The sequence below is a fragment of the Streptomyces sp. NPDC126499 genome (genome assembly GCF_040302485.1).
Lineage (GTDB): Bacteria > Actinomycetota > Actinomycetes > Streptomycetales > Streptomycetaceae > Streptomyces.
Genome location: NZ_JBEOUO010000004.1, coordinates 1 through 56,325, shown reverse-complemented (window position 1 = coordinate 56,325; position 56,325 = coordinate 1). Strand labels below are relative to the sequence as shown.

At 72.5% G+C, this 56,325-nt stretch carries 49 protein-coding genes, 2 tRNA genes, 1 pseudogene and 1 riboswitch (1 of these 53 only partly in view); of the genes and pseudogenes, 18 read left to right on the top strand and 34 right to left on the bottom strand.

Features of this window, described 5'->3' with window-relative positions; all coding sequences use genetic code 11:
• Together ABTZ91_RS06995 and ABTZ91_RS06990 are read right to left on the bottom strand one after the other, a co-directional pair.
• Window positions 1-827: the 5' portion of an AEC family transporter gene (locus ABTZ91_RS06995; RefSeq protein WP_352076101.1), read on the bottom strand. It extends 166 nt beyond the left edge of the window; the window shows 827 of its 993 coding nt (coding positions 1-827); its start codon is at window positions 825-827; its stop codon lies off the left edge, out of view.
• A 7-nt stretch (window positions 828-834) separates the two neighbouring features.
• Window positions 835-2,127: a hypothetical protein gene (locus tag ABTZ91_RS06990; protein WP_352076100.1), complete on the bottom strand. Its 1,293-nt coding sequence runs from the start codon at window positions 2,125-2,127 to the stop codon at window positions 835-837.
• A 406-nt stretch (window positions 2,128-2,533) separates the two neighbouring features.
• On the opposite strand from ABTZ91_RS06990, the gene ABTZ91_RS06985 reads away from it, so the two are divergent.
• From ABTZ91_RS06985 to ABTZ91_RS06965, 5 genes are all read left to right on the top strand, one after another.
• Window positions 2,534-2,749 carry a DUF3311 domain-containing protein gene (locus tag ABTZ91_RS06985; protein WP_352076099.1) on the top strand — a complete coding sequence of 72 codons (216 nt, stop codon included), beginning with the start codon at window positions 2,534-2,536 and terminating at the stop codon, window positions 2,747-2,749.
• A complete protein-coding gene (gene mctP, locus ABTZ91_RS06980) occupies window positions 2,746-4,368 on the top strand; it encodes a monocarboxylate uptake permease MctP (RefSeq protein ID WP_352076098.1) in 1,623 nt (540 codons plus the stop codon). The genes ABTZ91_RS06985 and mctP overlap by 4 nt, the downstream gene beginning before the upstream one ends.
• An 87-nt stretch (window positions 4,369-4,455) precedes the next feature.
• Window positions 4,456-4,592, top strand: a riboswitch (cobalamin riboswitch).
• A gap of 132 nt (window positions 4,593-4,724) precedes the next feature.
• Window positions 4,725-7,088, top strand: a complete 2,364-nt coding sequence (locus ABTZ91_RS06975; RefSeq protein WP_352076097.1) for a ribonucleoside-diphosphate reductase subunit alpha — start codon at window positions 4,725-4,727, stop codon at window positions 7,086-7,088.
• Window positions 7,088-8,098, top strand: a complete 1,011-nt coding sequence (locus ABTZ91_RS06970; RefSeq protein ID WP_352076096.1) for a ribonucleotide-diphosphate reductase subunit beta — start codon at window positions 7,088-7,090, stop codon at window positions 8,096-8,098. The genes ABTZ91_RS06975 and ABTZ91_RS06970 overlap by 1 nt, the downstream gene beginning before the upstream one ends.
• Window positions 8,099-8,207: 109 nt before the next feature.
• Window positions 8,208-8,537 (top strand): DUF2809 domain-containing protein, encoded by a 330-nt coding sequence (locus tag ABTZ91_RS06965; RefSeq protein WP_352076095.1) that lies wholly within the window; start codon window positions 8,208-8,210, stop codon window positions 8,535-8,537.
• On the opposite strand, the gene def is transcribed toward ABTZ91_RS06965, so the two are convergent.
• The 8 genes from def to ABTZ91_RS06925 form a co-directional block, all read right to left on the bottom strand.
• Window positions 8,513-9,142: a peptide deformylase gene (def, locus tag ABTZ91_RS06960; protein ID WP_352076094.1), complete on the bottom strand. Its 630-nt coding sequence runs from the start codon at window positions 9,140-9,142 to the stop codon at window positions 8,513-8,515. The two genes, ABTZ91_RS06965 and def, sit on opposite strands and share 25 nt — an antisense overlap.
• Window positions 9,143-9,210: 68 nt before the next feature.
• The gene (locus tag ABTZ91_RS06955) at window positions 9,211-10,191 is read right to left on the bottom strand and encodes a hypothetical protein (protein ID WP_345485738.1); all 981 of its coding nucleotides are present in this window, start codon (window positions 10,189-10,191) and stop codon (window positions 9,211-9,213) included.
• A 79-nt stretch (window positions 10,192-10,270) separates the two neighbouring features.
• A complete protein-coding gene (locus ABTZ91_RS06950; RefSeq protein ID WP_352076093.1) occupies window positions 10,271-11,554 on the bottom strand; it encodes an HD domain-containing protein in 1,284 nt (427 codons plus the stop codon).
• Complete coding sequence (locus tag ABTZ91_RS06945) at window positions 11,551-13,098, bottom strand: HD-GYP domain-containing protein (protein WP_407077920.1); 1,548 nt, start codon at window positions 13,096-13,098, stop codon at window positions 11,551-11,553. Before ABTZ91_RS06945 ends, ABTZ91_RS06950 begins: the two co-directional genes overlap by 4 nt.
• Window positions 13,099-13,314: 216 nt before the next feature.
• Window positions 13,315-13,626, bottom strand: coding sequence for a mycothiol system anti-sigma-R factor (gene rsrA, locus ABTZ91_RS06940; RefSeq protein ID WP_352076091.1), 312 nt, complete (start codon window positions 13,624-13,626; stop codon window positions 13,315-13,317).
• The gene (locus ABTZ91_RS06935) at window positions 13,623-14,279 is read right to left on the bottom strand and encodes a sigma-70 family RNA polymerase sigma factor (protein WP_345485741.1); all 657 of its coding nucleotides are present in this window, start codon (window positions 14,277-14,279) and stop codon (window positions 13,623-13,625) included. Before ABTZ91_RS06935 ends, rsrA begins: the two co-directional genes overlap by 4 nt.
• A 253-nt stretch (window positions 14,280-14,532) precedes the next feature.
• Window positions 14,533-15,165, bottom strand: a complete 633-nt coding sequence (locus ABTZ91_RS06930) for an alpha/beta family hydrolase (RefSeq protein WP_352076090.1) — start codon at window positions 15,163-15,165, stop codon at window positions 14,533-14,535.
• Window positions 15,166-15,325: 160 nt separating this feature from the next.
• Window positions 15,326-16,141 (bottom strand): SOS response-associated peptidase, encoded by an 816-nt coding sequence (locus ABTZ91_RS06925; protein WP_352076089.1) that lies wholly within the window; start codon window positions 16,139-16,141, stop codon window positions 15,326-15,328.
• Window positions 16,142-16,204: 63 nt separating this feature from the next.
• Between ABTZ91_RS06925 and ABTZ91_RS06920 the strand changes: the two genes are divergently transcribed.
• The 4 genes from ABTZ91_RS06920 to ABTZ91_RS06905 all read left to right on the top strand — a co-directional run bounded on the left by ABTZ91_RS06920 (window position 16,205) and on the right by ABTZ91_RS06905 (window position 19,780).
• Window positions 16,205-16,891 (top strand): M50 family metallopeptidase, encoded by a 687-nt coding sequence (locus ABTZ91_RS06920; RefSeq protein ID WP_352076088.1) that lies wholly within the window; start codon window positions 16,205-16,207, stop codon window positions 16,889-16,891.
• A 20-nt stretch (window positions 16,892-16,911) separates the two neighbouring features.
• A complete protein-coding gene (aroA, locus tag ABTZ91_RS06915) occupies window positions 16,912-18,240 on the top strand; it encodes a 3-phosphoshikimate 1-carboxyvinyltransferase (protein ID WP_352076087.1) in 1,329 nt (442 codons plus the stop codon).
• A 3-nt stretch (window positions 18,241-18,243) separates the two neighbouring features.
• Entirely contained in the window at window positions 18,244-19,254 is a 1,011-nt protein-coding gene (rsgA, locus tag ABTZ91_RS06910) for a ribosome small subunit-dependent GTPase A (protein ID WP_352076086.1), read from the top strand.
• A gap of 202 nt (window positions 19,255-19,456) precedes the next feature.
• Window positions 19,457-19,780, top strand: coding sequence for a multidrug efflux SMR transporter (locus tag ABTZ91_RS06905; RefSeq protein WP_352076085.1), 324 nt, complete (start codon window positions 19,457-19,459; stop codon window positions 19,778-19,780).
• Here the strand turns inward: ABTZ91_RS06905 and ABTZ91_RS06900 are convergent.
• Window positions 19,672-20,481, bottom strand: a complete 810-nt coding sequence (locus ABTZ91_RS06900) for a TetR/AcrR family transcriptional regulator (RefSeq protein ID WP_407077910.1) — start codon at window positions 20,479-20,481, stop codon at window positions 19,672-19,674. The two genes, ABTZ91_RS06905 and ABTZ91_RS06900, sit on opposite strands and share 109 nt — an antisense overlap.
• A gap of 106 nt (window positions 20,482-20,587) precedes the next feature.
• Here ABTZ91_RS06900 and hisN point away from each other — a divergent pair, with 106 nt between their 5' ends.
• Both hisN and ABTZ91_RS06890 read left to right on the top strand, forming a co-directional pair.
• Complete coding sequence (hisN, locus tag ABTZ91_RS06895; RefSeq protein WP_352076084.1) at window positions 20,588-21,400, top strand: histidinol-phosphatase; 813 nt, start codon at window positions 20,588-20,590, stop codon at window positions 21,398-21,400.
• Between the two features lie 134 nt (window positions 21,401-21,534).
• Window positions 21,535-21,927 (top strand): CBS domain-containing protein, encoded by a 393-nt coding sequence (locus ABTZ91_RS06890; protein ID WP_352076083.1) that lies wholly within the window; start codon window positions 21,535-21,537, stop codon window positions 21,925-21,927.
• Window positions 21,928-22,015: 88 nt separating this feature from the next.
• On the opposite strand, the gene ABTZ91_RS06885 is transcribed toward ABTZ91_RS06890, so the two are convergent.
• The gene (locus tag ABTZ91_RS06885; protein ID WP_352076082.1) at window positions 22,016-23,467 is read right to left on the bottom strand and encodes a catalase; all 1,452 of its coding nucleotides are present in this window, start codon (window positions 23,465-23,467) and stop codon (window positions 22,016-22,018) included.
• 153 nt (window positions 23,468-23,620) lie between these two features.
• Between ABTZ91_RS06885 and ABTZ91_RS06880 the strand changes: the two genes are divergently transcribed.
• Window positions 23,621-24,040 carry a Fur family transcriptional regulator gene (locus ABTZ91_RS06880; protein WP_352076081.1) on the top strand — a complete coding sequence of 140 codons (420 nt, stop codon included), beginning with the start codon at window positions 23,621-23,623 and terminating at the stop codon, window positions 24,038-24,040.
• A gap of 148 nt (window positions 24,041-24,188) precedes the next feature.
• Here the strand turns inward: ABTZ91_RS06880 and ABTZ91_RS06875 are convergent.
• From ABTZ91_RS06875 to ABTZ91_RS06860, 4 genes are all read right to left on the bottom strand, one after another.
• Window positions 24,189-24,262, bottom strand: a tRNA-Met gene (locus ABTZ91_RS06875).
• Window positions 24,263-24,353: 91 nt separating this feature from the next.
• Window positions 24,354-26,315: a tetratricopeptide repeat protein gene (locus ABTZ91_RS06870; RefSeq protein ID WP_352076080.1), complete on the bottom strand. Its 1,962-nt coding sequence runs from the start codon at window positions 26,313-26,315 to the stop codon at window positions 24,354-24,356.
• 185 nt (window positions 26,316-26,500) lie between these two features.
• Window positions 26,501-26,574 (bottom strand) — tRNA-Met (locus tag ABTZ91_RS06865).
• Between the two features lie 58 nt (window positions 26,575-26,632).
• Window positions 26,633-29,638, bottom strand: coding sequence for a UPF0182 family protein (locus tag ABTZ91_RS06860; protein ID WP_352076079.1), 3,006 nt, complete (start codon window positions 29,636-29,638; stop codon window positions 26,633-26,635).
• 144 nt (window positions 29,639-29,782) lie between these two features.
• On the opposite strand from ABTZ91_RS06860, the gene ABTZ91_RS06855 reads away from it, so the two are divergent.
• On the top strand, window positions 29,783-30,340 hold the full coding sequence (locus ABTZ91_RS06855; RefSeq protein ID WP_352076078.1) for a PPA1309 family protein: 558 nt from the start codon (window positions 29,783-29,785) through the stop codon (window positions 30,338-30,340).
• A 116-nt stretch (window positions 30,341-30,456) separates the two neighbouring features.
• On the opposite strand, the gene ABTZ91_RS06850 is transcribed toward ABTZ91_RS06855, so the two are convergent.
• From ABTZ91_RS06850 to ABTZ91_RS06835, 4 genes are all read right to left on the bottom strand, one after another.
• A complete protein-coding gene (locus ABTZ91_RS06850) occupies window positions 30,457-31,545 on the bottom strand; it encodes a PDZ domain-containing protein (protein WP_352076077.1) in 1,089 nt (362 codons plus the stop codon).
• Window positions 31,546-31,602: 57 nt separating this feature from the next.
• Window positions 31,603-31,866, bottom strand: a complete 264-nt coding sequence (locus tag ABTZ91_RS06845) for a hypothetical protein (protein WP_352076405.1) — start codon at window positions 31,864-31,866, stop codon at window positions 31,603-31,605.
• Between the two features lie 227 nt (window positions 31,867-32,093).
• Entirely contained in the window at window positions 32,094-32,555 is a 462-nt protein-coding gene (locus ABTZ91_RS06840; RefSeq protein ID WP_352076076.1) for a molybdenum cofactor biosynthesis protein MoaE, read from the bottom strand.
• Between the two features lie 79 nt (window positions 32,556-32,634).
• Window positions 32,635-33,744, bottom strand: coding sequence for an SDR family oxidoreductase (locus ABTZ91_RS06835; protein WP_352076075.1), 1,110 nt, complete (start codon window positions 33,742-33,744; stop codon window positions 32,635-32,637).
• A gap of 257 nt (window positions 33,745-34,001) precedes the next feature.
• On the opposite strand from ABTZ91_RS06835, the gene ABTZ91_RS06830 reads away from it, so the two are divergent.
• Window positions 34,002-35,450 (top strand): zinc-dependent metalloprotease, encoded by a 1,449-nt coding sequence (locus tag ABTZ91_RS06830; protein WP_352076074.1) that lies wholly within the window; start codon window positions 34,002-34,004, stop codon window positions 35,448-35,450.
• On the top strand, window positions 35,447-35,974 hold the full coding sequence (locus ABTZ91_RS06825; RefSeq protein WP_352076073.1) for an NUDIX hydrolase: 528 nt from the start codon (window positions 35,447-35,449) through the stop codon (window positions 35,972-35,974). The genes ABTZ91_RS06830 and ABTZ91_RS06825 overlap by 4 nt, the downstream gene beginning before the upstream one ends.
• Before the next feature lie 94 nt (window positions 35,975-36,068).
• Here ABTZ91_RS06825 and ABTZ91_RS06820 read toward each other — a convergent pair whose 3' ends face one another.
• From ABTZ91_RS06820 to ABTZ91_RS06805, 4 genes are all read right to left on the bottom strand, one after another.
• On the bottom strand, window positions 36,069-36,824 hold the full coding sequence (locus ABTZ91_RS06820) for an AIM24 family protein (RefSeq protein ID WP_352076072.1): 756 nt from the start codon (window positions 36,822-36,824) through the stop codon (window positions 36,069-36,071).
• Between the two features lie 13 nt (window positions 36,825-36,837).
• A complete protein-coding gene (locus ABTZ91_RS06815) occupies window positions 36,838-37,518 on the bottom strand; it encodes an AIM24 family protein (RefSeq protein WP_352076071.1) in 681 nt (226 codons plus the stop codon).
• A gap of 14 nt (window positions 37,519-37,532) precedes the next feature.
• Window positions 37,533-39,125, bottom strand: a complete 1,593-nt coding sequence (locus ABTZ91_RS06810) for a TerD family protein (RefSeq protein WP_352076070.1) — start codon at window positions 39,123-39,125, stop codon at window positions 37,533-37,535.
• Between the two features lie 114 nt (window positions 39,126-39,239).
• Window positions 39,240-39,815 carry a M48 family metallopeptidase gene (locus ABTZ91_RS06805; RefSeq protein ID WP_352076069.1) on the bottom strand — a complete coding sequence of 192 codons (576 nt, stop codon included), beginning with the start codon at window positions 39,813-39,815 and terminating at the stop codon, window positions 39,240-39,242.
• Between the two features lie 154 nt (window positions 39,816-39,969).
• On the opposite strand from ABTZ91_RS06805, the pseudogene ABTZ91_RS06800 reads away from it, so the two are divergent.
• A pseudogene (locus ABTZ91_RS06800) lies at window positions 39,970-41,083 on the top strand (ThiF family adenylyltransferase).
• Between the two features lie 40 nt (window positions 41,084-41,123).
• Window positions 41,124-42,479 (top strand): AarF/ABC1/UbiB kinase family protein, encoded by a 1,356-nt coding sequence (locus ABTZ91_RS06795; protein WP_352076068.1) that lies wholly within the window; start codon window positions 41,124-41,126, stop codon window positions 42,477-42,479.
• Window positions 42,480-42,489: 10 nt separating this feature from the next.
• Here the strand turns inward: ABTZ91_RS06795 and ABTZ91_RS06790 are convergent, their stop codons facing one another.
• The 5 genes from ABTZ91_RS06790 to ABTZ91_RS06770 form a co-directional block, all read right to left on the bottom strand.
• Window positions 42,490-42,672 carry a hypothetical protein gene (locus ABTZ91_RS06790; RefSeq protein WP_352076067.1) on the bottom strand — a complete coding sequence of 61 codons (183 nt, stop codon included), beginning with the start codon at window positions 42,670-42,672 and terminating at the stop codon, window positions 42,490-42,492.
• Window positions 42,673-42,770: 98 nt separating this feature from the next.
• The gene (locus ABTZ91_RS06785) at window positions 42,771-43,127 is read right to left on the bottom strand and encodes a hypothetical protein (protein WP_352076066.1); all 357 of its coding nucleotides are present in this window, start codon (window positions 43,125-43,127) and stop codon (window positions 42,771-42,773) included.
• A complete protein-coding gene (locus tag ABTZ91_RS06780) occupies window positions 43,124-43,492 on the bottom strand; it encodes a WhiB family transcriptional regulator (RefSeq protein ID WP_352076065.1) in 369 nt (122 codons plus the stop codon). The genes ABTZ91_RS06785 and ABTZ91_RS06780 overlap by 4 nt, the downstream gene beginning before the upstream one ends.
• Window positions 43,493-43,665: 173 nt before the next feature.
• Window positions 43,666-44,007, bottom strand: coding sequence for a hypothetical protein (locus ABTZ91_RS06775; RefSeq protein WP_407077909.1), 342 nt, complete (start codon window positions 44,005-44,007; stop codon window positions 43,666-43,668).
• A gap of 171 nt (window positions 44,008-44,178) precedes the next feature.
• A complete protein-coding gene (locus tag ABTZ91_RS06770; protein WP_352076064.1) occupies window positions 44,179-46,356 on the bottom strand; it encodes an ATP-dependent DNA helicase UvrD2 in 2,178 nt (725 codons plus the stop codon).
• A gap of 151 nt (window positions 46,357-46,507) precedes the next feature.
• Between ABTZ91_RS06770 and ABTZ91_RS06765 the strand changes: the two genes are divergently transcribed.
• Window positions 46,508-46,765, top strand: a complete 258-nt coding sequence (locus tag ABTZ91_RS06765) for a mycoredoxin (RefSeq protein ID WP_345485772.1) — start codon at window positions 46,508-46,510, stop codon at window positions 46,763-46,765.
• Window positions 46,766-47,013: 248 nt separating this feature from the next.
• On the opposite strand, the gene nudC is transcribed toward ABTZ91_RS06765, so the two are convergent.
• The 5 genes from nudC to ABTZ91_RS06740 all read right to left on the bottom strand — a co-directional run.
• Window positions 47,014-47,961, bottom strand: a complete 948-nt coding sequence (gene nudC, locus ABTZ91_RS06760; RefSeq protein ID WP_352076063.1) for an NAD(+) diphosphatase — start codon at window positions 47,959-47,961, stop codon at window positions 47,014-47,016.
• 52 nt (window positions 47,962-48,013) lie between these two features.
• Window positions 48,014-49,498 (bottom strand): dipeptidase, encoded by a 1,485-nt coding sequence (locus tag ABTZ91_RS06755; RefSeq protein ID WP_352076062.1) that lies wholly within the window; start codon window positions 49,496-49,498, stop codon window positions 48,014-48,016.
• 10 nt (window positions 49,499-49,508) lie between these two features.
• Window positions 49,509-53,018 carry an ATP-dependent DNA helicase gene (locus ABTZ91_RS06750; RefSeq protein WP_352076061.1) on the bottom strand — a complete coding sequence of 1,170 codons (3,510 nt, stop codon included), beginning with the start codon at window positions 53,016-53,018 and terminating at the stop codon, window positions 49,509-49,511.
• A 66-nt stretch (window positions 53,019-53,084) separates the two neighbouring features.
• Window positions 53,085-53,957, bottom strand: coding sequence for a hypothetical protein (locus ABTZ91_RS06745; protein ID WP_352076060.1), 873 nt, complete (start codon window positions 53,955-53,957; stop codon window positions 53,085-53,087).
• Window positions 53,958-54,054: 97 nt separating this feature from the next.
• Window positions 54,055-56,325: PD-(D/E)XK nuclease family protein (locus ABTZ91_RS06740; RefSeq protein WP_352076059.1), on the bottom strand; the 2,271-nt coding region annotated here is incomplete at its 5' end.

Sequence of the window (56,325 nt, the reverse complement as noted above, 5' to 3'; positions counted from 1 at the left end):
CACAGCGGGGGCATCGGGAACACCACGGTGACGAGGAACAGCGCCAGCAGGGGCATGCCCACCGTCTTGACGACGACCGCGAAGCCCACCTCGGCCACGCCGACCGACCCGTCCCGCATCCCGCTCACCGCCTTGCGCAGGGTCAGGCCCACCGCGAACAGGGCACCCGGCGCGGCCGCGCCGGCCAGCAGATCGATCGTGTCGTGCACCGGCCGGGCCAGGCCCAGGCCCGAGAGCGAGAAGGCGAGGCCCGCGACCACCGACAGGAAGACGGGGTTGAGCAGTACCTTCTTGGCGATCTCGCGCCCGATGCCGGGCTTCCGGTCGGTGCTCAGCATGGCGCCCGGGCCGTCCCTGCGCGGCGCCTTGGCGTCGAGCAGGGTGTGGACGGCCGGATAGCAGACCATGTTGAACATGTTGTGGATCAGCTGGCCGATGGCGGCCGGGAGTGCCGCCTGCGGCCCCAGCGCCGCGAGCAGCAGGGGCACTCCCATGTACGCGACGTTCCCGTAGCCCGCCATCAGCCCGAGGGTGAAGGCGACCTTGGTGTCCCGCCGGAAGATCCCGCGGGCGCCCGCCATGGCGACGAGATAGGACACCACGATCGACACCAGTGCCACCACGACGAACTGCCAGGGCACCCCCTCGGACAGGTCCGCCTTCGCGACCGCGAGGAAGAGCAGGGCCGGCAGGGCGATCCAGTAGACGAAGTCGTTGACCGCCTGTGCCGTGTTTCCTTGGAACACCCTGAACGCGCTCGCGCCGTAACCGATCGCCACGATGGCGAACAGCGGCACGATCGCGTTCAGGATCGCGCTCAGTTCCACTGGGTCATCAGCCCTCGGACCTGACCACGGCCTTGGCGCGGGCTGTCGCCGCGTCGGCGGCGGAGCCCTGCTCCTGGAGGACCTCGAGGGCGGTCTTCTGGACGTCGTCGAGCCGCACGAAGTCCGCGTAGAAATCGTGGACCTGGCGGACGATTTCCTCGAACCGGGCGCGCTTGCGCTCGTAGAGGTCCTTCTCCATATAGTTCTTGATCCGGTCGCAGACCGCCGCGAGGAATTTCTCGTCGGAGACGATCTCCTCGGGCATTCCGGCGTTGCCGAGGATCTGGCCGACGGTCACCGGGAAGAGGCCGATCGGGTTGAGGAAGTACTCGACCTCGCGGGTCACGCCGAGGTAGTCGGGCACGTTGACGATGCCGGCGTTCTCGGTCTGGGTGAGCAGGCCGCTGATCGGACGGTAGACGTTGGGCAGGGCCATGAAGACCCGCTCCGCCAGGTGCGCGACCTCGGAGAGCTTCTTGCTGTCGAGGGTGCGGCCGCCGACGGTGATCCGGCGGTCGGCGAAGATGTGGCTCATGACCTCGACGTTGGCGAGGCCGGCCCGGTTGCCGAAGCCCGCGACGCCGCCCTCGACCATGCTGAAGCCGTTGAAGACGGAGGCGAGGGAATTGGCGAGGCCGAGCCCGATGTCGTCGTGGGCGTGGAGGTAGAAGGTCACGTCCGGGTTGTCGCGGACCAGGTTGGCCGCGAGGATTCCGGTGGCGTGCGGCAGCAGCGTGCCGATGGAGTCGTTGACGCGCACCAGATTGATGCCGAGCCGGCGCACGCGCTCGATCTGCTCGTTGATGAACGCATAGCGCTCTTCGTCGATCTCGTGCGAGAAGGCGTTGAGAATGCTGGACCGGAAAGAGCCGACGCCGATGCTGGTCAGCTTCTCGTGAGCACGCTCGAGGAGTCGTTCCTCCTGCTTGTACTCGACCATTCCGAGCGAGACCTGGATGCGCGAGAGGTATTCGCGCGGCACGACCTTGAGCGCCTCGGAGAGCGGTTCCCAGGTCTTGAGGGTCAGGTTGAAGACGAACTGTGTGTCCTCGGGTATGCGACCGAGGAGGTACTTCGAATCGAGAACGCGTCGCAGAAAGGCCGGCTCGGTGAGTCCGGAGCCCAGGTCGATATCGCGGATGCCCGCGTTCGCCAGCGCCTCGATCAGCTGTAACTTGAGGTCGTCGTCAGCGCCGAAGAGAGCCCTTTCGCCGCCCTCTCGCATGGTTTCGTCGGAAAGTCCCGTGAGGTTGAAGTCGGAGTATCGCGGCTGGTGGTCGGCGGGCATGTGCAGAGCCATGAACGAGGTTCTCCTCTGTGAGGTTGCGCTGCGTTTCCATCCACTGAGCTGAGCCTTCGGAACCGGGCCGGAACCGAAGGTTTTCCGCCATACAGATCTCACTTTTCGCCCCGGCGATGTTCTCGCCGCCGATGGACGCTAACGAGCCCGCTCTCGGCCAGTCAACCCCCTTCCCAGCAGGCGAACGACCCTCTCGGAAAACCCTCTTGACAAACCTCGCCTCATACGTAAAGAACCGAACCCGCAGGCAGCGAGAGCGGACAAAGTGATCATTCGGTGTGAGCGCTTGCGCTACGCACGGGTAACCTGCCAAATTTCGTCCACCCCTACGCACGTCACAGAGAGAATTGGAGCCGCGGAAATGTCCGCTCCGTCCGAAAACGGAAATCCGGCACCCACGTTCACGGTGAGACGTCTCTTGGCCATCTTCTGCCTGGCCGCGCCGTTCGCCGGGATCCTGTGGGTGAGTTCGTACGCGCGCACCACGCCGACTCTGCTCGGCATCCCGTTCTTCTACTGGTACCAGATGCTCTGGATTCCGGTCGCCGCCGGGCTCACCGCCCTCGCCCTCGTACTGCTGCGCCGTGACCGGCGGACCGACAGCGAAGGAACGCCGCGATGAACCAAGGAATAAACGGCGTCGCGCTCGCCGTTTTCGGATTGCTCTTCGCTGTCGTAACGGTCCTGGGTTTCCTGGCGGCCCGCTGGCGCCGCGTGGAGAACTCGAGCAACCTCGACGAGTGGGGCCTGGGCGGGCGGAGCTTCGGTACCTGGATCACCTGGTTCCTGCTCGGCGGCGACCTCTACACCGCGTACACCTTCGTGGCCATTCCGGCGGCCATCTACGCCGCCGGGGCGGCCGGCTTCTTCGCCATCCCGTACTCGATCCTCGCCTTCCCGGTGGCCTTCGTCTTCCTGCCGCGCCTGTGGTCCGTCTCCCACCGCAAGGGCTACGTCACGGCGTCCGACTTCGTGCGCGGGCGCTTCGGCTCCAAAGGTCTGTCGCTGGCCGTCGCGCTCACCGGCATCCTCGCCACGATGCCGTACGTCGCCCTCCAGCTGGTGGGGATCCAGGCCGTCCTCGACGTCATGGGAGTCGGCGGCGACGCGCACACCCACTGGTTCGTCAAGGACCTGCCGCTGCTGATCGCCTTCGGCGTGCTGGCCGCCTACACCTACTCGTCCGGGCTTCGCGCGCCGGCACTGATCGCCTTCGTGAAGGACGTGCTCATCTACGTCGTCATCGTGGTCGCGGTCATCTACATCCCCATCAAGCTCGGCGGCTTCGCCGAGATCTTCGACAAGGCGGAGGCCGCCTTCAGCGAGCCCAACCCCGCGACCGGCAAACCCCGCGGCCAGCTGGTGACCGGACCGCAGAGCCAGTGGGCCTACGCCACCCTGGCGCTGGGCTCGGCACTCGCGCTGTTCATGTATCCGCACTCCATCACGGCCACCCTCTCCTCGCGCGGACGCGAGGTGATCCGCCGCAACGCCACGATCCTGCCGCTGTACTCGGTGCTCCTCGGCTTCCTCGCCCTGCTCGGCTTCATGGCGATCGCCGCGGGCGTCAACGTGCAGAACGCCCAGCTGGCGATCCCCCAGCTCTTCGAGGACATGTTCCCCGACTGGTTCGCCGGCCTGGCCTTCGCCGCCATCGGCATCGGCGCGCTGGTCCCGGCCGCCATCATGTCCATCGGCGCGGCGAACCTGTTCACGCGCAACGTCTACAAGGACTTCCTCAAGCCGGACGCCACACCCGAGCAGGAGCACAAGGTCTCCAAGATCGTCTCGCTCCTGGTGAAGGTCGGCGCCCTGGTCTTCATCCTCACCATGGACAAGACCGTCGCCATCAACTTCCAGCTCCTCGGCGGGATCTGGATGCTCCAGACGATGCCCGCACTGGTGGTCGGCCTGTTCACCCGCTGGTTCCACCGCTGGGCCCTGCTCGCCGGCTGGGCCGCCGGCATGATCTACGGCACGGTGGCGGCGTACGGAGTCGCCAGCCCCACCCAGAAGCACTTCGGCGGCTCCTCCGCCGAGATCCCGGGCATCGGCGAGGTCGGCTACATCGGCCTCACCGCCTTCGTCCTCAACCTCCTCGTCACCGTCGTCCTCACCTTCGTCCTGAGGGCCGTCAAGGCGCCCGAGGGCGTCGACGAGACGGAGCCCGGCGACTACACCGCCGACGCGGGCGACAAGGGCGTCGTGACCGAGCTGCCGAAGGTGGGCGCCGGGCACTGACCCGGAGCGCGCAGTCGGGTCGTACGACACACATCGTTGCAGGACTTGGGTCGTACGACACAACATGTGGGGGGTGCCACGAGAGGCGCCCCCCACATGTATGCTCGTGCTCGCTGTCGCCGCAGGGGAATCCGGTGGAAATCCGGAACTGTCCCGCAACGGTGTACTTCATGCGCTTCCGTACGAAGTGAGTCCGAAGACCTGCCGACAGTGCGCCCGGTCCGTCCGTACCGGGTGCCACAGACGTCCGGGCCTCGCGGAGTGGGCCGGTGGACGCGGCGCCGCCGTGCCTACGGCGCGCCGTCTCCCGCCTCCCCCGCCCTGGCCCCGAGCCGAGCCGAGGGAGAGCCCCCACCGTGACCATCGCGCCCGCCGATCCGGCCTCAGTCACCCCGTCCGAGACGGCGAACGACGGCCCCGGGACCGCGCTGCTGCGCACCCTGACCGATCTCACCGCCGACCTCCCGGACACCGACCCCGGCCGGGTCGCCGCCGCCGCGCTGCGCGGCCGGCACGCCGGCTCGGACGAGGCGGAGCTGCGCGAACTGGCCACCGAGGCCGCCGCCGGCCTGATCGCGGAGGACCCCGCGTACTCCCGGCTGGCCGCCCGGCTGCTCACCCTCACCATCGCCGAAGAGGCCGCGGGCCAGGGCGCGGTGTCCTTCTCCGCCTCCGTGGCCGTCGGCCACCGCGAGGGCCTGATCGCCGACCGCACCGCCGGCTTCGTCACCCTGCACGCCACCCGGCTCGACGCGACGATCGACCCGGCCGCCGACGACCGCTTCGGCTACTTCGGCCTGCGCACCCTCTACTCCCGCTACCTGCTGCGCCACCCGATCACCCGCAAGGTGATCGAGACCCCCCAGCACTTCATGCTCCGCGTCGCCTGCGGCCTCGCCGAGGACGACAGCACCCGCGCCGTGGACGAGGTGGCCGCGCTCTACGGGCTGATGAGCCGGCTCGACTACCTGCCCTCCTCCCCCACCCTCTTCAACTCCGGCACCCGCCACCCGCAGATGTCCTCCTGCTACCTGCTGGACTCCCCGCAGGACGAGCTGGACTCCATCTACGACCGCTACCACCAGGTGGCGCGCCTGTCGAAGCACGCGGGCGGCATCGGCCTGTCGTACTCCCGCATCCGAGCCCGCGGTTCGCTGATCCGCGGCACCAACGGCCACTCCAACGGCATCGTCCCGTTCCTGAAGACCCTCGACGCCTCCGTCGCCGCCGTGAACCAGGGCGGCCGCCGCAAGGGCGCCGCCGCCGTCTACCTGGAGACCTGGCACGCGGACATCGAGGAGTTCCTGGAGCTCCGCGACAACACCGGCGAGGACGCCCGCCGCACCCACAACCTCAACCTGGCCCACTGGATCCCGGACGAGTTCATGCGCCGGGTCAACGCGGACGCCGAGTGGTCGCTGTTCTCCCCGGCCGACGTGCCCGAGCTGGTCGACCTCTACGGCGACGAGTTCGACGCCGCGTACCGCAAGGCCGAGGCGGCGGGCCTGGCCCGCAAGACCATGCCGGCCCGCGACCTGTACGGCCGGATGATGCGGACCCTCGCGCAGACCGGCAACGGCTGGATGACCTTCAAGGACGCCTCCAACCGGACCGCGAACCAGACCGCCGAGCCCGGCACCGTCGTGCACTCCTCGAACCTCTGCACCGAGATCATCGAGGTCACCAACGACGGCGAGACGGCCGTGTGCAACCTCGGCTCCGTCAACCTCGGCGCGTTCGTCGCCGGTGCGGACATCGACTGGGAGCGGCTCGACGAGACCGTCCGCACCGCCGTCACCTTCCTCGACCGGGTCGTCGACATCAACTTCTACCCGACCGAGCAGGCCGGCCGCTCCAACGCCCGCTGGCGCCCGGTGGGCCTGGGCGCGATGGGCCTCCAGGACGTCTTCTTCAAGCTGAAGCTGCCCTTCGACTCGCCCGCCGCCCGCGCGCTGTCCACGAAGATCGCCGAGCGGATCATGCTCGCCGCGTACGAGGCCTCCGCCGACCTCGCCGAGCGCAGCGGCCCGCTGCCCGCCTGGGAGCAGACCCGCACCGCCCGGGGCGTCCTGCACCCGGACCACTACGACGTGGAGCTGAACTGGCCCGAGCGCTGGGCCGCGCTGCGCGAGCGGATCGCCGCCGTCGGCATGCGCAACAGCCTGCTCCTCGCCATCGCCCCGACCGCGACGATCGCCTCGATCGCCGGCGTCTACGAGTGCATCGAGCCGCAGGTCTCCAACCTGTTCAAGCGCGAGACGCTGTCCGGGGAGTTCCTCCAGGTCAACGCCTACCTGGTCGACGAGCTGAAGCGGCTCGGCGTGTGGGACGCGCAGACCCGCGAGGCGCTGCGCGACGCCAACGGCTCGGTGCAGGGCTTCGCCTGGGTGCCGGCGGAGGTCCGCGAGCTGTACCGCACGGCCTGGGAGATCCCGCAGCGCGGCCTCATCGACATGGCGGCGGCCCGCACCCCGTTCCTCGACCAGTCGCAGTCCCTGAACCTGTTCCTGGAGACGCCGACCATCGGCAAGCTGTCGTCGATGTACGCGTACGCCTGGAAGCAGGGCCTGAAGACCACGTACTACCTGCGCTCCCGCCCGGCGACCCGGATCGCCCGCGCCGCCCAGGCCACCACCATCCCCGTCCAGCAGGCGACGCCGGACGCCGACGCCCTCGCCTGCTCCCTTGAGAACCCCGAGTCCTGCGAGGCCTGCCAGTAATGACCGTTGAGAAGAACCTGCTCGACCCGGGCTTCGAGCTGACCCTGCGTCCGATGCGCTACCCGGACTTCTACGAGCGCTACCGCGACGCCATCAAGAACACCTGGACCGTCGAGGAGGTCGACCTCCACTCCGACGTCGCCGACCTCACCAAGCTCACGCCGGGCGAGCAGCACATGATCGGCCGGCTGGTCGCCTTCTTCGCGACCGGCGACTCGATCGTGGCGAACAACCTGGTGCTGACGCTCTACAAGCACATCAACTCCCCGGAGGCGCGCCTCTACCTCTCGCGCCAGCTCTTCGAGGAGGCCGTGCACGTCCAGTTCTATCTGACGCTGCTCGACACCTATCTGCCCGACCCGGACGACCGGGCCGCCGCGTTCGCCGCCGTCGAGAACATCCCCTCCATCCGCGAGAAGGCGCAGTTCTGCTTCACGTGGATGGACTCGGTCGAGAAGATCGACCGCCTGGAGACCCAGGCCGACCGCCGCCGCTTCCTGCTCAACCTGATCTGCTTCGCCGCCTGCATCGAGGGCCTGTTCTTCTACGGCGCCTTCGCCTACGTGTACTGGTTCCGCTCCCGCGGGCTGCTGCACGGCCTGGCGACGGGGACGAACTGGGTCTTCCGGGACGAGACGATGCACATGAACTTCGCCTTCGAGGTCGTGGACACCGTCCGCAAGGAGGAGCCGGAGCTCTTCGACGCCCAACTGGAGCAGCAGGTCACCGACATGCTGAAGGAGGCCGTCGAGGCGGAGCTCCAGTTCGGCCGCGACCTGTGCGGTGACGGCCTGCCGGGCATGAACACCGAGTCGATGCGCGCCTACCTCCAGTGCGTCGCCGACCAGCGCCTGACCCGCCTGGGCTTCGCCCCGGTGTACGGCTCGGAGAACCCGTTCGGGTTCATGGAGCTCCAGGGCGTCCAGGAGCTGACCAACTTCTTCGAGCGCCGGCCGTCGGCGTACCAGGTGGCGGTCGAGGGCTCGGTGGACCTGGACGAGGACTTCTGACCCCGTGACACGGATCCCGTCCCCGGACCGCGGGGGCCGCACGCGGACGCGACTTCGGGCGGGCGCCGCGGCCCTGTTGGTCGTCGCCTCGGGGCTCGGGGTCCGTGCCGTGGGTTCGGGGCCCGTCGCCGCGTACGCGGGGGACGCGCTCTACACGGTGCTGGTCCTGACCCTGGTGGTGCTGCTCGCGCCCCGGGTCAGGCCGGGGGCGGCGGCCGTCACCGCGTTCGGCTTCAGCTGCGCGGTGGAGCTGTTCCAGCTGACCGGTGTCCCGGCGGAGCTCGCCGTGCGCGGCACGGTGGCACGGCTGGTGTTCGGTACGACGTTCAACGCGCCCGACCTGTTCTGGTACGCGGTCGGCGCGGTGTCCGGCTGGGCCGTCCACCGCGCCGTACGGACGCGCGGTCGCGCGGGTCAGTCGTTCGGCACGACCGGGTAGCGCGGGGTGCCCTCGGCCATCTGCCGCAGGGCGTCCTTGCGGTCGCGCTTGGACAGCTTGTCGATGTAGAGGAAGCCGTAGAGGTGGTCCGTCTCGTGCTGGAGGCACCGGGCGAAGTAGCCGGTGCCGCGGACCTTGATGTCGTTGCCGTGCATGTCCTTGCCGTGCACCTCGGCGTAGTCCGGGCGGGCCAGCGAGGCGTACGCGGTGGGCACCGAGAGGCAGCCCTCGTTGGAGTCGTCGAGGTGGCGGCGGTCGGCCGGCAGGTCCTGCAGGACCGGGTTGACCACGTGGCCGACGTGCCGGACGCCCTCGTCGTCCATGCAGTCGTAGACGAAGACCTTCAGGTCCACGCCGATCTGGTTCGCGGCGAGGCCGACGCCCTCGGCGGTGCGCTGGCTGGCGAACATGTCGTCGATCAGCTGGGCGAGCTTCTCGTCGAACTCGGTGACGTCCTTGCACTCCCGGTGGAGCACGGGGTTGCCGACGACCGTGATCGGACGGGAGGTGCCCCGCTCGCGGTGGGCGAGCTCACGCGCCTCGCAGTCCTCCGTGTCCACGACGAAGCCGTCGTTGATCTGCTCGTCCGTCTCCTGCTGCGCCATGTCCGGCTGCGCCTTCCTGAAAACCCGATTCCGTCGGAGGACAGCCTACGGGCCGAAGCGCACCCGACTCAGCAGACCTCTTCCAGATCGCGCCACTCACGGCTGTCCGGACTGTCGGCGACCCAGCCGTCGAGCAGCCCGCGGACCAGGCCCGCGGGGGCGGCGATGCCGCACTCGCGCTCGGGCACCCACAGCTCGCCGGGCGAGCGGTGGCCGAGCGGCCCGGGGTGGCCCGGCTCGCTGTGGTCGTGGGGGTCCAGGTGCTCGCCCTCGCCCTCGGCGCTGGGCATCGTCGACTCGGAGCAGGCCCGGCACAGCAGCCGCACGGAGGACGACCAGTCCTCGGCGGCGAAGCCCGCGTCGGCGGCGAGCTGCTCCAGGGCGTCCCGGTCGGCCTCGGTGGCGGCCTCCAGGAGGACCACCCAGGTCGGCACCGGCGAGGGCGCCCACAGCTCGATCTCGTCGAAGACGGGATAGGACGGCCCGGCGCTGGTGGTCCGCTCGCCGTTGGGCACCCCGTCGTGCAGGACGACCTCGCCCCAGCGGCGGCCCGAGGACGGCAGCGGGATGGACAGCACCTCGATCCGGGCGGGGTCGAGCCGGCGGCCCCACACGACCTCGGCCTCGCCCTCCGGGGAGAGCCGCACGGCCGCGCTGCCCAGCTCCATGCCGGCGGGCTCGCCCGTGCCGGAGGCGGCGCCGGGGACCTTGAGTCCGTAGGCCTGCCAGGCGCGGCGGGCCAGCGGCCAGTCCTGCAGGGCGGTGGCGGCGATGCCGACGTTCCACCAGTCGGGGGCGCCGGTCTCCTTGTCGAGCAGCGCGACGGCCCGCAGCCCGGCGGCCCGGGCCTGCTCCCAGTCGTGCCGGAACTTGTGCAGCAGGGCCAGGTTGAACCAGGACTCGGAGAGCCAGGGCTCCAGGTCCGCCGCGCGCGTGAGCAGTGCGCCCGCGTCCTCGTACCGGCCGTCGCCGATCAGCGTGAACGCGCGGTCGGTGGCCTGCCGCCACGAGGCGGAGGGCCGATGCCGTACCTTCCCGAAGATCCTCACGATTCCCGCCTGCCGGTCGCTTCACCCTCTTGTTCGCATCCAACCATGCCCGGTCGGACGCGCGCTCATTACCCATGGGTTACCCCGGAGGAGCAGGGGCGACGCCGCCCCGCGCCAGAACGCGGGCGAGGGATTCCACGACCTCGGGGTGGTAGTCGCGGGCGGTGCCCAGACGGAGGTGTTCCAGGGCGTCGAGGCCGCCGCCCGCGCTGCCGGCGGCGAGGTCGTCGTAGGCGTTGACGGCCCGGACGATCCGGGCGGGCAGGGGCTGCTCGCGGTACGGGTCGGCCTGCCTCTCGACGACGACGGCGACGGCCGCCGGGACGCCCGTCTGGCGGACCACGGCGCCGCCGAGCAGGGCGATCCTGCGCTGCTCGTCGGCGGGCAGCAGGGCGGTGGCGCCGCCGGGGACCGGGTCGACCAGGGAGAGCTGTCCGATGTCGTGCATGAGCGCCGCGTATTCGAGGACGGCGAGCTTGTGCCCGGACAGGCCGAGCTCCCGGCCCACGGCCCGGCTGAGCGCGGCGACCCGGCGGGCGTGGCCGGGCGGGGTGCAGCCGGCCACCTCGGTGGCGCGGGCGAGGGAGGCGATGGTCTCCCGGTTGGTGGTGCGCACGGCCGCGTAGCGGCGGAAGGAGACCTGGGCGAGCAGCAGGGGTACGGCGAAGACGGGCAGCGCCCACAGTCCGGCGGCGGCCACGCCGAGGGCCATGACGGCTCCGGTGGCGCAGACGGCGGAGCCGATGCCGAGCAGGGCGCGCAGCTCGTCGCGGAGCAGCGGGCCGTAGGGGACGGGGGTGCCCGCGGTGCGGGGCGGTGCGCCGCGGGCCGCTTCGCGGGCGCGGTGCAGGAGGGCGGCGAGGACGGCGTCGCACAGGGCGGTGAGGAGGAGCAGCAGGAGCAGGAAGAGGGCGTAGGACGGGCCCTGGCCGAGGTGGGCGGTGAGGGTGCCCGCGTTGTAGAGGGGCTGGAAGCACAGGGCGGCGAAGCCGACGGTGAGGATGCGCCGGGCCATGTGGTCGAGGTGGGGGCCGCGGCCCCGGGCCACGTGGGGCACCGCCCCGGCGAGTCCGGCCGTGACGACGACGGCGATGGTCTGGAGGACGCCGTGGGTGGTGGTCTCGCCGCCGTTCTGGCCGAGCAGGGCGTAGCCGAGGGAGCCGGCGGTGGCGAGCGGGGCGGGTTCCCGGTCGTCGGGCGGGGCGCCGCGGCGGGTGAGCTCGCCGAGGGCGATGAGGAGGCCGAAGGCGACGGCGTTCCCGGACTCGTCGAGGCCGTGCCAGAGGGTGGCGGCGAGGGCGGTGAGGGTGAGCAGCAGGGCGGCCGCGTGGACGGCGCCGACGGTGACACGGCCGGCCGTCACGCGCGGTCCTGCGGCCGGGCGGGTGTGGTGGGCGTGGGCTTACGGGCCGGGGTGCCGGATGCGGATGCGGGCGCGGGCTTACGGGCCGGGGTGCCGGATGCGGATGCGGGCGCGGGTTCACGGGCCGGGGTGCCGGGCGGGTGTTCCCGCGAGGGCAGGGCGGTGGACGCGGGTGCCGGTGCGGGCCGGGCGGTGGGGGTGCGGGCGGCCGGGGTGCGCGGGGCCGGGACGGCGGTCTCGTCGGCGGTGACCTCGGTCTGCCAGCCGTGCCGGCGCAGCGCCCGGCCGAGCGCGGCGACCATGCGCGGGTCGAAATGGCTGCCGGCGCACCGCTCCAGTTCGGCGAGGGCGGTCCCGACGGGGCGGGCCCGGCTGTAGGAGCGGGTGGAGGTCATGGCGTCGAAGGCGTCGGCGACGGCCACCACGCGCGCGTACTCGGGGATCTGGTGGCCCTTGAGGCCGTACGGGTAGCCGGTGCCGTCCATGCGCTCGTGGTGGTGGAGGATCGCGGTGCGGGCCTCGTCGAGGAAGGCGATGCCGCGGACCATCTCGTGGCCGTACTCGGGATGGAGCTCGATGATCCGGCGCTCCTCGGGAGTGAGCGGCCCGTCCTTGCGGAGCACCCGGGTGGGCACGCCCAGCTTGCCGATGTCGTGGAGGATGCCGGCGAAGCGGACGACCTCCAGGCGGGGCTCCTCCATGCCGAGCTCGCGGGCGATCAGGACGGAGGCGCGGCCGACGCGTTCGCTGTGGCCGCGCGTGTAGCGGTCCTTGATGTCGACGGCCTGGACGAGGGCCCGGATGGTGGCCTGGTGGGCGGCGCGTTCCCGGTGGTACTGGGCGAAGCCCCAGCAGGAGATGTACATGGGCAGCAGGACGAAGAGCGCGGCGACCGGTCCGTAACTGCTGCGCCACAGCACGGCGGTCATCAGTCCGGCGAGCCCGTGCACGGTGTGCGGGGCGAGCGCCCGGCCGAGCAGTCCGCGCCAGGCGGCCCGCACGGGGAACGCCTCGGCGGTGGCGCGGATGCCGCCGTCGAGGGCGGTGAGCACCAGGCAGAAGGTGAGGGCGGTGGCGGCGGTCGGCAGCAGCACGTACGGAAAGTCGGGGGTGTCGGGTCCGCGGCCGAGGGCGCCGGGGCACTGGAGGAACTGCCCGACGTGGGCGGCGGCCCAGACCGCGAGGGCGAGTCGCGCGGCCCGCCAGGCCCGGCGCGCGGCGCCGGGAGGCTGCTCGACGGGGGCGAGGACGGCCCCGGGCAGGGCGGTGAGGGCGGCGGCGGAGGGCGGCAGCAGCAGCGCGGCGGCGAGCAGGACCGCGAAGAAGGAGCCGGGCCCGGGGGCCGGGCCCTCGGCGGGGCCGCCGAGCGCCCGGGCGGCGCGGCGGCAGCGGGCCGGCAGTTCGCAGACCGCGTAGAGGGCGGCGAGCAGCGCCACGCCGCGCCAGGGGGTCTGCGCGCCCGGGAGCACGGCGGGCAGGGTGCTCGCGGCGGCGGCGAGCAGGGCACAGCAGATCAGGACGCGTGCCGATCGCGGGACCACCATCACGACTGCCACGCTAGCGAGGCGCGGGCGGCGGAGCGGCCGGGCGGGGCCGATTCGCACCATCGGGTGATACAAGCCGATAGGCAGACCGACCGGCGGACCGAAGGACAGACCGACCGGCGGAAGGCGGGCCGGACGGCGGACCGGGCGCGGAAAAGCCGGGAGCCGGGCGAGGATCTCGCCCGGCTCCCGGTCACGTGGGTGTCGCCGCGCCGGCTACTGCTCCTGTGAGGCGGCGGGAGCGGCGGTGATGTCCTGCTCGGGCACGTCGTGCCCGGAGCGGATCAGATCGATCCGTCCCATCACCTTGGCACGCAGGTCGACGGGGACGTCGTCGCTGCCGCAGCAGCGCTTCACCAGCTTCTTCACGGCCTGTTCGAGGCCGTACTTCTCCAGGCACGGGGAGCACTCCTCGAAGTGCACCTCGAACTTGGTGCATTCACCGTCGGGCATCTCTCGGTCGAGGAACTCGTAGAGATGGTCCAGGACCTCTGAGCAGTCCGTCTCGTGCGGGTCTCCGCAGCTCATGAGCCCGAGCCTTTCAGATCGTGCGTCGACTCTCCGGCGCCCGCCGGTACCAGCCCGCGCTCACGGGCGTAGTCCTCGAGCATGCCGCGCAGCTGGCGGCGACCCCGGTGCAGCCGGGACATCACCGTACCGATGGGTGTCCCCATGATGTCCGCGATCTCCTTGTACGCAAAGCCCTCTACGTCGGCGAGATAGACGGCGATGCGGAACTCCTCGGGAATCGCCTGCAGCGCTTCCTTCACGTCCGAGTCCGGCAGGTGGTCGAGGGCCTGCGACTCCGCCGAACGCAGTCCGGTCGACATGTGCGACTCGGCGCGGGCGAGCTGCCAGTCCTCGATCTCCTCGGCAGCGGAGCGCTGGGGCTCGCGCTGCTTCTTGCGGTACGAGTTGATGAAGGTGTTGGTGAGGATGCGGTACAGCCACGCCTTGAGGTTCGTGCCCTCGCGGAACTGGTGGAAGGATCCGTACGCCTTGGCGTAGGTCTCCTGCACCAGGTCCTCCGCGTCGGCGGGGTTGCGCGTCATGCGCAGCGCGGCCGAGTACATCTGGTCGAGGTAGCCGAGGGCGTCCCGCTCGAAGCGCGCGTTGCGCTCCTCGGTCGTCTCCTCGGGGCCGTCGTCGGTCCCTGTGTCGGTCCCAGTGACCGGACCCACCTCCTCCAGCGCTGCGGCGAACCCGAACGCGGACCCGCTCGCTTCGGAGGATAGACGAGGAACCGCTCCGCCCGCCGCCCGAATAGGGGTGGCCTTGGGCCCGGGCAGCACCGTCCAGTCGAGGTCAGCGGCCTGCGGGCGCTCCGGGCAGATGGTCGAACCCATGCGACGGACTCCCTCTTCCTTGCTCTCAAACACCGATGTCCGTCACAACAGCGGTCCTGCGCCCCGCATTCCCGGGGCGGGCTGCCGGTCAGCGCAGTGCCGCGATCCACTCGGCGACCTCGCGGACGATCAGGTCCACGGCCTCGTCCTGGCCGATCGGGGCGCGCTTGGGCACGGCGAAGCCGTGGTCGCCGTGCGGGACCTCCACCAGCGCGTACGGGCCGGCCGGGAACTCGTCGGGCCGGCCGAAGGGGTCGTTGCCGCCCTGCACGACGAGGGTGGGGACGCCCGCGCCGAGGAGTTCGTCGGCGCGGGACTTCTCGGGCCGGCCCGGCGGGTGCAGCGGGAAGCTCAGGGCGAGCACGGCGCTCGCGCCGAGCTCGCGGGCGGTGCGGCAGGCGACCCGGGCGCCGGCGCTGCGGCCGCCGGAGATCACCGGCAGGCCGGGGGCGGCGAGCGCGGGCCACAGGCCGCGCCAGCCGGTGTCCAGGGTCTTCGGGGCGGGGGCGACCTTCTTGCCGGCGACCCGCCAGGGCTGCTCGACCAGGGCCACGCTCACGCCCTCGGCGGGCAGCGCGGCGGCCAGGGCCCGCAGGTCGCGGGCCTCGATGCCGCCGCCCGCGCCGTGGCTCACGGCGAGCACGGTCCACGGCTTCCTCGCGGCGTGCCAGGTGATCCGGGCGTCCCCGGCGTCGGTCGGAACGATCTCGCTCTTCGTCACGTCCCCATCCTGCCGCGCGGGACCACCGGATCCCGGTCCTGCCGCGCGGGACCACCGGCTCCCCATCCGGCCGCGCGAGCCCCCGGCTCCCCGCCCGGCCCCGCGAGGCCCCCGGGTCCCCGTCCTGCCGCGCCGCAGGCTCGGCGCCCCGGACGCGGCTTCAGAACAGCGTGGCCTCCTCCGGGCCGTCCAGCTCCTTCAGGAGCTCGGGCCCGTTGTTCCGTACGTTGCTGACCGCCGTCGCCACCGGGTAGGCCCGCATCAGGCCCTCCGGCGGCGGGGCGAGCAGCGCGCGCAGCTCCTCCACGTCGGTGCGGGACGGGTCGAGCCAGGCGTCCCAGCGGTCGGGGGTGAGCATCAGCGGCATCCGGGGGTGGATGTCGGCGAGCGAGCGCGGCCCCTCGGCGGGGGCGACGCCGAGCGGGCCGGTCTCCGCGTCCGTGGTGAGCACCGAGCAGGTCACCCACCAGGCCCGCGGATGGTCGTCCGGGAGGGTCCGGTCGCGCCAGAACTCGTAGAGTCCGGCCATGGCGAACACGGAGCCGTCGGCCGGGGTAACGAAGTACGGCTGCTTGCGGGGCCGCTTGCGCTTCCCCTCGACCTCCAGCTCCCGTTCGCCGGTGCCGGTCACCCACTCGTAGTAGCCGTCGGCGGGCAGGATGCAGCGGCGGGTCGCGAAGGCCCGCTTGAAGGAGGGCTTCTCGTGCACGGTCTCCGCCCGTGCGTTGATCATCCGGGCGGCGCCCTCCGGGCTCTTCGCCCAGGACGGGACGAGTCCCCACTTCAGGGTGCGCATCTGCCGAACCGGCCGGGGCGATTCCGCGTCTTTGAGAGGGCGCTCCAGGATCGCGTGGACCTCCTTGGTCGGGGCCACGTTCCAGTCGGGGGCGAGGGTCTCCTCGGGCTCCCACTTCTCGACCTCGAAGACGTCCACGAGGTCCTCGGGCCGTCGGCTCGCTGCATACCGTCCGCACATACGTGCCACGATGCCACGTCCCACCCGTCACCCGACCGCACTACCGAGGAGCCCGTGCCCACCATGACCGAAGTCCTCGGCACCCAGCCCGCGTCCGATCTGTGGATCGTGATCGCCACGGGGGTGGCCGCCGTCGCCGCGGTCCTGCCCCGCCCGATGTGGCGGCTGTCCCGGAACGCGATCACCATCGCGCACGAAGGCGGCCACGGTCTGGTCGCGCTGGTGACCGGCCGGCGGTTGCAGTCGATCCGGCTGCACTCGGACACCAGCGGCCTCACCGTCTCGCGGGGCCGCCCGACCGGCCTCGGCATGATCCTGACGGCCGCGGCCGGCTACACCGCCGCCCCGCTGCTCGGCCTCGGCGGCGCCGCGCTCCTCGGTTCCCGCCACGTCACGCTGCTGCTGTGGCTGGCCACGGCGCTGCTGATCGCGATGCTGGTGATGGTCCGCAACGCGTACGGGATCTTCACGGTGCTGCTCACGGGCGCGCTGTTCCTGCTCGTCTCCTGGCTGACCGGGCCGGACGTGCAGTCCGTGTTCGCGTACGCGGTGGTCTGGTTCCTGCTCCTCGGCGGGGTGCGGCCGGCGTTCGAACTGCAGGTGAAGCGCCGTCACGGCGGGGCCGGGGACTCCGACGCCGACCAGCTCTCCCGGCTCACCCACGTGCCGGCGGCCCTGTGGCTGTTCTTCTTCCACGCGGTGTCCCTGTCGGCCCTGATCGGCGGCTTCCGCTGGCTCGTCCGGTGGTGACACCCCCGTAAAGTGAGGGCATGACCGAAAGCTCCGCGCAGCCCGATCCGCTCACCGGCCTCTGGCCCGCCCCGTACGCGGGCGGCCCCGTCGACGCCACCGTCACCGTGCCGGGATCCAAGTCGGTCACCAACCGGGCCCTGGTGCTCGCGGCGCTGGCCGCCGAGCCGGGCTGGCTGCGCCGGCCGCTGCGCTCGCGCGACACCCTGCTGATGGCGGAGGCGCTGCGCACCCTGGGCGTGAAGATCGAGGAGGGCATGGGCCCCGACGGCACGGGCGAGGCCTGGCGGGTCATCCCGGCCGGGCTGCGCGGCCCGGCGACCGTCGACGTCGGCAACGCGGGCACGGTCATGCGCTTCCTGCCGCCGGTCGCGGCCCTCGCCGACGGGCCGGTCCGCTTCGACGGCGACCCGCGCTCCCACGAGCGCCCGCTGCACGGGGTGATCGACGCGCTGCGCGCGCTCGGCGCCCGGATCGACGACGACGGGCGCGGCGCGCTGCCGATGACCGTGCACGGCGGCGGCGGTGTGGAGGGCGGTGTCGTGGAGATCGACGCCTCCTCGTCGTCCCAGTTCGTCAGCGCCCTGCTGCTGTCCGGCGCCCGCTTCAACCACGGTGTGGAGGTGCGGCACGTCGGCGACCGGCTGCCCTCGCTGCCGCACATCCGGATGACGGTCGACATGCTGCGGGCGGTCGGCGCGCAGATCGACGAGCCGGAGCACGGCGGGCAGCCGAACGTGTGGCGGGTGGCGCCCTCCGCGCTGCTCGGGCGCGACCTGGTGGTGGAGCCGGACCTGTCGAACGCCCAGCCGTTCCTGGCGGCCGCGCTGGTCACCGGTGGCCGGGTCACGGTGCCGGACTGGCCGGCCAGGACCACCCAGCCCGGTGACGCGCTGCGGGAGATCTTCACCGAGATGGGTGGCTCCTGCGAGCTGACCGACGAGGGTCTGACCTTCACCGGCGGCGGCCGGATCCACGGCATCGACGTCGACCTCGGTGAGGTCGGCGAGCTCACTCCCGGCATCGCCGCCGTGGCGGCCCTGGCCGACTCGCCCTCGACGCTGCGGGGCGTGGCGCACCTGCGGCTCCACGAGACGGACCGGCTCGCCGCCCTGACGAAGGAGATCAACGGGCTCGGCGGAGACGTCACGGAGACCGAGGACGGCCTGCGCATCCGGCCGCGCCCGCTGCGCGGCGGCGTCTTCCACACGTACCACGACCACCGGATGGCAACCGCCGGCGCGATCATCGGCCTCGCCGTCGACGGCGTGGAGATCGAGAACGTGAAGACGACCGAGAAGACCTTGCCCGACTTCCCGAGGATGTGGACCGAAATGCTCGGAGTCTGAGCCATGCGGCGTTACGGGAAGCACACCGACGAGGACGACATCCGCCAGCGGCCCAACCGCAAGGGCAACCGCCCCCGTACGACGATCCGTCCCAAGCACGAGGACGCCGTCGAGGGCATGGTCCTCACCGTCGACCGCGGCCGGCTGACGTGTCTGGTCGGGGACCGGGTCGTCATGGCGATGAAGGCGCGCGAGCTGGGCCGCAAGGCCGCCGTGGTCGGTGACCGGGTGTCCCTGGTGGGCGACCTGTCCGGTGAGAAGGACACGCTGGCGCGGATCGTGCGGATCGGCGAGCGCAGTTCGGTGCTGCGGCGCACGGCCGACGACGACGACCCGTACGAGCGGGTGGTGGTGGCCAACGCCGACCAGCTGGCGATCGTGACCGCGCTCGCCGACCCCGAGCCGCGCCCGCGCCTGATCGACCGCTGTCTGGTCGCGGCCTTCGACGGCGGGCTCGACCCCTTCCTGGTGCTGACGAAGTCGGACCTGGCGCCGCCGGAGAAGATCCTGGAGCTGTACGGCGCCCTGGACATCCCGTACGTGGTGGTGAACCGCGAGGAGCTGTACGACGGCGGGGCGGCGGACCGGGTGCGGGAGCACCTGGGCGACCGGGTGACCGCGTTCGTGGGGCACTCGGGCGTGGGCAAGACGACGCTGGTGAACGCGCTGGTGCCCGAGGAGCGGCGGCGGATCACCGGTCATGTGAACGCGGTGACCGGCCGTGGCCGGCACACCACGACCTCGGCGCTCGCGCTGCCGCTGGACAAGACGGACGGCTGGGTCATCGACACGCCGGGCGTGCGCTCCTTCGGCCTGCACCACGTCGACCCGTCCCGGGTGATCCACGCCTTCCCCGACCTGGAGCCGGGCACGGAGGAGTGCCCGCGCGCGTGCAGCCACGACGAGCCGGACTGCGCGCTCGACGCCTGGGTCGCGGCGGGGCACGCGGATCCGGCCCGGCTGTACTCGCTGCGCCGGCTGCTCGCGACGCGCGAGCGCCGCGAGGGCGACTGACGGGGGACGGCCGACCGGGGGCGGGTGTGCGGTCCCGGTGTGCGGGCCCGGTGTGCGGGGGCCCGGTGTGCGGGGCGGCTTCGCGGGGCGGCTGACGACGCGTCACCCGGATCGCGCACGTTTGCGGGCGACGACCGTTGGTAAGTGCATAATCGCACCAAGCGACACGAAGCAGTCACCGACGGCGTGGGAGGCACTTGCGATGGCGTGGCTGCTGGTGGTGGTCGCCGGACTGCTCGAGACCGGTTTCGCGGTGTGCCTGAAGCTCTCGCACGGTTTCACGCGTCTGTGGCCCACGATCGCCTTCGCCTGCTTCGCGATCGGCAGCTTCGGGCTGCTGACCCTCGCGCTGCGCAAGCTCGACGTCGGTCCGGCGTACGCGGTGTGGACCGGGATCGGGGCGGCGGGGACGGCGATCTACGGCATGGTGTTCCTCGGCGACCTGGTGTCCACGCTCAAGATCGTCTCGATCACGCTGGTGATCGTCGGCGTCATCGGCCTCCAGCTGTCGGGCTCCGCGCACTGACCTCCCGGCCCGGCGGGCCGAGCGGTCCGCGGCCCCGTCCGCAAAGACGGCTGCGGAGACGGCTGCGGCACCATCGGCGCGGACGCCACCACGTAGGACAGTGCGAGGCGGAGCGCGAGTTCGCAGGAGCGGACGGCCGCCCGGGGGTCCTCGGAGAGCAGCGCCGCCGCCCTGTCCCTGGCCTGGACGAGCAGCTCCGCCGGTGACGGCACCCCGGCGTCGGCCCGCCGCTGGTCGGGTACGGCGGCGGCGCGGGTCCCGGTGCGGGCGGGCCGGGGGGCGGGCAGCCGTTCGTTCCAGGCGCCGGTGAGCAGGGCGCGCAGCACGGGCCGGGCGGCGGCCGCGGCGACGGTCCACTCGGCGACGGCGACCAGCCTGCGGGCGGGCGGCTCCGGCTGGTCGAGGGCGGTCTCGACGCCCCGCAGATAGAGGTCGGCCTCGCGGCGCACGAGCGCGCGGGCGAGCCCCTCCTTGCTGCCGAACTCGTTGTAGAGGGTCTGCCGGGAGACCCGCGCGGCGGTGGCGACGTCGACCATCCGCACCGCCGACCAGGGCAGCGTGGTGAGGGCCGCGAGGGCGGCGTCGAGCAGGGCCTCGCGCGCGGTCGTCGCCTTCGGTGCCGTGCGGGTGCCCGGCCCCGTGCGGGTGCCCGGTGTTCTCGCCGTCTTCGGCGTCTTCGGCGTCTTCGGGACAGTCGGCATCGTCACCTCCCGGCCGGGTCGGTTCTGCGCACAGCGTTGACGGGCGGCCACGCACTGTCAAGGGTCGGCGCGGGGCGACGCGCCTTCGGGGGATAGAGTTTCGACCATGGCCGATTACCACGACGATCTGCGTCTCGCCCATGTCCTCGCGGATGCCGCGGACGCGGCCACGATGGACCGGTTCCAGGCGCTCGACCTGAAGGTCGAGACGAAGCCCGACATGACTCCGGTGAGCGAGGCCGACAAGGCCGCCGAGGAGCTGATCCGGGGGCAGCTGCAGCGTGCCAGGCCCCGGGACGCGATCCTCGGCGAGGAGTACGGCGTGGAGGGCACGGGCCCGCGCCGCTGGGTGATCGACCCGATCGACGGCACCAAGAACTACGTGCGCGGGGTGCCCGTGTGGGCCACCCTGATCGCGCTGATGGAGGCCGGGGAGACCGGTTTCCAGCCGGTGGTGGGCGTGGTCTCGGCGCCCGCGCTCGGCCGCCGCTGGTGGGCGGCGAAGGGGCTCGGCGCGTACACCGGCCGCAGCCTGGCGTCGGCGAGCAGGATCGAGGTGTCGAAGGTCGGCCGCCTGGAGGACGCCTCGTTCGCGTACTCCAGCCTGAGCGGCTGGGAGGAGCGCGGCCGGCTGGACGGCTTCCTCGACCTCACGCGCGCGTGCTGGCGGACCCGGGCGTACGGCGACTTCTGGCCGTACATGATGGTGGCCGAGGGCTCGGTGGACATCTGCGCGGAGCCGGAGCTGTCGCTGTGGGACATGGCGGCCACGGCGATCGTGGTGCAGGAGGCCGGCGGCACCTTCACCGGGCTCGACGGGCGGCACGGTCCGCACAGCGGGAACGCGGCCGCGTCGAACGGCCTGCTCCACGGCGAGCTGCTCGCCTACCTCAACCAGCAGCCCTCCACGGAGAGCTGACCGCCCCTCAGCGCTCCGGACGCGCTACGCGCGCCCCCTTGTCGACCTCCCGGTCCGGTGCCACTCTGACAATCCCCCCTTTGTGAACTTGTGAAAGAGTTCTCGAAGTCACCGATTCGGAGGTGGTTCCCTCCATGCTCGTCCGTGACGCCATGAGCACCGTGTCCCTCACCATCGGCCCTGCCCACACCCTCCGCCAGGCGGCGCGTCTGATGTCGGCGCGCCGCGTCGGCGCGGCCGTCGTCCAGGACGGCGACTCCGGAGGATTCGGCATCCTCACCGAGCGCGACATCCTCGACGCGATCGGCGCCGACCGGAATCCCGACCTGGAGACCGCCGACGCCCACACCACCCGGGACGTCGTCTTCGCCGCCCCGACGTGGACCCTGGAGGAGGCCGCGGAGGCGATGACCCGCGGCGGCTTCCGTCATCTGGTCGTCCTGGACGACCGGGGGCCGGTCGGCATCGTGTCCGTGCGCGACATCATCCGCTGCTGGCTCCCGGTGTACAGCGCCACCGCCGCCTGACCTCGTACGACGAGCGCGGACGGCAGAGGGCCGGACTCCCGTACGAACACGGGAAGTCCGGCCCTCCTCTCCCTACGGCAGGCGGCCGTCAGCCACGCAGGGCCTGGACCGCGGCGTCCAGCCGCTTGCCGAAGTCTTCGTCCGCCTTGCGGAAGTTGCCGATGGCGCGCTCGGCGATGTCGTCGCGCGAGACCTTGGCGATGAAGCCGGCCAGGTTGCCGATCAGCCGGCCCTTCTCGTCCTCGGACATCAGCCGGTAGAGGTCGCCGGCCTGCACGAAGTCGTCGTCCTCGGCGTGCACGGGGGCGGCGTGGTCGCCGGTGACACCGGAGACCGGGAGGGGCTGCCACAGCGGGCGGTCGGTCTGCCGCGGGCCGCCGAAGCTGTTCGGCTCGTAGTTCTTGGCGCCGCCGTGCCGGCCGTCGTAGAGGAGGCCGTCCCGGGAGTGGGTGCGGGCCTCGGTGGCGTGCGGGCGGTTCACCGGCAGGTGGTCGGCGTTGATGCCGACGCGGTAGCGGTGGGCGTCGCCGTAGGCGAAGAGACGGCCCTGGAGCATCTTGTCCGGGGACGGGCCGATGCCGGGCACGAAGTGCGCCGGGGAGAAGATCGACTGCTCGACCTCGGCGAAGATGTTCCGCGGGTTGCGGTTGAGCTCCAGCCTGCCGATCTCGATCGGCGGGTAGTCCGCGTGCGGCCACACCTTGGTGAGGTCGAACGGGTTGAAGCGGTACGTGGCGGCGTCGGCGGCCGGCATGATCTGGACCTGCACGGTCCAGCTCGGGAAGTCGCCGCGCTCGATCGCCTCGCGCAGGTCGCGCTGGTGGGAGTCCGGGTCCCGGCCGGCGAGCAGGTCGGCCTCGTCCTGGGTGAGGTTCCTGATGCCCTGGTCGGTCTTGAAGTGGTACTTGACCCAGAAGACCTCGCCGGCCTCGTTGTTCCACTGGTAGGTGTGCGAGCCGTAGCCGTTCATGTGGCGGTACGAGGCGGGGATGCCGCGGTCGCCGAACAGCCAGGTCACCTGGTGCGTGGACTCCGGGCTCAGGCCCCAGAAGTCCCAGACGTTGTCCGCCTCCTGCGAGCCGGTGTACGGGTCGCGCTTCTGGGTGTGGATGAAGTCGGGGAACTTGATGGCGTCCCGGATGAAGAAGACGGGGGTGTTGTTGCCGACGAGGTCGTAGTTGCCCTCCTCGGTGTAGAACTTCAGCGCCCAGCCGCGCGGGTCGCGCACGGCGTCGGCGGCGCCCAGGCTGCCGGCGACGGTGGAGAAGCGCAGGAAGGTCTCGGTCTGCTTGCCGACCTCGGAGAGGAAGGCGGCCCTGGTGTACGCGGTGACGTCGGCGGTCACCGTGAAGGTGCCGTAGGCGCCGGCGCCGCGGGCGTGCACCACGCGCTCCGGGATGCGCTCGCGGTTGAAGTGGGCGAGCTTCTCCAGGAGGAGCTGGTCCTGGACCAGGACCGGCCCGCCGACGCCCGCCGTCTCGCTGTTCTGGTTGTCCGCGACCGGTGCCCCGGCCTCGGTGGTGAGCGGTCCCTGCGTCACGTGCGCCTCCTGCTGCGTGGGTTCTGCCGCAAGCCTGTCCTGCCTGCCCGGCCTGTGCCGTACACGATCCTACAATAGACATTGTCTAAGGCAAGCCCCCATCCAAACTCACACCAGTTCGGGATTTGAGCCCCGGCTGTTAGGCTGACCCCCATGAGTGACCTGTTGGAACGACTGCGCGGCCGTGGCTGGCGGATGACCGCGCAGCGACGCGTCGTGGCCGAAGTGCTCGACGGGGAACACGTGCATCTGACCGCCGACGAGGTCCACGCGCGCGCCGTCGAGCGCCTGCCGGAGATCTCGCGCGCCACCGTCTACAACACGCTGGGCGAGATGGTCACGCTGGGCGAGGTGATGGAGGTCGCGACGGACGGCCGCGCCAAGCGGTACGACCCGAACGCCCACCGCCCGCACCAGCACCTGGTCTGCGGCCGCTGCGGCGCGATCCGGGACGTCCACCCGGCGGGCAACCCACTGGCCGACCTCCCCGACTCGGAGCGCTTCGGCTTCACGATCTCGGACGTCGAGGTCACCTACCGGGGTCTGTGCCCCAGCTGCGCGACCTCCGCCTGACGGCGCCCCGTCACGACGAAGAAGCCCCTGCCCTGACGGCGGGGGCTTCTTCGTACGGTGGGCCGTCGGCCTCGCACGATCGACGAACGACGACGAACGACGAAGGCCCGGATCCGTCTGACGGATCCGGGCCTTCGCTGCTACTGAGTAGCGGGGACAGGATTTGAACCTGCGACCTCTGGGTTATGAGCCCAGCGAGCTACCGAGCTGCTCCACCCCGCGTCGGTGAACCCAACCTTACGGGACCGTTCGGAGCAGAGCAAATCGATATGTCGAGCGAACGATGTGACCCGCGTTACGCGTGAGTCCCGCGTTACGCGGTGAGCTCCTGGTGCAGCGCCTCGCTCAGCCGCGCCGCGCGCTCGGCCACCTCCGCGGGACCGAGCTCGACCGCGCGGGCGCACCAGCGGCGCCCCTCGGTCAGCTCCCCGCGGCGGGCCGCGAGCAGCGCGAGCCGCAGCGCGGCGCGGCCGTGGCCGGCGTGCGCGGCGCGCGTCCACCACAGGGCCGCCTCCCGCTCGCCGCCCTCGCGCGCGAGGAGCAGCCCCAGGTTGAAGGCCCCGTTGCGGGACCCGGCCTCGGCCGCCTCCCGGTACCAGCGGGCGGCCTCCGCCACGTCACCGCGGGCGGCGGCCAGCATGCCGACCCGGACCTGGGCCCGGCGGTGGCCCTGCTCGGCGGCGCGCTCGTACCACTCCTCGCACTCGCTCTTCTCCTCGCGGGAGGCACCGAGGGCGGGCGGGCCCGGGGCCGGGCGGCGGGCGTCGAGGACCGAGGCGAGCCGGAAGGCCGCCTCGGCGCTGCCACCGCCCGCCGCGCACCGCAGATAGCGCTCGGCGGCCTGCTCGTCGCCGTCGCGCAGACAGGCGATGCCGACCTGGAGGGCGGCCTCGGTGTGCCCGGCGGCGGCCGCGCGCTCGTACCAGACCAGCGCGGTGCGGTCGTCGTCACGGCCGGCGTGGAGGATGCCGAGATTGAAGGCGGCGTCGACGCTGCCGGCCTCGGCGGCCTTGGAGAACCAGGGCTCGGCACCACCCGCGTCACCGGCCTGGAGCAGCAGGACGGCCAGCGCGTTGGCGGCCTCCCGGTGTCCCGCGTAGGCGGCGCGGCGGTACCACTGCTCGGCCTGCGCGGTCCGCTCCTGGGCGGCGCACAGCAGCCCGAGGTTGTAGGCGCCGTTGACGTCACCGGCGTCCATGGCGGCGCGGTACCAGCGCTCGGCGGTCTGGTGCTCGCCCCGGGCGGCGTGCAGCGCGCCGAGCGCGTTGGCGGCGTTGCCGTCGCCGTCCTGCGCGGCCCGCAGCCACCACACGGCCGCGCTCTCCTCGTCGCCCGCGTCGCGCAGCAGGAAGCCCAGCGCGCAGGCGGCCTTGGCCTCGCCGTCCTTGGCGGAGGACAGATACCAGCGGCCGGCCTCCTTGAGCTCGCCGCGCTTCTCCAGGATCGCGCCCAGGTGCAGGGCGGCCCGCCGGTGGCCGCGCGCGGCGGCCTGCCGGAACCACTGCTCGGCCTCGGCCAGCGAGTCCCCGGGGACCGTCGGCGCCTCGGCCCTGCCCCTGCCCTCGCCCTTGCCGGTGGCGGCGTCGGGCGCGGCCGAGGTGCGCAGGCCCGTGCCGGTGTCGTACGTGTGCGGGCCGCGGGCGGGCGGCGCCGTCGCCCGCCGCTCCAGGGCGAGGGCGAGCCGGTAGGCGGCCTCGCGGTGACCCTGCTCGGCGGCGGCGCGCAGCCAGCGCTCGGCGCCGACGTCGCTGCGGTGCTCCAGGAGGTCGGCGAGGGCGTACGCGCCGAGGGCGTGGCCCTGCTCGGCGGACTGGCGCAGCCAGTACTCGGCGGCCGGCTCGTCGCCGCGCTCGCGGTGGTGGCGGCCGAGGGCGTGCGCGGCCGGCGCGGAACCGGCGACGGCGGCGATCCGCCACCAGCCGGCGGCCTCGTCCGGGTAACCCCGCTGGTGCAGCAGGACACCCAGGTTGTTGGCGGCGGCGCGGTCACCCTGGGCGGCGGCCCCGCGCAGATACGGCTCGGCGCCGTCCAGGTCGCCACGGCGCAGCAGCAGGGCACCCAGGGCGCTCATCGCGGCGGCGTCACCGCGCTCGGCGGCGCGCCGGTGGCGGGCTTCGGTCTCGGCTTCGGTCTCGGTCTCGGTGGTGGTGGTGTCGACGGCCGCATCGACGGCGGCTCCCGCGGCCTCGATGATCTCGTCTGCGGCGTTTCCGGCATGCCGCTGCACAAACCGCCCTGTCTCCAACAGAGTTGCCCTGTCCCCCATAAATACCATCGTCGCACCACCTGCAACCCGCGTACACCTGGTATACCGCAGCCAGTGAGGTCACTTCAGCGTTTTGTCGACATGCCCACAGAGAGACAAGTCAAACACGTCTCACCCCAACTCACCCCCTCCGCAACGCCGTTGGGGACATGACGAGGGCCCGGATCCTGATGGATCCGGGCCCTCGTCTTCAGTAGCGGGGACAGGATTTGAACCTGCGACCTCTGGGTTATGAGCCCAGCGAGCTACCGAGCTGCTCCACCCCGCGTCGTTGTGTTCACACGCTATCACGACGCGGAGGGGAGCTCTTACCGCTTATCCGCCGCTCATCCGCCGCCGGGACCGGCGCTCGGACTCGGGGAGGCCGAGGTGCTCGGGGAGGCCGCGGTGCCGGGGCTCGCCGACGGGCTCGGCGTCGCCTGCGGTGCCGGCTTGGCGCCGCCGGCGCCGCTCTGGAGCTTCGCTCCGGCGGCAGCGGCCCGCTGGAGCGCGTCCTGCAGGGCCTCCTGGGCCTTGCCGTACGCCGCCCAGTCCTGCTTCTGCAGCGCCGCCTCGCCGTCGTCGTACGCCTTCTGGGCGTCCGCGATGGCCTGCTTCAGCGCGGCGTCGTTCGTGACCGGAGCCGGGGGCTTGGTGGTGCCCGGCGGCTGCGTGGCCGGCGGGGCGGTGCCCTCGGCCCCGAACACCGCGTTCAGCGCCGCCGTCAGGTTGTCCTCGAACACCGTGGTGTCCTTGGTGGTGTCCCCGTCCGGCTGGTCCGCGTCCACGTACGACACCGCGACCTTCTTGAGCAGCGGGTACTGCGCGTTGCGGCCCTGGGCGTAGACCGGCTCGACGTACAGGAAGCCGCCGTCCAGCGGCACCGTGAGCAGGTTGCCGTAGAGGATGTCGGAGTCGGCGCCCTTCATGTCACGGACGAACGTCGCCACCGACGGAAGGCTGTTGAGCTTGTTCTGCACCTGCTGGGGGCCCGGCACGTCCTCGCCCACCCTCAGCAGCCTTATGCGGCCGTAGTCCTTGCTCGTGGCGTCGGCGTCCACCGTCATGAAGCCGCCCAGGTTGGGCCGCCCGTTCGGGGTGAACGTCGTCGTCAGGGAGAACTTCTGCGCCTGGTCCCCGGGCATCTTGATGCTCAGGTAGTACGGCGGGACCGCGTTGCCGTCCTTGGTGGTCGGGTCGTCCGGCACCTGCCAGGCGTCCGAGCCGCTGTAGAACTGCGCCGGGTCCTGCACGTGGTAGCGGGTCAGCAGCTCGCGCTGGACCTTGAACATGTCCTGCGGGTAGCGCAGGTGCTGCATGAGGTCCGGGTCGATCTGCTCACGGGCCTTGACCGTGCCCGGGAACGCCTTCATCCACGTCTTGAGGACCGGGTCCTGCTTGTCCCACTGGTAGAGGTTGACCGTGCCGTCGTACGCGTCGACGGTGGCCTTCACCGAGTTGCGGATGTAGTTGACCTGGTTCTGCGGGGCGACGACCGCGCGCTGCTGGTTGCCGACCGTCAGGGCGTCGGCCGTGGTCTCGCCGAGCGTGGTGCGCGAGGCGTACGGGTAGCCGTTGGTGGTGGTGTACGCGTCGACGATCCACTGGATGCGGCCGTCGACGACCGCCGGGTAGGCGTCGCCGTCGATGGTCAGCCAGGGCGCGACCGCCTCGACCCGCTCCTTGGGGGTGCGGTTGTAGAGGATCCGCGAGCCGTCGCCGATGGCCCCCGAGTACAGGATCTGCGGCTCGCTGAACGCGACCGCGTAGGCGGCCCTGTTGAAGGTGTTGGAGAGGCTGATCCCGCTCTTGCCCTGGTAGCTGGTGGTCTTCTCGCCGTTCTCCTCGTAGTCGAGCTCCTTCTGGGGCCCGCCCACGATCGAGTACTGGTCGGTCTTCTCGCCGTAGTAGATGCGCTGCTCGTACGGGCCGAGCTGACCGGTGGTCGGAAGCCCCTGCTCGGTGAAGATCGGGGAGCCGTTGGCGTCCGTCTGCGTACCCGTGGCCATGATCGCGCCGTAGCCGTGGGTGTAGGTGAAGTGGTCGTTGATCCAGTTCCGCTTCGGGATGCCCCGGATGTTCAGCTCGCGCAGACCGACCACGGTGTCCTTGCCCTGGTAGCGGTCGACGTCGAGGGTCAGCGGGAACTGGTAGTACTTCCGCTTCTGCTCCAGCTGCTGGAACGTCGGCGACACGATGTTGGGGTCGATCAGCCGGTAGCTCGCCGCCGTGTCGGCGTCGGCCCGCAGCCGGTCCTTGTCCTTGACCGTCGACTTGCCCGAGTACTCCTCGGGCTTGGTGGTGTCGATGGCGTAGGCCTTGCGGGTCGCGTCGATGTTCTTCTTGATGTACGGCGCTTCCTTGGCCTGCTCGTTCGGCTGGACCTGGAACTTCTGCACGATGGCCGGGTAGAGGCCGCCGATCAGGATCGCCGAGAGCACCATCAGGCCGAAGCCGATGACCGGCAGCTGCCAGGTGCGCCGCCACAGCGTCGCGAAGAACAGCACGGCGCAGATCACGGCGATGCAGAACAGGATCGTCTTCGCCGGCAGATAGGCGTTGGCGTCCACGTACCGCAGGCCGGTCCAGTTGCCGGTGGCCTTGAAGTCACTGGACTTCACGGCGAGGCCGTACCGGTCGAGCCAGTACGCCACGGCCTTCAGCGACACGAAGACGCCGAGCAGCACCGACAGGTGGCCCGTGGCGGCGGCCGTCGCGCGGGCACCCGGGCTGGTGATCCGCAGACCGCCGTACAGGTAGTGCGTGAGGGCGGCGGCGATCAGCGACAGGACCGTGGCCGCGAAGCCGAAGGCCAGCAGGAAGCGGTACCAGGGCAGGTCGAAGGCGTAGAAGGCCACGTCGAGCCGGAACTGCGGGTCCTTCTCGCCGAACGGGACCCCGTTCACCCACATGAGCCAGGTCCGCCACTGACCGGAGGCGGAGGCGCCGGCGATCAGGCCGACCAGGGCCATGACGGCGAGCAGCACCCACTTCTTGAAGGGCGCGACCCCCATCCGGTACCGGTCGAGGCTCTGCTGCTCCATCGACATCGCGCTCAGCGGCGGCCGCAGCCGGTGCGCCAGCCAGATGTTCAGGCCGACGGCCAGGGCCATGAGCAGGCCGAAGACGAGGAAGAGACCGACCTTGGTCCACAGGGTGGTGGTGAAGACGGACTGGTAGCGGACCGAGCGGTACCAGAGCCAGTCCGTCCAGAATCCGGCGAACATCACGAACGCCATGGCGAGGACCGCCAGGACGCCCAGTGTCATCAGCAGCGTACGGGCGCGCCGGGACGGGCGGCCGACTCTGATCCTTGGCCCGGAAGGACCTGTGCCGCCTCCGCGGTCCGGCATCTGGAAAGCCAACGTGCGCCCCTCGAGGTTGATGCGTCGAATGCGTCGATAAGCAGGCTCCGCGATCGTAGAGCCCACTGGTGCAACTTACTGAGGCTTTACCTAGTTCCCGTGTTCCGGGGTGGAGGAGGCAGGATATTCCTCATGTCCAACCTTTCCCCCTCCGGTCCCCCGATGGCCGCGAGTCCCCTCACCCGAGCCGTCCTGGAGATCGACGAGTACGCGTCCGGCCTCGGCTGGGACCGGCCGGCCCGGCTCTTCGCCCTGGTCGACACCGCCCGGCTGCGCGCCCAGGAGCCCTCGCTCGCCTCTCAGCTGGGCCTCGGCGCGGACGCCGCCGCCACCGGCTACACCCCCATCGAGCAGGAGGAGCTGCCGGCCGGCAAGCCCCTCGACGAGTTCCTCGGCACCATCGCCTGGCCCGACGCGGTGGCCGGCTGCGCGCTCACGGTCGAGCGGCTGATGCTGCCGCCGTCGGCCGAGGCGTCCGTGCCGAAGGACCTCGACGAGGCCGGACTGTCCGCGTGGGTGGCCCGTCACCCGGAGCGCCAGGAGGTCCGGATGACCGTCGCCGTGCTGCGGGACGGGGCGCGGGAGGCCGCGATCCGGCTGCGCGAGAAGGACTCGCCGAGCGAGGTGCTGACCGGGCCCGACCTGGTGCCGGGCCTGGCGGACGCGCTGGCGGCGACCTTCGCGTCGTAGCGGACCGCTCGCGGCGGGGTCGCTCACCGCGGGCCGCTCGCCGCGGGCCGGTCGCGGCCCCGGGCGGGGCGGGGGCGGCGGGCGGGGTGGCCCGGGATCGGGCCGCTCGCCGCGGCTCAGCTCGCGGAGCAGCGGGGCAGGGAGGCCGTGTCGCCCTTGCGCAGCTTCTCCAGCGACTTCGTCGCGTCGTCGATCGTGTTCACCTTGATCAGGGTGAGCCCGGCCGGCGTGTCGGAGGCGGCCGCGGCGCAGTTGTCGGCCGGCGTGAGGAAGTACTCGGCGCCCGCCTTGCGCGCACCGACCAGCTTCATCTCGATGCCGCCGATGGGGCCGACCTTGCCCTTGTCGTCGATGGTGCCGGTGCCGGCGACGAACCGGCCGTCGGTGAGCGAGCCGGGCGTGAGCTTGTCGAGGATGCCGAGCGCGAACATCAGTCCGGCGCTGGGGCCGCCGACGTCGGCGAGCTTGATGTCGATGGTGAACGGGAAGACGTGGTCGGTGCCGGCCTGGATGCCGACGATCGCCCGGTCGCCCTCCTTCGAGGTGGCCGTCCTGAGGACCACCTTCTCGGTCGTGGTGGCGTCCTTGTGGGCCTTCTCGGCGGCGGCCGCCTCCTTGGCCGGGACGATGGTGAAGGTGACGTCCTGGCCGGGCTTGTGCTTGGTGACGAGCTTGGCCACGTCGCCCGGCGCCTTGACGGCGACGCCGTCCACGGCCCGGATGACGTCCCCCGCGTGGAGCTTCCCCTCGGCGGGGGTGCCCTTGACGACGGTGGCGACGACGACCCGGGTGGTCACCGGGATGCCGAGCTCCTGGAGGGCGGCGACCTTGGCGCTCTCCTGCGACTGGGAGAACTCCTCGGCGTTCTCCTGGCTCGACTGCTCCTCGGTCTTGCCGTCCGGGTAGAGCGTGTCGTGGGGCACCACGACGCTGTCGTGGGCCAGCCAGCCGTAGACGGCCTCGACGGCGTTCATCTTGTAGTCCGCGCTGGTGACACGGACGGTCGTCATGTTGAGGTGCCCCGACGTCGGGTACGTCTGACGTCCCGAGATCTGCAGGACCGGCTCCCCGCGCGCCTCACCGAGGGTGTTCACCGTGGGGCCGGGGCTCATCTCCGCGTACGGCACCGGGATGAGGACGCCGACGCAGAGCAGCGTGATCAGGACCAGGGTGGAGGCGAGCATCGTCGCAGTGCGGCGTGGCATGGAACGACAGTACGGGACCGGCCTGTGCGTGCACTCCTGGGGCGGTCCGTACGGGGCTCAGCCGGTGGTCGTGGCCGGGGATCCCTCGCGCTCGGACAACGCCGGGGCGGGAGTCGAAACGGAGGAAGCGGAGGGGGTCGGGTCGGCGGCGACGGTCGCGGCGGGGGCGGCGTGGGAGCGCTCCATGGCGTCCCGGAAGCGCGCGTAACCCGCGAGCTCGGCGACGTCGCCTATCGTCTTGTTCCTCTGGGCCCAGCTTCCCCATATCGCCGCGCCGACGACGGCGAAAAGCGGAATCAGCAACCAGGCGAGCGCAGCCATCCCGACCTCCCATCCCCAGTGGTCACCAGTGAGTCGATCAGCAGATTATTCATCCGCGGGATCAACGCTCACGCGTGGGGGGCGGTTACGCAAATCGGACCTTCGACTACGCCTGGTCGGCGTGGCGCCTTGCCGACCACACCCCACTCTCGGGGCCGAGGTCTCAACAGGCGCCCACCCTCCCCCAGCCTTCGGCCGGGGGGACCCCCACTCTCGGGGCGGAGGTCTCAGCAGGCGCCGACCCACTCCTCGGTGCCGTCCGAGAACGTCTGGTGCTTCCAGATCGGGACCTCGTGCTTGAGGTCGTCGATCAGCTGTCGGCACGCCTGGAAGGCCTCCGCGCGGTGCGGGCAGGAGACGGCGACGACCACGGCGATGTCACCCACACGGAGGTCACCCACTCGGTGGACGGCGGCCAGGGCGCGGACCGGGTGGTTCGCGACGACCTTCTCCGCGACGCGGCGCAGTTCCGCCTCGGCGGTGGGGTGGCAGGAGTAGCCGAGGGCGTCGACGTCGGCGCCGCCGTCGTGGTTGCGGACCGTGCCCACGAACAGGGTCGTGCCGCCCGCGGCGTCGTCGCCGGCCGCGCGGAAGACCTCGTCGACGGACAGCGGGGTGTCACGGATCGCGAGCAGCTTGATCGGGTCGTCCGCGGCCCGCTCGCCGGGGTGGTCATGCGTGTCTGCCATGGGTCCATCGTGCCGTACGGCACTGACGACGCGGAATGGCGTTTTCGACCGGCAAGGGCGGACCCTCCGTAGGAGGGTCCTACAGGCCGCGCCGCTTGCGCATCTGCCGGACCAGCGCCGCCGTGCCCAGCAGGGCCACCGTGGCACCGGCCGCGCCCGCCGCCGTCGCGTCCTTGCGGCCGAGCCGACGGCCCGCGACGGTGTGCCGGCCCTCCACCTCCTCCAGGAGCGCGGCGAGCACCTCCTCGTTGGTCCACCGGGGCCGCCAGCCGGCGTCGTGCAGCCGGCCCACGCTCACCACCCAGGGGTGCATCGTGTAGGCGAGGTCGCCCGCCGGGGACGGGGTGAGGCCGATCCGGTGCAGCCGGGCCGCCGCGCCGAGGGCGACCGCGGAGGGCAGCTCCATGCGCCGGATGCCGGACAGCTCCTCGACCTCCTCCTGTTCCAGCCAGCCCTCGCAGCCGACCGCGAACTCGCCGTCGACCTTCTCCAGGGCCGCGTACTCCAGGGCGCTGACCAGGTCCTCGACATGGCAGAACTGCCAGGTGGGGCGCGATCCGGCGACGACGAGCAGCCGGGGCGACTCGAAGTAGCGGGTGAGCGCGGTGTCCGTGCCGCCCACCAGGACGGCCGGCCGGACCACCGTCACGTTGAGCCCGGGGTGGGCGCGGGGCGCGCGGCGGGCCAGGCGCTCGATCTCCAGGAGGTCGCCGACGCCGGTGGCCTCGGCGGTGGCGCGCAGCTCGGCGTCCTCGGAGAGCGGGATGTCGTTGTCGGGCAGCGCCCCGTAGACCATGGCGGAGGTGCACAGGACCACCCGGTGCACCCCGGCCGCCGCGGCGGCCGTCAGAACCGTCTGGGTGCCGCGCACGTTGTAGGCGGTGCGGGCGGCGGGGTCGGTCTCCAGGTCGAGGTCGACGGCGAGGTGCACGACGACGTCCGCGCCGCGCAGCTTCTCCGCGATGGCGGGGTCGCGCACGTCGAGGATGTGCCACCGGGCCTCGGGCACGTCGCCTCTGCGCTCGTCGATGGCGACGACCTGCCTGACCTCCTCGGACGCGGCCAGGCGCCGGGTCAGCAGGTCTCCGACGCCGGACGCGGCACCGGTGACCGCGACGACGGGGCCGCGCGCGGCGGACCGGGTTGAGGGGTTTCGCGCTGCGCGAACCTGAGGATCTGGGGAACTCACCGGGCGTCTCCAGCGGTTGTCTTCAGTACGTACCCGAATGACGCGTACGTACCAGGTGGCGTCCATCCTGCCGCAGGGCACGGCCCGGCGGAGCACCGAGCCCGTATCCGGTGCGGATGTCGAGGTTGGCGGCCGCCGTGGGCCCGGCATGACCGGCGAGGCACCACCTACGCTGGTGGTGTGGAGTCGGGGAGGCGAGCCGAGCCGAGAGCCCGCCGCCGGCAGGAAGCCGGCGGCCTGACGAGCCGAGGAAACCTGTGAGTGACACCCCATTCGGATTCGGCCTTCCGCCGGAGGAGCCGGAGAACGGCGACGAGGGCAAGAAGAAGGACCCCGCCGGAGGTGGCCAGGGGTCCGGTGGCCAGGGCGGCGGCCCGTTCGGTTTCGGCTTCCCGGGCATGAACATGGGCATGGGCGGGCCGGGCGGCGCGGACAATCCGTTCGCCGCGATGTTCGGTTCGATGAACCCCCAGGACCTGGGCGCCGCCTTCCAGCAGCTCGGCCAGATGCTCAGCTACGAGGGCGGGCCGGTCAACTGGGACATGGCCAAGCAGATCGCCCGCCAGGTCGTCGCGCAGGGCACTGCGGACGGCGTCAAGGACGAGAGCGTCGGCCCGGCCGAGAAGGCGGCGGTCGAGGAGGCGGTGCGGCTCGCCGACCTGTGGCTGGACCAGGTGACCTCGCTGCCCTCGGGCGCGGGCACGGCGGTGGCGTGGAGCCGCGCCGAGTGGGTCGAGGCGACGCTGCCGGCGTGGCGGCAGCTGGTCGACCCGGTCGCCGAGCGCGTCGGCGCGGCGATGGGCGATGTGCTGCCGGAGGAGATGCAGGCCATGGCGGGCCCGCTGATCGGCATGATGCGCTCCATGGGCGGCGCGATGTTCGGCCAGCAGATCGGTCAGGCCGTGGGGGTGCTGGCGGGCGAGGTCGTCGGCTCGACGGACGTCGGCCTGCCGCTGGGACCGGCCGGCAAGGCGGCGCTGCTTCCGCTGAACGTGGCGGCCTTCGGCAAGGACCTGGGGGTGCCGTCGGACGAGGTCCGGCTGTATCTGGCGCTGCGCGAGGCCGCCCACCAGCGGCTCTTCGCGCACGTGCCGTGGCTGCGCTCGCATCTGTTCGGCGCGGTGGAGGGCTATGCCCGGGGCATCAAGGTCGACACCTCCAAGCTGGAGGAGGCGGTGGGCCGACTGGACCCGACGCAGCCCGAGCAGCTCCAGGAGGCGCTCCAGCAGGGCATGTTCCAGCCGGAGGACACGGCGGAGCAGAAGGCGGCCCTGGCCCGCCTGGAGACGGCGCTCGCGCTGGTCGAGGGCTGGGTGGACGCGGTGGTGCACGAGGCCGCGAAGTCCCGGCTGACGTCGGCGGACGCGCTGCGCGAGACGCTGCGCCGGCGCCGGGCGACCGGCGGCCCCGCCGAGCAGACCTTCGCGACGCTGATCGGTCTCCAGCTGCGTCCGCGCCGGCTGCGGGACGCCGCCCGGCTGTGGGCCTCGCTCACGGACGCGCGCGGTGTGGACGGCCGGGACGGTCTGTGGGAGCACCCGGACATGCTGCCGACGGCGACGGACCTGGACGACCCGGACGGGTTCGTCCACCGTGAGCACCTGGACTTCTCCGAGCTCGACAAGATGCTGGGCGAGGCGGCCGAGGGGCGCTCCGAGGGCGACGGCGACCGCGGTGACGACGGCAAGGACGACACGCAGAAGTGAGCCTGTACGACGACGCGGTCCTGGTGCTGAAGGAGTACGAGGACCAGCCGGAGCTCCGTGACGTCTATCTGGAGCACCTGGCGGCCCATCCGGACGGGATGTACAAGCCCTGCGAGGCCGGTCACCTCACCAGCAGCGCGCTGGTGATCGACCCCTCGCGGGGGCAGGTGCTGCTGACCCTGCACAAGAAGCTGGGCATGTGGCTGCAGATGGGCGGGCACTGCGAGCCGGGTGACCCGACGCTGGAGGCGGCGGCCCTGCGCGAGGCCCGGGAGGAGTCGGGGATCGCGACGGGTCTGACGCTGCTGCCGGGCGGTCCGGTGCGGCTCGACCGGCATCCCATCCCGGCGCCGTGCCACTGGCACCTGGACGTGCAGTACGCGGCACTGGCCCCGGCCGGCGCGGCGGCGGAGATCAGCGACGAGTCGCTGGACCTGCGCTGGTTCGGCTACGACGAGGTGGCGGGCGTGGCGGACACGTCGGTGGTCCGGCTGCTCGAAGGGACACTGGCCCGGCTGGGCTGAGCGCTCCACGCGTATGCCGGACACCCACGATGCGTAAGGGGCGGTCTCCATGGAGACCGCCCCTTACGCATGGCCGTCGTGTGCCGAGGGGCGCTCAGTTCCAGGCGTTGTTCTGGTTCTGGGAGCGCGAGCCGTGCTGGCCGACGCCGAACTGGGCCGCGACGCCCTGCCCGAGGGCCGCGTTCTGCGGCGGCATGACCTCGCTCGGCTGGACCAGGGCGAAGCCCTGGCCGAGGAAGCTGAGCTCCCAGCCCTCGCCGGTGTTGCCGCGGCGGCGCATGACGCTGCTGTTGACCGTCTGGGCCTGCATCTGCACCCGCAGGCCGGTGGACCAGGCGACGATCGCGTCCGCGTCCACGCTGACGTACTTCTCGGGGGTGACCTGCATCATCAGCGGCTGGCCCGAGGTCATCAGGGCGACCTTGCCGCGTCCGGAGATGTTCAGCTGGTACTTGCCTGTGCCGGAGATGCCGTACTGGCTGTCCACGGCGATGACCTCGGTGTGCAGCGTGGAGTCGAGCGCCAGGACGTAGGAGCTGTCGACGGTCAGGCCCTCCTGCTCGACGTCCACCACGTGGATGTACTGGGCGAGGTTGGCGAAGTAGACCGTGCCCTGACCGGAGCAGCGCATCAGGTCGAGGCCCTCACCGGTGCGGGCCTGGGCCCGGCGCTGGTTCGGCGTCTGGTATTCGCCGTCGAAGTCGACGAGGCCCTGGTAGGCGACCATCGCGCCCTTGCGGGCCAGGATGTCGTCGGAGCCTCCCAGGGTGACCCGCAGCAGCTGCGGGTTCTGGATGACGTAGCGCTCCTGGCTCTGCTGTTCCGCGTGGTTGAAAAGCGGGCTCTGCATGGTGTGTTCCCCCTCAGCCCCGGATCCGCAGGCGGTCGGTGCTGTCCTCGCTCGGCTGTACGACGACGATGCCCTGGCCCGAGAAGGCCATCTGGTAGGCCTCGCCGCTGCCCCGCCCGATGAGGGAGGAGGCCTTGAAGCTGCGCTTGCCCTTGACCTTCAGGTTCGGCGACCAGGCGACGAGCGCGTCCGGGTCGACGTACGTCTCGTCCTCGCCCCGGCCGCAGTCGACGACGATCGGCGTGCCGCGGGAGGTGAGGGCGACCCAGCCGGTGCCGGCGATCTCGACGTTGAACAGGCCCTGGCCGGCGAACTTGGCGAGGCCCTTGACCCGCTCGACGCCCCACTGGAGGTGGGCGTCGAAGGCGAGCACATTGGTGCCGTTGACGGAAATCGAGTCGTTCTGGAGGTTGATCACGACGACGTCGGCGCCGTAGTCGGCGAGATAGAGCAGCCCGTCGCCGGTGCACTTCATGACGGGCGCGCCTTCGCCGGTGGCCCACGCCTGGGCGACCTGGCGGACGGCGGGCGGGTTGGGCTCGTACGTGATGAAGCCCTCGTAGGCGACCATCGAGCCGGTGCGCGCGTACAGGTCCTGGCCGGTGGCCATGGCGACCTTCAGCATGGAGCGGCCGTGGTTCTCCATCCGGGCCGTGATCGGGGTCGGGGCGTAGCCCGCGAGTTGCTGGTTCATGTTCCGGGCTCCCTCTAGACCTCGTAGGGCTGGACGACGATGAAGTTGCCGGGGGCGCCCCGGAACTGGAGGTTGACGGTCTCCCCGCTGTGGCCCGGGTAGGCGTTGCGGCGCAGCCTGACCTGGCTGGAGAGGATGACCTGGGAGGCGGCCGACCAGGCGACGACGGCGTTGCAGTCGGCGAAGGTGGTCGGCGTGACGGGCAGCACGACCGGGATGCCGTGGGTCTTCACGACGACGGTGCCGGTGCCCTGGAACTGCATGGTGAACAGGGCGCCGCCGGGGATGCCGTGGCCCTCGATGCGCCGGACCTCGTACTGCAGCGACTCGTCGAAGGCGAGCACGTTCTCGGCGGAGACGCAGATGGCGTCGCCCTGGAGCTCGATCGGGTGCAGATGGGCGCCGCCCTCGGCGAGGAACACCTGGCCGCGGCCGGTGCAGCGCATCAGCTCCATCTCCTGGCCGGTGGCGTTGCCGACGATCCGGCCGGTGAACCCGGCTCCCTTGTGGGCGAATTCGACCTTGCCCTGGTACATGACCATGGAGCCCTGCCGGGCGAGGACGGGCACGCCGCCCATGGCCAGGTCGACCCGCATGAGCTGCTGGTTCTGCGGGGTCCAGCGGGTGCCGGTCGGCGTCTCCTTGTACGGCGCGAGCGCGGCGGCGAGCCCGGCCCCGGTGGCGGGCACACCCTGGGGCACACCCTGCGGCATGCCCGGCTGCTGCTGCGGGACCTGGCCGAACTGCGGCTGCTGCCCGTACGGGCCGGGGGCCGGCTGGCCGTAGGGCGCGGGGGCGCCGGGCGGGGCCTGGCCCGGCATCTGGCCGGGGACCTGGCCGAACTGCGGGGGCTGCGGCTGTCCGTACGGCGCAGGGGCGGGAGCGGCCGGAGCGGGGGCCGGGGGCGCGAAGGGCGCGGCCATCGTCGGGGCCGCGTGCACCGGGGCGGGCGCCGGGGCGGGTGCGGGCGCCGGGGCCTGGGGCGCGGCGGGTGCGCCGAACGCCGGGGGCGCCGCGGACTGCGGCGGCGGGGCGAAGCCGGGGGCGGCGGCCGGCGGCGCTTGCGCGGCGGGCTGCTCCTCGGCGACCTCGCCGCCGAAGTTCTTCAGCAGCGCCTCCAGGCCGCCGTCGAAGCCCTGGCCGACGGCGGCGAACCGCCACACGTCCTTCAGGTAGAAGTCGCCCAGCATCACGGCGCGTTCGGTCGAGAACTCCGCGCCGGTGAACGCGTACCGGGCGACCTCCTCGCCGCCCGCGACGATCCTGATCCAGCCCGGACCGACCTGCGACATCTGGCCGGCGCCGTCGATCGTCGCCGTGAACGACAGCTTGTGGATGTGCGCGGGGATGCGGTCCAGGGTGACGCGGAACGACTCGGTGTCGCCGGCCTGCGCGCCGAGCAGCTGGATGGACTCCTCCGGCGACTTGGGCTGGTTGAAGAAGACGAAGTAGCGGTCGTCGGAGAGCCGCTCGTTCGCGTCCAGGCCGAAGCAGCTGATGTCGAAGGTCAGCCCGGGCCCCGAGATCTGCACGCCCACGTACAGATCCGTCCCCGGCGTGAGATCACTGATCTTGGCCTTGTGGCCGCGTTGGAATTCCCTGGCCATATGTGACGACCGTCCCCCATCCCGAAATACGACTGCGTCGCGCCAGGCTAACGGCTGCTCGTGACATCGGGGCAAGTCCGTACGCGTTCGGTACAGAACCGCAGCAGTGCGGCGTCACTCTCCGCGAGCGTTCGGCAGGTGCGGCAGCCGCGCTGCGGCGACCACGCCCTCCAGATAGCCGCGGGCCCGCTCGGTGCGCGGATAGGCCTCCAGGAGCCGCCAGAAGCCGGGCCCGTGGCCGGGCACGAGCAGGTGGGCGAGCTCGTGGCACAGGACGTAGTCGACGACGTACTCGGGCATGCCCTGGAGCCGGTGGGAGAGTCTGATGCTGCCCTCGGACGGGGTGCAGGAGCCCCAGCGGGTGTTCTGGTTGGTGACCCAGCGCACGGAGGCGGGGCGGGCCCGGCCGCCGAAGTACTGCTCGGACAGGCGCTCCGCCCGCTCGGTCAGCTCCCGGTCGCCGAGGACGCTTCGGCTCTCCTGGGCCGCCAGCTTGTCCAGCATGACGCCGACCCAGCGCTGTTCCTCCGCCTCCGACATCCGGGCCGGGATGAGGACGATCGTCCGGTCGCCCTCGCGGTAGGCGGAGACCGTTCGGCTCCGGCGGGAGCTCCTGCGGACCTCGACCGCGCTCGTCCCCGAGCCGCGGGGCGGTCTGCTTGTCACGCTGCGCTGTGGGTCGGCCGGCACGGCCCCGACGTTACCCGCTGTCAGCGGGGGAAGTCCCGCACCATTCGAATGATTAATCCCTCGCCCTGTGGACAACTTTCCGCGGCGCTCGCGCCGCCCGGGCAATCTGAGCTGCGGAAGGACCGGAAGAAAGATCGTTTACGGGGGTGGGGTCATGCATCCGATGGTGAAACCGGCGCTGCGGCGTGCCTGGCGGAATCTGCAATACGTGCAGTTCGGGGTCACGCCCGCGCACGCGGTGCCTGCTCGACGGGACCCGCGGGATGGAGCTGCTGCGGGCGGAGGCGGCGGCCCTCGGCCTCGCCGAGGGCCGGCTCGAAGCGCTGATCGACCGGCTCGCCGACGCCGGGCTGATCGCCGACGCCTCGGTGCGGCCGCCCGGCGGACCGCCGGGCGGACCGCCGGACCGAGCGGAGGCGGAGCTCGACCCGGTGCGCGCCGACCTGGCCTCGCTCTCTGTCGTCCACCGGGCGCCGGACGGGGCGGCGAGGACCCTGGCCGCGCGCCGCGCCCTGCGGGTCCAGGTGCGCGGCGCGGGGCGGGTGGGCGCGGCGGTCGCGGCGCTCCTCGCAGCGGCGGGCGTCGGGCGGGTGGAGGTCCTGGACTCCGGCACCGTCGCCCCGTGGGAGGTCTCGCCCGCCGGGCTGCCGGCCGAGGCGGTCGGCGAGCGCCGGGCGGCCGCGGCGCGGCGGCTGGTGCGGCGTTCGGCACCGGGCGGACGGCCGCTCGCCGAGGCCCGGGACGCGCCGGGTGACGGCGGTGAGCCGGGGCTCTCACTCGTCGTGGTGACTCCGCGGGACGGCCTGGGCGCCTATGTCCCCGATCCGCTGCCCGCCGAGGCCTGGCTCGCCGCCGGCACGCCCCACCTGTACGCGGGCGTGCTCGAAGCCACCGGTGTGGTGGGCCCGTTGGTGCTGCCGGGCGGGACGGCGTGCGCGGGGTGCATGCAGCGGGAGCGGGTCGACCGGGAGCCGGTCTGGCCGCGCCTTCCGGCACAGTGGCGCTCCGGTGCGGCGCATCCGCTGCCCGCCTGCGACGTGGGGCTCGCGACGGCGGTCGCGGGGCTCGCCGCCGCGCACGCCCTGGCGTTCCTGGACGGGGATCTGCCGTCGAGCGTGGGGGCGCGGTGGGAGGTCTCGCTGCCGCTCCTCGAGTGGCGGACGGAGCCGGTGCGGGCCCACCCGGCGTGTCCGTGCGGGGCGCGCCTCGGACTGGAGGGGGAGCGCGCCTCGGCGGTCCGCAGCGCGCAGGACACAATGGCGGGGTAACGACTCCGCGCGACACGGCAGTCTGGGACCTGGAGGGCGCATGTCTGATCTTCCCCGGAAGGCGGTCACCCGGACCGCCAAACTGGCCGCGTTGCCACTCGGCTTCGCCGGACGGGCCACCTGGGGCCTGGGAAAGCGGATCGGGGGCAAGTCCGCGGAGATCGTCGCGCGGGAGCTCCAGCAGCGCACGGCGGAGCAGTTGTTCCGTGTGCTCGGGGAGTTGAAGGGCGGGGCGATGAAGTTCGGGCAGGCCCTGTCCGTCTTCGAGTCGGCGCTGCCCGAGGAGGTCGCCGGCCCCTACCGGGCGGCGCTCACCAAGCTCCAGGAGGCCGCGCCGCCGATGCCGACGCGGACCGTGCACGCGGTCCTGACCGAGCGGCTGGGCGAGGAATGGCGGGAGCTGTTCGAGGAGTTCGAGGACAAGCCGGCCGCGGCCGCCTCGATCGGGCAGGTGCACCGGGCGGTGTGGCACGACGGCCGTGAGGTCGCGGTGAAGGTGCAGTATCCGGGGGCGGGGGACGCCCTGCTGTCGGACCTGACGCAGCTGAGCCGGTTCGCCCGGCTGCTCGGTCCGCTGATCCCCGGCATGGACATCAAGCCGCTGATCACGGAGCTGCGCGACCGGGTCTCGGAGGAGCTGGACTACGGCCTGGAGGCGGCGGCCCAGCGGGCGCACGCGGAGGAGTTCGCGGACGACCCGGACGTGGTGGTGCCGGCGGTGGTGCACGAGTCCGACCAGGTCCTCGTGACGGAGTGGATGGACGGTGTGCCGCTGTCGGAGGTGATCGCCGACGGCACGCCGGAGCAGCGGGACCGGGCCGGGCAGCTGCTCGCCCGCTTCCTGTTCTCCGGGCCCGCGCGCACCGGCCTGCTGCACGCGGATCCGCACCCGGGCAACTTCCGGCTGCTGCCCGGGCCCGAGGGCGAGGACGGCGGCACGGCTTCCTCCTGGCGCCTCGGGGTGCTGGACTTCGGCACGGTGGACCGGCTGCCGGGCGGCCTTCCGGAGACGATCGGCATCTGTCTGCGCATGACGCTGGCCGGGCGGGCGGAGCGGGTCTACGAGCTGTTGTGCGCGGAGGGCTTCGTGAAGGAGTCCGTCGCGCTCGACCCGGACGAGGTCCTTGAGTACCTGCTGCCGATCATCGAACCGGCCGAGGTGGACGCGTTCGAGTTCACCCGCGGCTGGTTGCGCGCCCAGGCCGCCCGGCTCGCCGATATCCGCTCCCCCGCCCACCAGTTGGGCCGGCAGCTCAATCTGCCGCCCTCGTATCTGCTGATCCACCGTGTGACGTTGAGCACGATCGGGGTGCTGTGCCAGCTGGGGGCGACGGTCCGGCTGCGGGAGGAGCTGGAGGAGTGGCTGCCCGGCTTCGTGGAGGAGTCCCCGGCCTGAGCGGGGCCGGTCACCACCAGGACGAGTCGAGGCGGCCCTCGATGGCCCTGAGGTTGGCGCGGGCGCAGTCCTCGCAGAAGTAGTGACGGGTTCCGTTCTCCACCGAGCAGGTCCAGGTCACGGGCAGTTCCGGGGCGGTCCGGCCGCAGCGGGCGCACACGTAGCGGGGCTCGGGGGTGGAGGCGTCGTTCACCTTGGTGACGATAACCCGCCGAGCCTCCGGCGGGCGGGCAACGCACCGCGGGGGCCGGTCCGTTCGGACCGGCCCCCGGGTCAAGAGGTCTGCCTGGCTCAGTGCATGACGGCCATGGCGAGCGCGCGGCGGGCGCGCATCGACACGCGCTCGGCGCGTCGCTGCATCCGCCGGGCGGCGACCAGGCGCACGGCCTGGCGTTCCGCGTCGGCTTCCCGCATGCGGTCGCGCATATGGGCACGGGCCAGGGCTTCTGGGATGAGTTGCATCTCTCGGGTCCTGTTCTGGCGCGAGCGGTTCGCGCCGCTGATCGAAACGTCTGGGGTAGCGGAGCCGGAGGGCTCGTGGGCGGACGAGGTCATCGGGGCCTGCTTCTGGGGGTCGAGCGTGAGGGGGCGGTCAATGGTTCCGGTGCGCGTGGTCTGGGAGGTGGCCCCCCAGGTGATGGCGGTCATGCGGCGACCGGGTTCTTGCGCGGGCGGCCACGGGGCCGCTTGCGGGCCACGACCACGCCCTGGACGAAGAGCTCTCCACCCCAGACGCCCCAGGGCTCGCGGCGCTCCTTGGCGCCGGCGAGGCAGGCCTCCATGAGCGGGCAGGTCCGGCAGAGCGACTTGGCGTACTCGACGTCGGCCGGGGACTCGGCGAAGAAGACCTCGGGGTCGTACGAGCGGCAGGGGACGGGTACGCCGAGGTTCTCGATGGCGTCGTCGAGCGCGGTGAGCGCGGTGAGGGGGGTCAAGGCGGAGTCCTCCGTGAGGCCGGGCGGGGGGATCGTTTCGGAAGGCGGTACGGACGGGGCGTGCGCTTCGAGTTGCACGGGTTTTCTTCCTCGTCTGGTCGTTCCGGCCTGTTGGCCGGGGTTTCGGCTGGTACCGGGTTCTGCTGGTCCCGAGGCCCCCTCGCTCCGTCAGCCCCGTTCGGGGACAAACAGAAGGGCCGCGGATCCCTGATGGGGTTCCGCGGCCCTGAAGGCGCCGGCCTGATCGTCGATCAGGCTGGATCACTCCAGGGTTCGAGCCCACGGAAGGCCCACATCGTGTGGTGCTGCGTCGTCTGCTGAATGCCGGCACCGGTCGCCGCAAAGCCATAGGCCGGGGCCTGGGCCTTGCCCATTACTCCTGCTTCCAGTGCCTTGGTCGGTCGCTCATTGCGCTCCGGGCGATCCGTCAGGAGAGCGGGCATGCCGAGGACGGGCAGGCCGGCGCCGGACAGACCACTGCCAAGGAGCACGGAGGAAGCGACGACGGAGGCGCCGAGCGAGCAGGCGGAGACGACCGAGCGATCGGTCATTTTGGCGGTGCTGGTCTTGACGTTCTTGACGGTGCTGATCACTTCAATCGCCTCCTCTCGGCGTCTCGGAGGGCTCGGGGTGAGCCGGACCCTCATCTTCATTTGGACAAGTACAGCACGAAGACAGGGCTTCGTAGAAGCCGCTGTTTCCGTGGTTAAGAACCTATGGGGCTTGACGGGGCGGGCGCAAACTATTTTTCCGACGAGTTTTCCTCACACCTCGTCGTCGCTTCCTCCGGGCACCTCACCTGCGCAGATGGCGAGAACGTCGGCGCCGAAGCGGTCCAGCTTGCGGGCGCCCACGCCGGAGATGGCGGCGAGCTCGCCGTCGGAGCCCGGCACGCGCTCGGCGATCGCCATGAGCGTCTTGTCGGTGAACACGCAATAGGCGGGCTGGCCGAGCTCCCGGGCCTGCTCCGAGCGCCACTCGCGCAGCCGCTCGTACAGCCCCTCGTCCATGTCGGAGGGGCAGCCCTCGCAACGCATCAGCTTCATCTCGCCGGCCTCGGTCAGCGTGGCGCCGCAGACGCGGCACTGCACCGGTCCGCGCCGCTTGCGGCGCCCGGAGCCGCTGCCGCGCTCGATGCCTCCGCCGCCGCCCGCCCCGGCCGCGCCGAGGGAGCCCGAGCCGGGCCGCAGCCCCTTGAGGAAGCGGGTGGGGCGGCGGGAGGCCCGGCCGCCGGGGGAACGGGAGAGCGCCCAGGACAGGCCGAGGTGGAACCGGGCCCGCGTCACGCCCACGTACAGCAGGCGGCGCTCCTCCTCGACCTGCTCGTCGGTCTTGGCGTAGGTGATCGGCATCATGCCCTCGGTGAGGCCGACCAGGAAGACGGCGTCCCACTCCAGGCCCTTGGCGGCGTGCAGCGAGGCGAGGGTGACGCCCTGGACGGTGGGGGCGTGCTGGGCGGCGGCCCGCTCGTCGAGCTCGGTCACCAGGTCGGCGAGGGTGGCGCCGGGCTTGGCGCGGGCGAAGTCCTCGGCGAGCCGGACGAGGGCGGCCAGTGACTCCCAGCGGTCCCGGACGGCACCGGAGCCGGCCGGGGGCTCGCTGGTCCAGCCCTTGGTGGAGAGCACGGCCCGGACCTGGGCGGGCAGGTCCTCGGCGTCGTCGAGCAGCGCGTCGTTCCCCCCGGCGCGGGCGGCGCCGCGCAGGGCCACGCCCGCCTCGCGGACCTCCTGGCGCTCGAAGAAGCGCTCGGCGCCGCGCAGCTGGTAGGGCACGCCGGCGTCGGCGAGGGCCTGCTCGTAGACCTCCGACTGGGCGTTGACCCGGTAGAGTACCGCGATCTCGCCGGCCGGGACTCCGGCGGCGATCAGGTCGCGGATGCGGCGGGCGGTGCCCTCGGCCTCGGCGGGCTCGTCCGCGTACTCGGTGTAGACGGGCTCGGGGCCGGGGTCGCGCTGGGAGATCAGCTCCAGGCGGTGCTCGGCGGCCCGGCCGCGGGCCTGGCTGAGCAGCCCGTTGGCCAGGTGGACGACCTGGGGGGTGGAGCGGTAGTCCCGGACCAGCTTGACCACGGTCGCGTTCGGGTGGCGGGTGCGGAAGTTCAGCAGGTGGTCGGGGGTGGCGCCGGTGAAGGAGTAGATGGTCTGGCTGGCGTCGCCGACCACGCACAGGCTGTCGCGGTCCCCCAGCCACAGGTCGAGCAGCCGCTGCTGGAGCGGGGAGACGTCCTGGTACTCGTCGACCACGAAGTGCTGGTACTGCCGGCGGATCTGGTCGGCGATGTCGTGGCGGTCCTGGAGGATGCCGACGGTGAGCAGCAGCACGTCCTCGAAGTCGATCACGTCGCGGTCGCGCTTGAGCTGCTCGTACATCGCGTAGATCTGACCGATCTCGGCGGGATCGCGAGGGGCGTCGCGGACGGACTTGGCGACGGCGGCCGGATAGTCGGCGGGGACGGTCTGGGTGACCTTGGCCCACTCGATCTCGCTGGTGACGTCGCGCAGCTCGTTCCGGTCCAGGCGGACGCGGCAGCGGGCGGCGGCCTCGGCGACCAGCTGGACCTTCCGCTCCAGGAGCCGGGGCAGCTCGCCACCGACTGCTTTCGGCCAGAAGTACTGGAGCTGGCGGAGGGCGGCGGAGTGGAACGTGCGCGCCTGGACCCCGCCCGCGCCGAGCTGCCGCAGCCGGCCGCGCATCTCGCCGGCGGCCCGGTTGGTGAACGTGACGGCCAGCACACTGCCGGGCGCGAGTATGCCCGCCCGCACCCCGTAGGCGATGCGGTGGGTGATGGCCCGCGTCTTGCCCGTGCCGGCTCCGGCGAGGACGCACACCGGGCCGTGCAGGGCCAGGGCGACCTCGCGCTGCTCGGGGTCGAGCCCGTCGAGCACCGCGTCGGCCGACTCGGGGACCTGCGGGAAGAGAGGGGAGTGCGTTGCTGCTGTCACCCCGCCATGCTGCCAGGTTCCGCGGGGTCGGTGCGGCGGGTTGTCCACAGGCACGTGGCGCCGGTCATACGAACGCGGTTCCGGGAATGGCCGGCCGGGGGCGTACGTTCTTCTCCTCGGCATCACCCGCGAACATGAGGAGCGCCTGGCCATGCAGGGCACTGTGACGATGTACAGCACGACGTGGTGCGGCTATTGCCGCCGGCTGAAGAGCCAGCTGGACCGTGAGGGCATCGCGTACACCGAGATCAACATCGAGCAGGACCCGGAGTCGGCGAAGTTCGTCGAGCAGGCCAACGGCGGCAACCAGACCGTCCCGACCGTCCGCGTCGTCCCGACGGCCGGCGGCGGCGAGGTCGTCATGACCAACCCGAGCCTGGCCCAGGTCAAGCAGGCCCTCGCCGCCTGATCCGCTTCTTCGCGGACGCCCTTCGCGACACGCTCACAGACCCCGGTCGGCCCACGGCCCGGCCGGGGTCTCCGCGTCCCCGCGTTTCTGCGTTGCGGCGTTCCGGCGGGCGTCCGCGCGGCCTCGCGCCGGTCACGCCGCTCGCGCGCCGCTCGCCCCCCGGTGGCCGAAAACAGACCGTCCCGGCGCCGGGCACCGGGACGGTCTCGCGTTCCGCTTACGGGTCGGGCGCCCGTCCGGGAGCCGGCTCAGGCCAGCTCGCCCGGCTTCGGCAGCGGCTTGCCGTACCAGAGCTCGATCAGACGGGAGGCGATCGAGATGCCGTACGGCGGCAGGACCTCGCCCGACTCGAAGCCCGCGGCCAGGTCCTCGCGGGAGAACCAGCGGGCCTCGTGGATCTCCTCGCCGTCCACGGTGATCTCCGAGGAGGTCGCGCGGGCGAAGAAGCCCAGCATGAGGCTGGACGGGAACGGCCACGGCTGGCTGGCCACGTACTCCACCTCGCCGACCGTGACGCCCGCCTCCTCGAAGACCTCGCGCACCACCGACTGCTCGATGGACTCGCCCGGCTCGACGAAGCCCGCGAGGGTGGAGAAGCGGCCCTCGGGCCAGTGCACCTGGCGGCCGAGCAGCGCCCGATCCTGGTCGTCGGTGACCAGCATGATCACGGCGGGGTCGGTGCGCGGGTAGTGCTCGGCGCCGCAGGCCTGGCAGCGGCGGACGTGTCCGGCGGCCGCGACCACCGTGCGCTCGCCGCAGCGGGAGCAGAAGCGGTGCAGCCGCTGCCAGTTCTCCAGCGCGACGGCGTGCACCATCAGCCCGGCGTCGCGCGGCGACAGCAGCAGGCCCGCCTCGCGCAGCCCGGCCGGCCGCGCCGACTGGTCCATGCGCCCCGGCAGGCTGTCCTTCTGGAGCGCGAAGTAGGACACGCCCTCGGCGTCCGTGCCCAGGAAGTAGCGGTGGGTCTCGGTGACCGGGGCCTCGAAGGCCGGCGTCATGACCAGCTCGGTCCGGCCGTCCGGGGTGTCGTCGATCAGCACCTGGCCGCCCGACACCACGAAGACCCGGGTGTTCGGGTGGCTCCAGGCGGCCGCGAGCCATGCCTCGTCGAGGCGGTGGTGGGCGGCGCGGTCGATCCCGCTCGGGGCGGTGAGCGAGATCGGGCGGTCCGCGGACGCGTTGTTCAGGGTGCTCACAGGTGCTTCCAACTCCCCCGGATCGGTGTGTGGGACAGGGCCTTTCGCCGGTTCATGGCCGGACAGCAGGCCCTTGGCGCTCGGCGTCGTGGAGGGCGGTCGGCAGGTCGCCCCACAGGTGAGCGGTCGTCTCGACGCCCTTCATGAGCAGAGCGAGCTCGATCTTCTCGTTCGGGGCGTGCCAGCCGTCGGACGGGACCGAGATGCCCAGGAAGAGCACCGGCGCGCCCAGGACGTCCTGGAGGTCGGCGGCCGGCCCCGAGCCGCCCTCGCGGGTGTAGCGGACCTTGGCGCCGTCGAAGGCGCGGCTCATCGCGCCGGCCACCGCCTTCAGGGCCGGGTGGTCGAGCGGGGTGAGGCACGGCCGGGTCGGGGCGCCGAACACGATCTCGTACCGGATGCCCGCCGGGACCAGCCCGGCCAGCCAGTCACCGACGGCGCGCTCGATCCGGTCCGGGTCCTGGCCGGCGACGAGCCGGAAGGAGAGCTTCAGGTGGGCGGAGGCGGGGACGATGGTCTTGCCGCCGGGGCCCTGGTAGCCGCCGCCGATGCCGTTGACCTCGGCCGTCGGGCGGGCCCAGACCCGCTCCAGGGTGGAGAAGCCGCTCTCGCCCAGGGTGCCGTGGGAGCGGGCGGTGGCCAGCCAGGCGTCCTCGTCGAAGGGCAGCTCGGCGATGAGTGCCCGCTCCGTCGCGGACAGCTCGGTGACGCCCTCGTAGAAGCCGGGTATCGCGACCCGCTCGTCGGCGTCGTGGAGGGCGGCGACGATCCGGCCGGCGATGGTGGCCGGGTTCGGCACGGCGCCGCCGAAGGAACCGGAGTGGATGTCCTGGTCCGGCCCGAACAGGTCGATCTCGCAGTCGGCGACCCCGCGCATGCCGGTGCACACGGTCGGGGTGGTCTCGGACCACATGCCGGTGTCGGAGACGATCACCACATCGGCGGCGAGCCGGGCGGCCTGCTGCTCCACCAGGGCGCGGAAGTGCGTCGAGCCCGACTCCTCCTCGCCCTCGACCAGCAGCTTCAGGTTCACGGCGGGCGCGGTGCGGCCCGTGGCGGCGAGGTGAGCGCGGACCCCGAGGGTGTGGAAGAACACCTGGCCCTTGTCGTCGGCCGCGCCCCGGGCGTACATCCGGCCGTCGACGACCACCGGCTCGAACGGGTCGGTGTGCCAGCCGTCCTCGCGGGCGGCGGGCTGCACGTCGTGGTGACCGTAGACGAGCACGGTGGGCGCGTCCGGCTCGCCGGACGGCCACTCCGCGAACACGGCCGGCGCCCCGTCGGTCTCCCACACCTCGGCGGTCGGGAAACCGGTCTCCTTCAGGGCGCCGACGAGCCACTCGGCGCTGCGCCGCACGTCCCCGGCCCGCTCCGGCTGCCCCGAGACGGACGGGATCCGCAGCCACGCGGCGAGGTCGTCGAGGAAGGCGGACCGGTGCCGCTCGATGTACGCGCGGATGGTCGCGGTGCTGGTCTCGATGCCGGTGCCGGCCTCGGTGCCTGCGGGGTGGACGGCGCTGTCCGGGGTCTCGCTCATGCCACCGAGCCTATCCGGCACCGGAACCCGCTCCGTCGTCGGCCGGTGCCCCGAGCAGCAGGGCTTCCAGCTCGGCCCGGCCGGGCAGCCGCGACGGCCGTACGACCTCCCCCGTCCGCACGTAGACGAAGGCCGCGGCGACCTCCTCCGGGTCGAGTCCGTGCTGCTCGGCCCAGGCGAGGCGGTAGATCGCCAGCTGGAGCGGATCGGCGTTGCGCAGGTGGCTGGTCTTCCAGTCGACGATCTCGTACGCGCCGGTGTCCGGGTCCCGGTAGACGGCGTCGATCCGGCCCCGTACCACCCGGCCCGCGAGGGAGAGGTGGACGGGGACCTCGACGCGGTACGGGGTGCGGCGGGCGTACGGCGTGCGGTCGAAGGCCTCCTTGAGGGCGTCCAGGTCCCGCTCGTCGACGATCTCCGGCTCGCCCGCGAACTCCTCGCCGCCGGGCAGCTCGTCGGGGCCGAGCATGGGAAGCGGCAGCTCCTCGAACCGGGACTCCACCCACGCGTGGAAGCGGGTGCCGCGCCGGGCGGCCGGCTGCGGCGGCTTCGGCATCGGCCGGGCCAGCTCCTTGGCGAAACCGTCGGGGTCGGCGGCCAACCGCAGCACCTGGGAGGCCGACAGGTAGGCGGGCAGGACGACGTCGCGGGTGGTGGCGCGGGAGCGGTGGAGCTCGGCGGTGAGGGCGGTGAGGTCGCGGTCCCAGGAGGCGATGGTGCGGGCGTCCTCGGGCGTGAGGGACGGGACCTCCGCGCGGGGTGCGGGGACATGGGGCCCGGCGTGGGACCGGGCCTGCGGCTGCGCGTGCGGCTCGTGGTGCGGCTCCCTCTGGGGCCGCGCGTGCGGCTCGCCGTGGGGCTCGTCCCGCTCCGGATCCAGGTCCAGGTCCGGGTCCAGGTCCGGGTCCGGCTCGAACGGAGGCTCCTCCAGCTCCTCCGGAAGGTCCTCCAGGTCCTCCGGGAGCCAGAGGTCGTCGGGGTCGGGGCCCTGGTGACCGCGTACCGGGGCGCCCCCGTCGCCCTGTGGGGCCAGTGTCCACAGGCGGGTCAGCACCGCGTCCGCCGCCTCCCGCCGCCGCGCCAGGGACTCCTTGTCCAGCGGCAGCGGCCACGCCTGGTCCGCGAGCTCGGCCGCCAGCAGCGGGTTCTGCTCGCCCTCCTCCGGAGGGTCGGCCCAGGCCTCGATCTCGCCGTGGCCCGCCGCGCAGTGCTCGTACAGGGCCGTCAGGAAGTCGGAGGGACCGCGCGGCTTCTTCTGGGACGGGCCCCACCAGTGGGCGGAACCGAGCAGCAGGGAACGGGGACGGGTGAAGGTCACATAGCCGAGGCGGAGCTCCTCGGTGTGCTGGTGCTCGCGCAGGTCCTCCTTGAAGGACTTCATGGCCGCCGGGGTCCACTCCTCCAGGGCGGGCAGGGTCGCCGCGTCGCCGCGCAGGGCGTGCGGGAGGACCTGCGGCTGGGCGGCCCAGGACTCGCGGGCGCGGGTGGAGGGGAACTGGCCGGTGACCAGACCCGGCACCGCCACCACGTCCCACTCCAGGCCCTTGGACTTGTGGGCGGTCATCACCTTGACCGTGTTCTCGCCGCCCGGCAGCGCGTTGTCCAGGCCCTTCTCGTACTGCGCGGAGGTGCGCAGGAAGCCGAGGAAGGCGAGCAGGGTGGCCTCGCCGTCGAGGGAGGCGAAGCCGGCGGCGATGTCCAGGAAGTTGCCGAGGGTCTCGCGGCGGCGGGCGGCCAGGGCGTGCGGGGAGGCGGAGAGCTCGACCTCCAGGCCGGTGGTGGCGAGCACCCGGTGCAGCACGTCCATCAGCGGGTCGGCGAGCGAGGTGCGCAGCGAGCGCAGCTCGGCGGCGAGGCGGGCGAAGCGGACCCGCGCCTCCGGAGAGAACGGAAGCCCGTCGTCCTCGCCGCCGCCGGAGTCGAGGAAGGTGTCGAGCGCGTCGGCGAGGGAGATCACCTCGGCGGGGTCGACGCCCTCGACGGCGGCGGCGAGCCGCTGGTCGGCGTCGGCGGCCTCCTCGCCGGGCCGGTGCACGAGGAGCCGGGCGCGGCGGCCGAGGAGGGCCAGGTCGCGGGGGCCGATCCGCCAGCGCGGGCCGGTGAGGAGCCGTACGAGGGAGGCGTTGGCGCCCGGGTCCTGGAGGACTTCGCAGACCGCGACCAGGTCGGCGATCTCGGGCAGGTGGAGCAGGCCGGAGAGGCCGACGACCTCGACCGGGACGTCGCGGGCGACGAGGGCGGCCTGGATGGCGGGGAAGTCGCCGGCCGTGCGGCACAGCACGGCGATCTCGCCGGGCGGGGTGCCGGTGCGGACGAGGTGGGCGAGGGAGTCGGCGAGCCAGTCGATCTCCTCGGTGTGGGTGGGGAGGAGGGCGATCCGCACGCTGCCGTCGCGCTCGGCGCCGGGCGCGGGCCGCAGCGCCTCCACGCCCGCGTGCATGGCGCGCAGGGGCGCGGCGAGGCCGTTGGCGAGGTCGAGGAGGCGGCCGCCGCTGCGCCGGTTCTCGGAGAGGGCGTGGCGGGTGGCGGGCCGGCCGTCGGCGTGCGGGAAGTGCTCGGGGAAGTCGTCCAGGTTGGCGACGGAGGCGCCGCGCCAGCCGTAGATGGCCTGGCAGGGGTCGCCGACGGCGGTCACGGCGTGCCCGGTGCCCTGCCCGAAGAGGCCGGCGAGCAGCAGCCGCTGGGCGACGGAGGTGTCCTGGTACTCGTCGAGGAGGACGACCCGGAACTCGTCGCGGAGGATCGCGCCGACCTCGGGCCGGGTGGTGGCGAGCTCGGCGGACAGCGCGATCTGGTCGCCGAAGTCGAGGAGGTCGCGGGAGCGTTTGGCGGCGCGATAGCGCACGACGAGGTCGAGGAGTTCACGGCGTGCGGCGGCGGCCTCGGGCAGTTTGCGCAGGTCGGCGTTGGTGAGCTTGGCACCGGCGAGCTCGGCGAGGAGCTGGGAGTCGTGGGCGAGGAGGCGCTCGGGCCGTACGAGGTGTTCGCTGAGCTCGGCGTCGAGGGCGAGGAGGTCGCCGACGAGGGTGGGGAAGGAGCGGGTGAGCGCGGGATACGGGCCGGGGGCCTCGCGCAGGACGCGGGCGGCGAGCTGGTAGCGGGTGGCGTCGGCGAGGAGCCGGGAGGTGGGCTCCAGGCCGATGCGCAGGCCGTGGTCGGTGAGGAGCTGTCCGGCGAAGGCGTGGTAGGTGGAGATGCGGGGTTCGCCCGGCGGGTTGTCGGGGTCGAGGGCCTCGGGGTCCGTCACGCCGGCGCGGACGAGGGCGGTGCGGACGCGCTCGGCGAGCTCGCCGGCCGCCTTGTTGGTGAAGGTCAGGCCGAGGACCTGCTCGGGGGCGACCTGGCCCGTGCCGACCAGCCAGACCACCCGGGCGGCCATCACCGTCGTCTTGCCGGAGCCGGCTCCGGCCACGATGACCTGCGGGGCGGGCGGCGCGATGATGCAGGCCGTCTGCTCCGGGGTGAACGGGATGCCGAGCAGCTCCTTGAGCTGCTCGGGGTCGGTGATGCGTGCGGTCACTCCAAAGAGGCTAACGGGACCCACCGACAATCCCGACCGCTCAGGCGCTGGTGCTCGGGCGGGTGCTCAGGCCGGGGTGCCGCGATCCAGCTTGGAGAGGTCGACGGTCTCGTCGGCGGGCGGGACGACGACCTTCACGGGCTTGTCGTACTCGGAGAGCGTCACCGAGCCGGGTTCGTCGCCGCCCGTCTTCACGACCTTGAGGATGTACGGCTTGCCCTCTTCGGACACGGAGACGGTGGTGGTCTCGGGGGTGTCCCGACCGGTGTCGGGGCCGGTGTCGGTGTCGGTGTCGGTCCGGGTGTCGGCCTTCTTCTTGACCAGGGTGGCGACGGAGGTGCCGTCGACCTCGGCGTCGGGTCCGCGGGTCAGGCCGGTGCGCCGCTCCTTGTCCTTGCCGAGGTCGTCCAGGAGCGCCTTCAGGTCGCAGACGTCGCTCAGGTCCTCGGTGCCGGGCTGTCCCTGGGGGATTTTCAGCCAGCGGCCCTTGAGCAGTTCGATCGTGGCGTCGATCTGCGACGGGGGCATCCGCTGGGCGGACATCGAGGCCCGCCAGAACGCCTCGTCGCCCTTCATGTACGTCACCCTGCCGGTCTGGCGGAGTTCGGCGGCGCCGCCCTTGAGCTTGATGGCGCCGGTGCACTCGTTCTTGTCGTTGAGGGAGAAGTCGACGTCCAGCGGCTGGTCGTCGGAGACGACCCGGCCGGCCATCCGCAGCGAGGTCGCGGACTGGGTGGCGGTGACGGCCCTGTCGGCGATCTGGTCGGCGCTGAGGCCCTTGAAGGGGTCGGGCGAGGGGCTGGGGGCCTGCCGCACGGCGGCCGGCGGGGACTGGGCCACGGCGACCGGGGCGGCACCCAGGACGAGGGCGGTGGTGACGGCGGTGGTCGTGGCGGTGGCGATGGTCCTGGCGCGGAGCCTGCTGGTGTGGGTCGTCATGCGAGCCTCCTCGCGACTTTCCCGAGACACCCGGTCCTTACAGGGTGCCGGAGTGGACCCGTCGCCGCGACTTCGCGGCGGGGGCCCGCGGGCGGTGTCACTCCACGATGTGGCGGCCCTCCGGGCGGGCGCTGCACGAGGCGCGGAAGGCGCAGGTGGTGCAGTGCTGGCCCGTGGTCGGGGTGAAGCGCTCGTCGAGGACGCGGCCGGCGGCGGTGGCGAGGAGATCGCCGACCCACTCGCCGTCCAACGGCTCCTGGGCCTGCACCTTCGGGAGCGCGTCGCCGCCCTCCTTCTTCGGGGCGGCCTGGCGGAGGTGGACGAGTTCGGCCCCGCCCGGCTGCGGGGTGCGGCCGCCGAAGACCTCGTCGACGGCGCCCTCGCGGACGGCGAGCTGGTAGACGGCGAGCTGCGGGTGGTGGGCGACCTCGTCCTTGGTCGGCGCGGACTTGCCGGTCTTGAAGTCGACGACGTAGGCGCGGCCCTGTTCGTCGGTCTCGACGCGGTCCATGGAGCCGCGGATGCGGACCTCGTACTCGCCGGCCCCGAGGGTGACGTCGAAGTCGTGCTCGGTGGCGGCGGGGGTGCGGCCGCCGCGGTCCATGACGTGCCAGTGCAGGAAGCGCTCCAGGGCGATCCGGGCGTTCTCCTTCTCCTGGGCGGACTTCCAGGGCGCGTCGAAGGCGAGGGCGTCCCATACGGAGTCGAGGCGGGCCATGAGGACGTCGAGGTCGGCGGGCGTACGGCCGGAGGCGACCTCGTCGGCGAGGACGTGCACGACGTTGCCGAAGCCCTGGGCGGCGGTGGCGGGGGCGTCGGCCTTGACCTCGCGGCCCAGGAACCACTGGAGGGCGCAGGTGCGGGCGAGCTGGTCGAGTGCGGAGCCGGACAGGGCGACCGGGCGGTCGCGGTCGCGCAGCGGCACGGCGCTGCGGGTCGGCTCGGCGAGGCCCCACCAGCGGTCGGGGTGGGCGGCCGGGACGAGCGGGTTGCCGTCCTCGTCGGCGAGGGCGGCGAGGCGGGCGAGGCGTTCGGCGGCGGCGGCGCGCAGCGCCGGCGAGGCGCCGGGGTCGACGGTGGTGGCGCGCAGTTCGGCGACGAGCGCGGAGACGGCGAGGGGGCGGCGGGGGCGGCCGGTGATCTCCTTCGGCTCGGTGCCGAGCTCGGTGAGGAAACGGGAGGGCTGGTCGCCGTCCTCGGCGGGGGCCTTGACGGCGGTGACGACGAGCCGGTCGCGGGCGCGGGTGGCGGCGACGTAGAAGAGGCGGCGCTCTTCGGCGAGGAGGGCGCCGGGCGTGAGGGGTTCGGCGAGGCCGTCGCGGCCGATGCGGTCGGCCTCCAGGAGGGAGCCGCGGCGGCGCAGGTCGGGCCAGAGGCCCTCCTGGACGCCGGCGACGACGACGAGGCTCCATTCGAGGCCCTTGGAACGGTGGGCGGTCATGAGGCGGACGGCGTCGGGGCGGAGGTGGCGGCGGGTGAGGGTGTCGGCGGCGATGTCCTGGGCGTCGAGCTCTTCGAGGAAGTTGAGCGCGCCACGGCCGCCGACCCGGTCCTCGGCGCGGGCGGCGGTCTCGAACAGGGCGCAGACGGCGTCGAGGTCGCGGTCGGCGTTGCGGCCGGCGGGGCCGCCGCGGAGGGAGGCGCGTTCGAGCCGGGTGGGCCAGGGCGTGCCGTTCCAGAGCAGCCAGAGGGCCTCCTCGGCGGTGCCGCCCGCGGCCAGCCTGTTCCGCGCGGTACGCAGCAGCTCCCCGAGCCGCTTCGCCCCGCGCGCGTACGTCTGGTCGTGCGCGACCAGCCGCTCGGGCTCGGCGAGCGCCCGCGCGAGCAACACGTCCGACGGCGCCGGCACCGCGTTCCCCCCGGCCCGCTCCTCGTCCCTGAGCGCCCGCCCGAGCCGCCGCAGATCAGCGGGATCCATCCCGGCGAGCGGCGACGCGAGCAGAGCGACGGCGGTCTCGGTGTCGAGCCAGACGCCGGTGTCGGTGTGCGACTGGTCACCGTCGGCGCCGGGGGACGAGTCGCCGTCACCGCCGCCTGCGGCACCGGCCGGGCCCGCCGCCTCGGCACCGGGGGCGGAGGCGGGGGCGTCGGATGCGGGGACCTCGGCGGACGGACGGTCGTCACCGCCGACTACGGCACCGGCCAAGCCCACCGCCTCGGCACTGGGGGCCAGGGTCCCTACGGAGGCAGAGGCGTCGGACGCGGGGGCCTCGGCGGACGGACTGCCGCCACCGCCGCCTGCGGCAACGGCCGGACCCGCCGCCTCGGCGCCAGGCACAGAGCCGGGCACGCCGGCCCCGGGGGCGTCGGCGGACGAGCGGTCGTCACCGCCCGCGGCGCCCGGCGCCGCGGGCGCGCCGGTGGCCGC

Excerpts from the sequence above, each read along its gene's own strand:
- ABTZ91_RS06990 (WP_352076100.1), bottom strand. The coding sequence starts at position 2,127 with ATGGCTCTGCACATGCCCGCCGACCACCAGCCGCGATACTCCGACTTC.
- mctP (WP_352076098.1), top strand. The coding sequence starts at position 2,746 with ATGAACCAAGGAATAAACGGCGTCGCGCTCGCCGTTTTCGGATTGCTC.
- ABTZ91_RS06970 (WP_352076096.1), top strand. The coding sequence starts at position 7,088 with ATGACCGTTGAGAAGAACCTGCTCGACCCGGGCTTCGAGCTGACCCTG.
- def (WP_352076094.1), bottom strand. The coding sequence starts at position 9,142 with ATGGCGCAGCAGGAGACGGACGAGCAGATCAACGACGGCTTCGTCGTG.
- ABTZ91_RS06945 (WP_407077920.1), bottom strand. The coding sequence starts at position 13,098 with ATGGTGGTCCCGCGATCGGCACGCGTCCTGATCTGCTGTGCCCTGCTC.
- rsrA (WP_352076091.1), bottom strand. The coding sequence starts at position 13,626 with ATGAGCTGCGGAGACCCGCACGAGACGGACTGCTCAGAGGTCCTGGAC.
- ABTZ91_RS06925 (WP_352076089.1), bottom strand. The coding sequence starts at position 16,141 with ATGTGCGGACGGTATGCAGCGAGCCGACGGCCCGAGGACCTCGTGGAC.
- ABTZ91_RS06920 (WP_352076088.1), top strand. The coding sequence starts at position 16,205 with ATGACCGAAGTCCTCGGCACCCAGCCCGCGTCCGATCTGTGGATCGTG.
- aroA (WP_352076087.1), top strand. The coding sequence starts at position 16,912 with ATGACCGAAAGCTCCGCGCAGCCCGATCCGCTCACCGGCCTCTGGCCC.
- rsgA (WP_352076086.1), top strand. The coding sequence starts at position 18,244 with ATGCGGCGTTACGGGAAGCACACCGACGAGGACGACATCCGCCAGCGG.
- ABTZ91_RS06905 (WP_352076085.1), top strand. The coding sequence starts at position 19,457 with ATGGCGTGGCTGCTGGTGGTGGTCGCCGGACTGCTCGAGACCGGTTTC.
- ABTZ91_RS06900 (WP_407077910.1), bottom strand. The coding sequence starts at position 20,481 with ATGCCGACTGTCCCGAAGACGCCGAAGACGCCGAAGACGGCGAGAACA.
- hisN (WP_352076084.1), top strand. The coding sequence starts at position 20,588 with ATGGCCGATTACCACGACGATCTGCGTCTCGCCCATGTCCTCGCGGAT.
- ABTZ91_RS06890 (WP_352076083.1), top strand. The coding sequence starts at position 21,535 with ATGCTCGTCCGTGACGCCATGAGCACCGTGTCCCTCACCATCGGCCCT.
- ABTZ91_RS06880 (WP_352076081.1), top strand. The coding sequence starts at position 23,621 with ATGAGTGACCTGTTGGAACGACTGCGCGGCCGTGGCTGGCGGATGACC.
- ABTZ91_RS06870 (WP_352076080.1), bottom strand. The coding sequence starts at position 26,315 with ATGGTATTTATGGGGGACAGGGCAACTCTGTTGGAGACAGGGCGGTTT.
- ABTZ91_RS06860 (WP_352076079.1), bottom strand. The coding sequence starts at position 29,638 with ATGCCGGACCGCGGAGGCGGCACAGGTCCTTCCGGGCCAAGGATCAGA.
- ABTZ91_RS06855 (WP_352076078.1), top strand. The coding sequence starts at position 29,783 with ATGTCCAACCTTTCCCCCTCCGGTCCCCCGATGGCCGCGAGTCCCCTC.
- ABTZ91_RS06850 (WP_352076077.1), bottom strand. The coding sequence starts at position 31,545 with ATGCCACGCCGCACTGCGACGATGCTCGCCTCCACCCTGGTCCTGATC.
- ABTZ91_RS06845 (WP_352076405.1), bottom strand. The coding sequence starts at position 31,866 with ATGGCTGCGCTCGCCTGGTTGCTGATTCCGCTTTTCGCCGTCGTCGGC.
- ABTZ91_RS06840 (WP_352076076.1), bottom strand. The coding sequence starts at position 32,555 with ATGGCAGACACGCATGACCACCCCGGCGAGCGGGCCGCGGACGACCCG.
- ABTZ91_RS06820 (WP_352076072.1), bottom strand. The coding sequence starts at position 36,824 with ATGCAGAGCCCGCTTTTCAACCACGCGGAACAGCAGAGCCAGGAGCGC.
- ABTZ91_RS06815 (WP_352076071.1), bottom strand. The coding sequence starts at position 37,518 with ATGAACCAGCAACTCGCGGGCTACGCCCCGACCCCGATCACGGCCCGG.
- ABTZ91_RS06810 (WP_352076070.1), bottom strand. The coding sequence starts at position 39,125 with ATGGCCAGGGAATTCCAACGCGGCCACAAGGCCAAGATCAGTGATCTC.
- ABTZ91_RS06795 (WP_352076068.1), top strand. The coding sequence starts at position 41,124 with ATGTCTGATCTTCCCCGGAAGGCGGTCACCCGGACCGCCAAACTGGCC.
- ABTZ91_RS06785 (WP_352076066.1), bottom strand. The coding sequence starts at position 43,127 with ATGACCGCCATCACCTGGGGGGCCACCTCCCAGACCACGCGCACCGGA.
- ABTZ91_RS06765 (WP_345485772.1), top strand. The coding sequence starts at position 46,508 with ATGCAGGGCACTGTGACGATGTACAGCACGACGTGGTGCGGCTATTGC.
- ABTZ91_RS06755 (WP_352076062.1), bottom strand. The coding sequence starts at position 49,498 with ATGAGCGAGACCCCGGACAGCGCCGTCCACCCCGCAGGCACCGAGGCC.
- ABTZ91_RS06745 (WP_352076060.1), bottom strand. The coding sequence starts at position 53,957 with ATGACGACCCACACCAGCAGGCTCCGCGCCAGGACCATCGCCACCGCC.